The organism is Variovorax sp. IB41, assembly GCF_016405905.1.
In the GTDB taxonomy this organism is placed as follows: domain Bacteria; phylum Pseudomonadota; class Gammaproteobacteria; order Burkholderiales; family Burkholderiaceae_C; genus Variovorax.
The window spans coordinates 558331-616001 of sequence record NZ_JAEFCB010000001.1; the positions used below are offsets into that span (position 1 = coordinate 558331).

Below are 57671 nucleotides of genomic sequence, written 5' to 3' on the forward strand. Positions count from 1 at the left end.
TGTCCCCTTGCCGCGCACAGGCGGCTTCGAAAAGCGGGGACGGGGATGGGTCTGTTCGAAGCCGGGCTCAGTGAAGAGCCCGGTCGTCAGACGCTACATCGCACGCGGGAGAACGGCACGGGCTCGAAGCCGTGTGTGGCCGGCAGCTTCAGGCCCTCGGTGGCCAGCACCTCGACGGCCTCGTTGAGTCGCTCGGCCAGGTCGTTGTGTACCTGGTAGGCGTTCTCGGGCGTGAGCGCGATCTGCGAGTCGCTCGCGTACACGCCCGGCAGGATGTGCCGCGCCGCCAGCGACTGCAGCACGGGCCGCAGCGCGTAGTCCAGCGCGAGCATGTGATGGGGGCTGCCGCCGGTGGCCAGCGGCAGCACGGTCTTGCCCTTGAGCGCGTTCTGCGCGAGCAGGTCGAGAAAGACCTTCAGCACGCCGCTGTAGGCCGCCTTGTAGACCGGCGTAGCCACCACGATCACGCGGGCCGCCGCCACCTGGGCAATGGCGCGCTCGATGGCCGGATGGGTCCACTCGGCCAGCAGCAGCGCCTCTGCCGGCAGGTCGCGGATCGAGAGCCGCTCGATGCGGGCATTGCGTTTGGCCAGCCGCTCGCCCACGGCCTCTAGCAAGGCGGTAGAACGGGACGGGGCCGAGGGGCTGCCGGCAATCAGGAGAACGGACACAGGAGGCTTTCGGTTTTCTTCGGAAATTCGAGGCGTGCCGGGTCGCGGCCCCCGCGAAACGGGCGCCTGGACAACCGGCTCGGTAGCGCGGGTTACTTTTGCTTCGTGGTGTAGATCTGGTCGAAGGAGGCACCGTCCGCGAAGTGCTCCTTGTCCGCCTTCGCCCAGCCGCCGAAGGCCTGGTCGATGGTCACCAGCGTGAGCTTGGGGAACTGCTTGTCGTACTTGGCCTTGGCCTTCTCGGAGGTCGGGCGATAGAAGTTGCGGCCCGCGATGTCCTGGCCTTCGTCGGAGTACAGGTACTTCAGGTACTCCTCGGCCACAGCGCGGGTGCCCTTCTTGTCGACCACCTTGTCGACGACCGCCACGCTGGGCTCGGCCAGGATCGAGATGGACGGCACGACGATCTCGAACTTGTCCGGGCCGAATTCCTTCAGCGCCAGGAAGGCTTCGTTTTCCCAGGCCAGCAGCACGTCGCCCACGCCGCGCTGCACGAAGGTGATGGTCGAGCCGCGCGCGCCGGTGTCCAGCACCGGCACGTTCTTGAAGAGATTGCCGATGTATTCCTTGGCCTTCGCATCGCCGCCGTACTTGCGCTTGGCGAATTCCCAGGCGGCCAGGTAGTTCCAGCGGGCGCCGCCCGAGGTCTTGGGGTTGGGGGTGATCACCTGCACGCCGGGCTTGACCAGGTCGTCCCAGTCCTTCAGGCCCTTGGGATTGCCCTTCTTCACCAGGAACACGATGGTCGAGGTGTAGGGCGCGGAATTGAGCGGCAGGCGCTTTTGCCAGTCGGCCTTGACCAGGCCGCCGTGGGTGACCAGCGCGTCGATGTCGCCGCCCAGCGCGAGCGTGGCCACGTCGGCGTCGATGCCGTCGATGATCGAGCGGGCCTGCTTGCCCGAGCCGCCGTGCGATTGCTTGACGGTCACGTCCTGGCCGGTCTTGGCCTTCCAGTACTTGGCGAAGGCCTGGTTGTAGTCCACGTAGAGCTCGCGCGTCGGGTCGTAGGACACGTTCAAGAGCGTCACGGGGCCCTTGCCCGCGGCTGCGCCTTGCGCGAACGTCGGCAACGCCGAGAGGGCCATGGCACCGGCCACGCCGGCACCCAGGGAAAGCTTGATAAAGTCGCGGCGAAGGCTCATGGTGTCTTGCTCTAAAAAGGCATATCAATGAAGCTGCGTATTCTCAATACGACATATAGAAACTGGAACGACCAAGTTTTCAGTTCTAAATAGCCAAATCAACTAAGCGACACGCTTACCCCACCCAAGAGGCAAAAAAAATGGCACGCATGGTTCAGTGCATCAAGCTCGGCAAAGAGGCCGAAGGGCTCGACTTTCCGCCCTATCCCGGCGACCTGGGCAAGCGCCTGTGGGAAAACGTCAGCAAGGAAGCCTGGGCCGCCTGGCTCAAGCAGCAGACCATGCTGGTCAACGAAAACCGGCTGAATTTGGCCGATCTGCGCGCCCGCCAGTACCTGGCGCGGCAGATGGAAAAGCATTTCTTCGGCGAAGGCGCCGACGTGGCGCAAGGCTACGTGCCCCCTCCGGCGGCCTGAGCTTCACTGCCCGCCGTGACCGCTGAGCCAGTGGCCTGGCGCGCCGACGGCGTCCCGCGCAGCGAACGCTTCGACGACATCTATCACTCCGAAACCGGTGCACTCGCGCGATCGCGCGATGTGTTCCTGGGCGGCTGCGGCCTGCCCGCGGCTTGGGCCGGGCAGCCGCAATGGCGGATTCTCGAAACCGGCTTCGGGCTGGGCCTCAATTTCCTGACAACCTGGCAGGCGTGGCGCTCGGATGCGAGGCGGCCGCGGATGCTGCACTTCGTCTCGGTCGAGGCGCATCCGGTCGGGGCCGGCGATCTCTTGCGGGCGGCCGAGGCGTATCCCGAACTGGCATCGCTGGCCGGGGAACTGATCGCGCAGTGGCATGGGCTGCTGCCGGGCTTTCACCGGCTCGCTTTCGACGAGGGCCGCGTCCTGCTCACACTCTGCATCGGCGATGTGCAGACCATGCTGCGCGCCCAGCGCTTCGAGGCCGACAGCCTCTTTCTCGATGGCTTCAGCCCGCAGCAGAACGCGGCGATGTGGTCGCCCGAGACGCTGAAGGCGGTGTCGCGATTCGCCCGTCAGGGCACCGGTCTTGCCACCTGGACCTGTGCGCACACGGTGCGCGATGCGCTCTCGCAGAACGGCTTTCAACTCGAGCGGCGCGAGGGCCAGCCGCCCGAACGCGACTGCCTCCGCGGTGTGTTCGCGCCCGCTTGGACCGTGCGGCGCCGCGGTCCCGTGCCCGAGCGAATCGAAACGCCCGGCCGCTGCGCGGTGATCGGCGCCGGCCTCGCGGGTGCGGCCGTGGCCGCGAGCCTCGCGCGGCGCGGGTGGCAGGTCACGGTGCTCGATGCGGCCGCGCGCCCTGCCTCGGGCGCCTCCGGCCTGCCGGTCGGCGTGCTGGCACCTCACGTCTCCCCCGACGACGCCCTGCTCTCGCGCCTCACGCGAGCGGGCATCCGCGCCACCTGGCTGGAACTGCAGCGCCTGCTCGAAGAAGGCCGCGACTGGCGCGCCAGCGGCGTGCTGGAACGGCGGCCTGAAGGCGACACGCGCGTCCCCACAGGTTGGAGCGACAGCGGCCCCAACGAGTCCTGGCCCGCCGACGCTGGACAACTGACTGCTTCCGGTCTGCCCGCCGATGCGCCCGCCCTCTGGCACGCTCGCGCCGGCTGGGTGCGCCCGTCGCGTTTGATCGAGGCCTGGCTGCGGGAGCCGGGTGTCGAATTCCGAGGCAATGCATCCGTGGCGCGAGTGGCACGAAACACAGACGGCTGGCAACTGTTCGACGCAGCGGACCAGTTGTTGATTGCAGCAGACCGCGTGGTCGTTGCCGCGGGTTTCGAATCAGGCCGCTTCGCCCCGGCGCTGCCGCTGCAGCCGGTGCGTGGCCAGGTCGCATGGGGCCACATGGCCGGGCTTCCGACCACCCCGCTCAACGGCGATGGCCATCTGATCGCGCAGGTGCCCGATGCGGACGGCGCCCCGCTCTGGCTCGCCGGCGCCACCTTCGACCGCGACAGCACGGACCTCGCGCCGAACGCCGCCGACAACGTAGCGAACCGCGACCGCCTCGTCCGCTTGCACCCCACCGCCGCCGCGGTATTGGCACCCGCCTTCGAGCGCGGCGAAGTCAACACCTGGGTCGGCGTGCGCTGCGCCTCTGGCGACCGCCGTCCGCTGGTCGGTCCGCTGGACGAAGCGGCGGATGGAGTCTGGGCCTGCACCGCGCTGGGCTCGCGCGGCCTCAGCTTCGCGGCCCTGTGCGCCGAACTGCTGGCCGCGCAGTGGCATGGCGAACCGCTGCCCTTGCCCGCGACGCTTGCGAAGGCACTCGGCACGCAGCGGCTCTGAACGAATCGCTTCCCCTCGCGCGCCGCGAACGCGTGAGAATGCCCCATGGCCATCCAGTACGACATCACGCACACCACCATCTACCGCTACAACAAGCCGGTCACCTTCGGCTTGCACCGGGTGATGTTCCGGCCCCGCGACAGCCACGACCTGCGCGTGCTCGCCACCGACCTGCAGGTGAGCCCGCAGGCTTTCACGCGATTGATCCAGGACCCGCATTCCAACTCCGTCGCGCTGGTGCAGCCGATGGGCGAGGCCACCGAGCTGCGCATCGTGTGCTCCTTCACCATCGAGCACGTGCCCGCGCAGCAGGACCAGCTGGCGCTCGACCCGGCTGCCGAATTCCTGCCCTTCGCCTATTCGGTGCAGGAGCGCCTGGACCTGGAGCACTACCTGCGGCCGCACCATGAAGACGATGCCAGCGGCACGCTGATCCGCTGGGCGCACCAGTTCCTGCACAGCGACAAGCCCAACAACACGCGCGAGGTGCTCACGCGCATGAACGCGCACATCGGCCAGAGCCTCGAATACAAGGCGCGCGACGAGGAAGGCACGCAGACGCCGCTGGCCACGCTGGCGCTGGGCAGCGGCAGCTGCCGCGACTACGCGCTGCTGATGATGGAGGCCGCGCGCCGCCTGGGCATCGCGACGCGCTTCGTCTCGGGCTACCTCTACGACGCCGCGCTCGACCGCGCGGCGCAGGCGCCGGGCGAATCGATGACCGGCGCGGGCACCACGCATGCGTGGCTGCAGGCGTACCTGCCGGGCATCGGCTGGCTCGCGTTCGATCCGACCAACAACCTCATGGGCAGCGGGCAACTCATCCGCGTGGGCGTCACGCGCGACCCGGCGCAGGCCGCGCCGATCTCGGGCAGCTGGTATGGCGATGCCGAGGCCTACGAGGGCCTGGACGCCACGGTGGTGGTCACCCGCCGCAAGGGCTGATCGCTCCTTGGGTTCTGCGCCGGTGTCGCGCAGGAGATAGCAGCTACGGGAAACCCCGGGCCGATGCGCCCGGCAACGCCCCTACGCTGCGCCGCCGGTCAGCGAAATAGCACGGTCGTTCTTCATGGCCGTCCGGACAGCGCTGCGCCGGCGATCTTCCCAACCAAGAACCCATAAGAACGGAGAGAGACACCCCATGCATTCCGCGCGCCTGACACTCCTTGCCCTGGCCGCCAGCCTCGCCGTCGCATCCTGCGGCGGTGGTGGCGGTGGAAACGGTTTTGCCTTCACGCCATTGCCGCCGGCGCCTGCACCCGCCCCACCGGCGCCGCCGCCGCCCGCACCACCGCCGGTCCCTGAAGAAACGCGCGTGCAGGACACCCGCAACTCTTTCGCGCCCGCGGACCCCGCGGCCACCACCTTCGCGGCGCTCGCGGCCGACGCCGGCGACACGGTCGTCAACGCCACCACCAGCCGCTGGGCCGGCATGCTGGGCGGTGCGCAGTACCACGTCGAAGTGCCTGCCAACTGGAACGGCAAGCTCGTGATGTACGCGCATGGTTACGCGGGCGAAGTCAACCTGCTGTCGGTGAGCGATCCGTCGATCCGCCGCTACCTGATCCAGAACGGCTACGCCTGGGCCGCATCGAGCTACAGCAAGAACTTCTACGACGTGCGCGTGGGGGTGGAAGACACCAACGCATTGGCGCTGGAATTCAACAAGATCGCCAAGGCCAACGGCCGCGAGCTCGCGGCACCGACCAAGACCTTCATCACCGGCCATTCGATGGGCGGCCACATCACCGCGGCGGCCATCGAGGACGAGGCCTTCGCCACCGCCAATCACAAGGTGAAGTACAACGGCGCGGTGCCGATGTGCGGCGTGGTCGGCGACACGGATCTGTTCGACTACTTCGCCGGCGCGCAGGTCACGGCGCAGGCGCTGGCGGGCCTTCCGAAATACCCGACGCCGAACTGGTCGGACATCTCCGCGCAGGTCACCGGCACGCTGTTCACCACCTTCCCCTCGGCGCCCACGGCCACGGGCATGAAGTTCGTCTCGGTGGTGAAGAACCTCACCGGCGGCGAGCGCCCGATGTTCGACCTGGGCCTCGCAGCGGGCGGTTCGTTCGCGGCGGTGTGGGGCGTGTTCGGCAGCGACGGCACGGTCAACGGCATCCTGAACAAGAACACGCTGGACACCAACCGCTTCACCTACACCATCGACGGCGATGCACCGGGCTCGACGGCGCTGAACGGCGCTGTCATCAAGCTCACCGCGGCCACCGACGCGAACCGCCTGCGCAGGGACGGGCTGCGCTGGATTCCCAAGGCCAACGGCGAGTTCAAGATCCCGGTCGTCACGCTGCACACGCTGGGCGACCTGTACGTGCCCTTCAGCATGGAACAGATCTACAACAAGCGCGTGGCGGCCAAGGGCAACAGCGACTGGCTGGTGCAGCGCGCGGTCCGCGGCATCTCGCATTGCGACTTCACCATCGCCGAGCAGGTCGAGGCCTTCGACGCGATGATCAAGTGGGAACGCGACGGCGTGAAGCCGGCGGGCGACGACGTGGTCACGGCCGCGACGGTGGCGGCGCCCACCTACGGGTGCGCGTTCACGCGGCCGCTCGGCACGCTGGATGAAGGCGCCACGAGCAAGCTGACGCGTCCGGGCGCCGCACTGGCACGCCCCTGCCCGCCCTGAGAGACGAGCGCGCGGCGAGCGAGCGGTCAGCGCGCGGGCGGCACCGCCGCCCGCGCCGCCGCGAGCTTCGCCTCCAGCTCCGCGACGAGCGCCCTCGCCTCGTCGCCTTCCGGAATCTCCCGGCCGCTGTCGCGCCATGCGACAGCGCTCTTGAACCCTTCGGCCTCCGCCTGCCTGCGAAACCACATCCCTTCGGGGTTGTGCCGCGTGATGCCGTCGAACACGGTTGCGAACATCTGCGTCTGTTCCAGCCCCATCGAATGCCACACCTGGTTCACGACCAGCTTGTGCATCATCAAATGCGAGCGCGGCACGCCCGCGATGCGCAGCGCGAGCTTCAGCGTGGCGGCGTCGAGCGCATCGGCCGGCACCGAGAAATTCGCGAGACCCCATTCGGCCGCCTGCGTGCCGTCGATGGTGTCGCCCGTGAACATCAACTGCTTCGCGCGCATCGCGCCGAGCCGGTAGGTCCACATCGCCGTCGTCGGGCAGCCCCACACGCGCGTGGGCATGTAGCCGATGCGCGCATCGTCGGCCATGGTCAGCAGGTCGCAGCACAGCGCGATGTCGCTGCCGCCGGCCACCGCGTAGCCGTGCACCTTGGCGATGGTGGGCTTGTGGCAGCGCCACAGGGCCATGAAGTCGTCGGTGTTGCGCTTCATGGCGGCGTAGTCGAGCATCGGGTCCCACGGCGTTTTCTCCTGCCGGCAGGGGTGGTCGCCCTGGCCTTCGCGGCCGTGGCCTTCGGCGTAGTCGCCCAGGTCGTAGCCGGCGCAAAAGGCGCGGCCCGCGCCTTCGACCACGATGACGTGCACCTCGTCGTCGGCCTCCGCCCATTCGACGGCCTGGCGGATTTCCGACGGCGTGGTCTCGCCGATGGCGTTGAGCTTCTCGGGCCGGTCCAGCACGAGGCGCGCGATGCGCGGATGCTGCGGGTCTTTGTCGATCCGCACGGTCTTGAAGGCGGGCATGGTCGTGTGTCTCCTTGGGTTGTGTCGCGCTGCTTTTGTAGCATCGCGCCCACCGCAGCCGGCACAGGCAAACCCAGGGGAAGCATCGCGAAATGTCCGCAACGAGCGGCTGAACCGCCGGAGCTCTGGAGCGCGTCAGGCGCCCTGCGCGCCGCCCAGCTGGAAGCGGAACACCGCCCCCTTGCCCGCCTGCGGCACCAGCCGGATGTCGCTGCCGTGCAGCTGCAGGATGCGCTGCACGATCACCAGCCCCAGCCCGCCGCTGCCCGAGCCATCGCTTCGCGCGCCGCTCAGGAACACGGGCCGCACGAAGAGCCCCTTCTGCAGCTCGCCCGGAATGCCCGGGCCCGTGTCGCTCACCTGCACCGCGACGCCCGCGTTCGCGGGCCGCAGCTGCACTTCGATTTCGCCGCCGGCCGGCGTGTGGCGGATGGCGTTGTCCAGGAGGTTGGTCAGCACGCGCTCGATCATCCCGAGGTCCGCCGACACCACCGGCAGGCCCGGCGCGATGTCGGGCCTGAGCTGCTGGTGGCGCGCCTCGGCCGCGAGCTCGAATTTCTGGAACACGTCCTGCACCAGATCGGCGAGCGCGAAGTTCTCCTTCTCGGGCTTGACCACGCCGTACTCGAGCCGCGCGAGCTCGAACAGCTCCTGCGCGAGCCGCCCCACCTTGCGGCTCTGGCCGAGCGCGATTTCCAGGTAGCGCCGCCGTTCTTCATCGCTCAGCGTGCCGGCCTTCAGAAGCAGTGTTTCGAGGTACCCGTGCAGCGACGTGAGCGGCGTGCGCAGGTCGTGCGAGATGTTGGCGAAGAGCTCGCGGCGCTGCTGGTCCTGCAGCGTGAGTTCGCGCCATTGCTCGGCGATGCGGCGCGTCATCTGCGTGAAGGCCTGGCCCAGGAGCGCGATCTCGCCGCTGCCGTGCGAGAGCCGCTCCAGCGTGGGCGCCTCGCTCTCGAGCGAGGCGATGCCCTCGGTCTCGAAGCGCTTGACCGCCTTCGTGAGCTCGCGCAGCGGCCGCGTGATGAGCCTGAACGCCGCCAGCCCCGCGATCAGCCCGAGCAGCGCCACCAGCGCCATCGACCACAGCGTGGTGCGCAGCACGTTGTCGGTCGCGACGTTGGCCGCGAGCGCGTCGTAGTCCTCGCCCTGCAGCACCACGTACACATAGCCCGCATCGCGCCCGCCCATCTTCAGCGGCGCGGCGCTGAACACCTTGGCCGCATCGGCGCTGCGCGGGTCGTCGCCCAGGATAGGGAGCGGCGCGCCCGCCAGGAGCTTTCGGATCGGCGCCAGCGCCACGCGCTCGCGCTTCATGTGCCCGGGCGGCGCGGCCTGCGCCTCGATGCGGCCGTCCAGGCCCAGCAGGTAGACCTCCACGCTGGGGTTGACGGCCATCAGCTTGTCGAAGAGGTCCTTCACCGCGGCCTGGTTCAAGCCGCCGGGCTGCATCAGCTCCGAGTTCTCGGCGATGTGCGCGGCCAGCCCGCCGGAGAGGCGCTGCACCACCTCCTGCTCGTGCAGCCCGCTCGATCGCATCTGCAGCCAGGCCGAGGCGCCGCAGCAGGCCAGCAGCAGCACCGCGAAAACCATCGAGAGGCGGCGAGAAAGCGTGGCCCGGGTCATCACACGCCGCCCTCGTCACCCGCGCCCGTCGGCGAAAGCTTGTAGCCCCGGCCCCACACGGTGAGGATGCGCCGCGGCTCGGCCGGATCGGCCTCCACCTTCGTGCGCAGCCGGTTGATGTGCGTGTTGACCGTGTGCTCGTAGCCGTCGTGCTGGTAGCCCCACACCTGGTTGAGCAGGTCGAGCCGCGAGAACACCTTGCCGGGGTTGCGCGCAAAGAAGTACAGCAGGTCGAACTCGCGCGGCGTGAGCTCGATGAGCTTGCCGTCCACGCGCACCTCGCGCGCCAGCGGCTCGATGTCCAGGTTGCCCAGCGTGAGGCTGCCCGACTCCATGCGCGCATTGCGCGCCAGCGCATCGGTGCGCCGCATCAGCGCCTTCACGCGCGCCACCAGCTCCAGCACCGAGAAGGGCTTGGCCAGGTAGTCGTCGGCGCCCAGCTCCAGCCCGAGGATGCGGTGCACTTCGCTCGAACGCGCGCTGATGATGATGATCGGCGTGTAGCGCGCCATGGCCCGCGCGCGGCGGCAGATTTCCAGGCCGTCCACGCCCGGCAGCATCAGGTCGAGCACCAGCGCGTCCCAGTTGCCGCGCTCCAGCTCGCGCAGGCCCGCGTGGCCGTCGGCGGCGTGTTCGATGGCATAGCCTTCGTCGCGCAGGTGCATGCGCAGCAGTTCGGCGATGTGGGCGTCGTCCTCGACGATCAGCACGCGTTTGGGGGTGTCCATGGCGCCGATTGTCCCGCGATACGGATTCCCGAGTTATCACGATTAATTGAACATTGCGTGATGAATCGGCCATGGGGTGCGCCCAAGAATCCACCCCATGAACAGCACAGCCCTCCCCGCCCACACGGCCAGCGCCGGCCCGGATGCCCGCCCCATCCACCCGCTGTGGATGCGCATCACGCACTGGCTCAACGCCCTGGCCGTGCTCGTGCTGGTGACCAGCGGCTGGCGCATCTACAACGCGGCGCCGTTCTTTCCGTTCAGCATTCCGAACTCGGTCACGCTCGGCGGCTGGCTCGGCGGCGCGCTGCAGTGGCACTTCGCGGCGATGTGGCTCTTGGTGTTCAACGGCTTCGTGTACCTGGCCATCAACATCGCAAGCGGCCGGCTCGCCGCGAAGTTCTTCCCGGTCACGCCGGCCGGCATCTGGCACGACGCGCTCTCGGCGCTCAAGGGCAAGCTCTCGCATGCCGACCCGCGCCGCTACAACAGCGTGCAGCGGCTGGCCTACCTCTTCGTGATGCTGGACATCGTGGTCATCGTGCTCTCGGGCCTGGTGCTGTGGAAGTCGGTGCAGTTCGCGGTGCTGCGCGACCTCCTGGGCGGCTACGAGTTCGCGCGCCGCATCCACTTCTTCGGCATGGCCTCGCTCGTTGCGTTCGTCGCCCTGCACCTGGTGATGGTGGCGCTGGTGCCCCGCACCCTTCTCACGATGATCCGCGGCCGCGCACCCAAGTAATCATGAAGATCTTCAAAGCCCCCAAGATGACCGGCGTCGACGGCGATGCCGTGGTGCGCGAGGCCCGCACGCTGATCGCGAAAAACCTCGACCAGCCCGCGCGCCGCGCCTTTTTGCAGCGCTCGCTCACGCTGGGCGGCCTCTCGCTGCTCACCGGATGCAGCATCAGCGACGACAGCCATGTGGAAGCCGCGCTCTCGAAGATCTCGCGCTTCAACGACAAGGTGCAGGGCCTGATCTTCAGCCCCACGCAGCTGGCCGAGACCTTCCCCGAATCGATGATCACGCGGCCCTTTCCGTTCAACGCCTACTACGGCGAGGACGAGGTCCGCGAGGTCGACGAAGCCACCTACAAGCTCGAAGTGACCGGCATGGTCGCCGACAAGCGCAGCTGGACGCTCCCGGAGCTGCGCGCCATGCCGCAGCACGACCAGGTCACGCGGCACATCTGCGTGGAGGGCTGGAGCGCCATCGGCAAGTGGGGCGGCGTGCGCTTTGCGGATTTCCTTCGCCACATCGGCGCGGACACCACGGCCAAGTACGTCGGCTTCAAGTGCGCGGACGACTACTACACCAGCATCGACATGCCCACCGCGCTGCACCCGCAGACGCTGCTCACGCTCACCTACGACGGCCAGCCGCTGCCGCCGAAGTACGGCTTCCCGATGAAGCTGCGCATGCCCACCAAGCTTGGCTACAAGAACCCCAAGCACATCAAGGCGATGTTCGTCACCAACACCTATTCCGGTGGCTACTGGGAAGACCAGGGCTACAACTGGTTCGGAGGGAGCTGAGGCGTCTTCGCGACACCTCGACTGCCGAAGAAAAGCGCGAAAGCGAAAGCAAAGACCTCAACCTCAACGTCAACTCAAGGACTTCCAATGAACAAGATCACCGCAACCCTGCTCGCAACCTGCATGGCCTTTGCCGGCGCCTCGGCCTTCGCCGCGGACGAAATGGCCAAGGACGGCATGGCCAAGGATTCGATGGCCAAGGACGGCATGAAGAAAGACTCCATGGCCAAGGATTCCATGTCGAAAGACGGCATGAAGAAGGATTCGATGGCCAAGGACTCGATGTCCAAGGACGCCATGAAGAAGGACAGCATGGGCAAGGACGAGATGAAGAAGTAAGGCACGCGCCATTGACGGCCGGTGGATTCGGCGGCAATGTCGCCGCCATCGGCTTCTCTCTTCCACGCGCCAACCTCCCCTGAAGGACAAACCATGAAATCCCTCGCACTCACCGCCGGCGCACTGGCTGCCGCCGCCCTGGTCTGGTACGCGGTACCCTCGTTCGCCGAACCGGCCAGGCGCGTGCCCGCGCCCACCGCCGACCTGGCCGCCCCGGCCGCCGCGAAAACCGAAACCGCCGTGTTCGCCGGCGGCTGCTTCTGGGGCGTGCAGGGCGTGTTCCAGCGCGTGCAAGGCGTGAGCAACGCGGTGTCGGGCTACGCGGGCGGCGACGCCAAGACCGCGCGCTACGACGAAGTGGGCTCGGGCCGCACCGGCCATGCCGAGGCGGTGCGCATCACCTACGACCCCAAGCAGGTGAGCTACGGCAAGCTGCTGCAGATCTATTTCTCGGTGGCGCACGACCCGACCGAGCTCAATCGCCAGGGCCCCGACACCGGCACGCAGTACCGCTCCACCGTGTTCGCCGAGAACGCCGAGCAGGCCCGCATCGCCAAGGAATACATCGCGCAGCTGAACCAGGCCAAGACCTTCGGCAAGCCGCTCGCCACCACCATCGAGACGGCCAAGCCCTTCTACGCGGCCGAGAACTACCACCAGGACTACCTCACGCTCAACCCGAGCCAGCCCTACATCGCGATCAACGACATGCCCAAGATCGACGACCTGAAGAAGCTGTTCCCCGAGAGCTACAAGGCCACGCCCTCGCTGGTGCGCGCAGCCAAGGCCGGTTGACGGACCAGGTCAGAGCAGCTTCGCGCGCTTGACGTGTTCGGTGAGCTCCGCCCGGAAATCCGGGTGGGCGATCGCGATCAGCTCCAGCGCGCGCTGTTTGGCCGACTTGCCGCGCAGCTGCGCCACGCCGTATTCGGTGACCACGTAGTTGATGTCGTTCTTGCTCGTGCTCACATGCGTGCCGGGCGAGAGCGAAGGCACGATGCGCGAGATGGTGTCGCCCTTGGCCGTCGAAGGCAGCACGATGAACGCCTTGCCGCCGCGCGACCGGTTGGCCGCGCGCACGAAGTCCGACTGCCCGCCCGTGCCCGAATACGGCGCATGCCCCAGGCTCTCTGAGCCGCACTGGCCCAGCAGGTCGATCTGCATCGTCGCGTTGATGGCGATGAGGTTGTCGTTGAGCCCGGCCAGCGCCGGGTCGTTGGTGAAATTCACCGGGTGCATTTCCAGCGACGGGTTGCGGTCCATGAAGCGGTAGAGCTTGGCCGACCCGAGCGCGAAGGTGGCGACGGACTTGCCCGGCAGGTAGTTCTTGCGCCGGTTGGTGACCGCGCCGCGCTCCACCAGCGTGAGGATGCCGTCGCCGATCATCTCGGTGTGGATGCCCAGCTCGTGCTTGTGCGCAAGCTGCATCACCACCGCATCGGGAATGCCGCCGTAGCCGATCTGCAGCGTGGAGCCATCGTCGATCAGGCCGGCCACGTGCTTGCCGATGGCCTCCTGCACGGGGCCGATCTTCGGCAGGCCCACTTCCATCACCGGCGCATCGCTCTCGACGAACGCCGCCACCTGCGAGATGTGCACATGGCAGTTGCCGTGCGCGAAGGGCACGTTCGGGTTCACTTCCAGCACCACCGCGCGCGCCTTGGCGATGGCGGCCATCGTGTAGTCGGCGCCCAGGCTCACGGCGAAGTAGCCGTGCGCATCCATCGGCGAGGCCATGCTGAAGACCACCTCGGCGGGGATCTGGCCGCGCTCGATCTGTGCGGGAATCTCCGAGAAGTAGTTGGGGATGAAGTCGATCCAGCCCTCCTGCCCGCCCGCGCGCGTGGCGCCGCCGAAGAAGAGCGCGACGTGCCGCACGTGCTCCACGGTCTCGGGATCGATGTAGGCGTACTTGCGCATCGCGAGGATCTGCGCGACCTTGACGTCGCGGAAATCGCGGCGCTGTTCGGAGAGCGCGGTGAGCAGCGAGGGCGGCTCGCCGACGCCGGTCGGCACGATGATGAGATCGCCGTTGCGCACGAGGCGCACGGCATCGGCGGCGGCAACGCGCTTCTGCGCATAGAGGTCCTGGACGGTCATTCGCTCTTTCTCTTTTTTAGTTATCGCGGCGCGTCGGCCTGCGCGTCGTAGCGGCCGCCGCGCGCGGCCTTGTTGCAGCCCGTGCGGAACACCAGCGCCTGCTGCGCCTGCGCGACGTTGGCAGCCTGGCCCTTCCAGAGATCGAGTGCCGGCTGCTGCACGGCGCGCGAGAACGAGAAGGTCAGCGCCCAGGGCATGCGCGACTTGTACTTCACGTTCATCGTGTTGAGGCGCGCGGATGCCAGTTGCGCCGATTGCCCGCCCGAGAGAAATGCCACGCCCGGCACCGCCGCAGGCACCGTGCGCAAGAGGCAGGTCACTGTCGCATCGGCCACTGCATCGACGCTGTCCTGCGTCTGGCTGCCCTGCCCCGGCAGCACCATGTTCGGCTTGAGCAGCATGCCTTCGAGCAGCACGCCCTGCGCGTTCAGTTGAACGAACACTTCGCGCAAGACCTCTTCGGTCACCTCGGCGCATCGCGCGAGGGAGTGGTCGCCGTCCATCACCACTTCGGGCTCGACGATCGGCACCACGCCAGCCTCCTGGCACAGCGCCGCATAGCGTGCGAGCGCATGGGCGTTGACGTCGATGCAGGCCCGCGTGGGCAGGCCGTCGCCGATGGCGATCACGCCGCGCCACTTCGCGAAACGGGCACCCATGCCGACGTATTCCGCCAGACGTTCGCGCAGGCCATCAAGGCCTTCAGTCACGGTCTCGCCCGGATGGCCGGCCAGCGGCTTCGCGCCCATGTCCACCTTGATGCCGGGGATGATCCCCGCGTCGGCCAGCGCCTGCGCGAACGGCTTTCCGGCATTGGTTTTCTGGCGAATGGTTTCGTCGAACAGGATCGCGCCGCTGATGCTGTCGGCCAGTCCCGGCGCGGTGACGATCAATTCGCGCCAGTCGCGCCGCGCGCTCTCGGTCTGCGGGATGTTCAGCGCCGCGAAGCGCTTGTTGCAGGTGGCGTTGCTCTCGTCCATCGCGAGCAGGCCCTTGTCGCCGGCGACCAGCGCCTGTGCGGTATCGATCAATGTCTGTGCAGTCATTGGGGCACCTTTCTGGCGGGCATGGTACGCCCGCGCGCCCCCTTGCATCTAGATCACGTTCTTCTCGAGCAAGGGTTTGTTCTCGAGGATGCGCGCGAACGAAACCGGCGAGAGATCCAGGCTGCGGTATTCGCCGAAGCGGATCAGCTCCGCGATGCCGCGCCCGGCCGCCGGGCATTGCTGCAGCCCATGGCCCGAGAAGCCGTTGGCGAAGAAGAGGTTGTCGCAGTCCGGGTGCCGGCCGAGGATCGCGTTGTGGTCGAACACGTTCATCTCGTAGTAGCCGGCCCAGGCGCCGGTCATGCGGATGGCTTCGAAGGCCGGGATGCGCTCGGCGAGCGCGGGCCAGATGAGTTCGTCGAACGCGCCGTATTCGACATCGAGCGGCGCGTCGTCGTGGTCCTGGTCTTCGGGCGGCGCGAAGCCGCAGATGAACTGGCGGCCCTCGGGGCGCAGCCAGATGCCCGAGGTGTCGATGACCAGCGGGCAGCCCGGCAAGGTCTCGGGGCACGAGAAGCTGAACACGCTGCGGCGGCGGCCGCGCACCGGCAGGTCGATGCCGGCCCACCCGGCCACCTTCGCGGCCCAGGCGCCGGCGGCGTTGACGACGATGTCGGCTTCGAGCGTGTCGCCGTTGTCGAGCTGCACGCCGGTCACGGCGCTGCCCTTGCCCCGCAGCCCGGTGGCATGCGCCTGCACGTAGCGCGCGCCCTGAGATGCGGCCTTCTTGCGGAAGGCCTGCAGCAAGCTGTAGCCGTCGTACCAGCCTTCGCCCGAGAGGCCCAGCGATGCGAGCTCGACGCCCTCGGTCGATATCCACGGAAAGCGCGCCTTCAGTTCTTCGGGCGCGAGCAGCGCCACGTCCACCGCATGCGCCTTCTGCATCGCGTGGTTCTCGCGCAGCACATCGACGCCGGCCGGCGAGGCCAGGTACAGGTAGCCGGGCTCGACCAGGCCGATGTCCGGCACGTCGTCGCCGACGCGCAGGGTCTCGCCCAGGTGCCGGAAGAAATCGATGCCGTAGAGCGACATCTCGATGTTGATGGCGGTGGAGAACTGCTGGCGGATCGAGCTGGCCGACAGCGCCGACGATGCCTGCTTGTACGAGAAGTCGCGCTCGACCACCGTGACCTCGAAGCGCTCCGCCTCCGGGTCTTGGGTCAGGAAGTAGGCGATGGCCGAACCGATGGCCCCGCCGCCGATGATCACCACTCGACGCATGGATTCTTTCCGTTCATCGTTGCTGTTGATGCGTGTACGCCAGCTGCGCCGCAGCCAGGTCCCACAGCGCATGGCCCACGGTCTTGATCAGCACCGGCTTGTCTGGCGTTGACGGCTTCGCGTCCGCGAAGGCCTGCACGCCGGACCAGTCGATGCCCGCCTGAATCAGCTCGCCCGCCTCGTGGCGCGCGCCCTCCAGCGTATCCACAAACACGGCGCAGCGGCGCACGAGTTCGGGCGGCACCTCGGCCATGTCGGCGCGGTAGGCGCCGACGGCGATGACGGTGGCGTCCGGCCGCACCTGCGATGGAACCACCGGACTCGATGAATTGGTGGTGGCGACGATCACATCGGCTTCTTCGCAAACCTGCGCCGGGTCGGCGATAGCACTGGCGTCCACGCCGAGTGTGCGCATGTGCTGCGCCAGCTGTTCGGCATGGGCTTGCGTGCGCGCGTGAATCCACAGATGGCGCATGCCCGCGACTTCTGCGAACGCCTCAGCGTGCGAACGCGCCTGCACGCCCGCGCCGATCAGCAGCATGCGGCCGCCGACATGGCGCCCTGCCTTTGCCGCCCCGGCGAGCGACAGCGCCGCGGTGCGCCGGGCGGTCAGCACATTGCCATCCATCGCGATGAGCCGGGTGCCTGTTGTGGCATCCATTAGCGTGACCTCGCCTTGCACAACCGGCAATCCGATGACTCCATTGCCGGCATGCACGGTCACGGTCTTGAGCGCCGCGAAGCGCGCATCCGCCGCGGGCATCAGCAGCAGCACGCCGCCGCCCGCGAGCGGCACCGAGGTTCGTGTCGCCGCATGCGCCTCGCCAATGCGCTCGCGCTCGAACATCTGCAGCAGCGCCTCGACCAGCGCGCCATACGGCAGCGCAGCCGCCGTCTCCGCCGCGTCCAGCGTCCGCATGCGCGCGTTCAGGAGCCGGCCACGCGGACGCGCTTGCCGTCCTTGTAGGTGAAGACGGTGAAGTCGGGCTTCTGCAGGTTGCCCTTGGCATCGAAGCTGATGGCGCCGGTCACGCCGTCGAACTTCACCTTGCGCATCGCCGGGAGGTACGCCTCGGGCTCGACCGAGTTGGCCGCGCGCATGCCGGCGGCCAGCGCCATCATGGCGTCGTAGAGGTACGGCGCATAGGTCAGCACCTCGACGCCGAAGCGCGCCTTGTAGCGCTGCTCGAACTCGGCGCCCTTGCTGGTCTTCTCGATCTCCTTGCCGCCGCGCGTGCAGTACAAAAGGTCGTCGACCGCGCCGCCGCTGATCTTGGCGACCTCGTTGGTGCACAGGCCGTCGGTGCCCAACAGCTTGGCCGTGATGCCCAGCTGCTTCATCTGCCGCGCGATGAGGCCGCCCTGCGCGTCCATGCCGCCGTAGAACACTACGTCGGGCTGCTTGGCCTTGATGCTGGTGAGGATGGCCATGAAGTCGGTCGCCTTGTCGCTGCCGAACTCCTGCGCGACGATGGTGCCGCCCAGCCCTTTCACGCCGCGCGTGAATACCTCGGCCGCGCCCTGGCCGTAGGCGGTGCGGTCGTCGATCACCGCGATCTTTTTCGCCTTGAGGTCCTTCACCGTGAAGTCGGCGATGGCCATGCCCACGTCGTCGTCGCTCGCCAGGATGCGAAAGACGTTGCTGTAGCCCTGCCTGGTGAAGGTCGGGTTGGTGGCGGTCGACACGTCGGGCAGGCCCGCGCGGCTGTAGACGGCCGAGGCCGGAATGGCGGCGCCCGAGTTGAAGTGGCCGAGCATTCCCTTCACGCCCATGTCGGCCAGCTTGTTGGCCACCACCATGGCCTGCTTGGGGTCGGCCTGGTCGTCTTCGGACTGCAGCACGAACTTGATCTTCTTGCCGCCGATGACAAGGCCCTGCTTGTTCAGGTCTTCGACCGCGAGGCGCGCGCCGTTGTCGTTGTCCTTGCCCCAGTGGGCCGCGCCCCCGGTGAGCGGGCCGGCGTGGCCGATGGTGACGGTCTGCTCGGCCTGCGCGAGCGCGGCGGTGGGCAGGCCAAGAACTAAGGCCAGTGCAATGCCCAGAACAGTGGACCGGGCAGTACAGCGGGTGCGCAAGACAATCATCGGAAGTCTCCTCATATCGTTGGCAGGGGTCGAGACGCAGAATAGGATCGCGGCGGCATGCGAAACAAACGCTAAATGCGCACAACGTTGTGCAGCGCCGGAAGGACCGAGGCAACGAAGGCGCCGGGCACGGCAGGTGCTTGCGCCATGCAGGACAGAAGAGACAACAGGCATTCGATGAGAAAAGACATTCCCAACCTGGGCGCGCTGCAGGCCTTCGAGGCCTCGGCGCGGCTGGGGAGCTTCACCCGCGCCGCCGCCGAGCTGGCGCTCACGCAGAGCGCGGTCGGGCGGCAGGTGGCGATGCTGGAGCAGCGGCTGGGCGTGCCGCTCTTCTCGCGCGTGCGCCGGCGCCTGACGCTCACCGACGTGGGGCGCGAGTACGCGGCGCGCATCCGCCGGCACCTGGACCAGATCCGCCGCGATACGCTGGAGATCAGCGCGGGCCACGACATGGGCTTCGTGCTGGAGCTGGCGGTGGTGCCTACGTTCGCCACGCAGTGGCTCATTCCGCGGCTGCCCGATTTCAGCCGGCTGCATCCGAACATCACGGTGAACCTGTCGGCGCGCTCGCAGCCCTTTTCGTTCCAGGAAAACGCGTACGACGCGGCCATCTATTTCGGCGACCAGTTCTGGCCCAACACGCGCGGCGGGCTGATCTTTTCAGAGGGCGAGATGGTGCCGATCTGCAGCCCCGCCTTTCGCGACGCCAACGGCCCGTGGGACGAAGCAGGCTTCGAGCGCTGCCGCCATGTGCACCTGAGCACGCGCGCGCATGCCTGGCGCGACTGGTATGCGCAGCAGGGCTGGGACTACACGGTGCATGCCTCGCGCGGCCCGCGCTACGAACTCTTCACGATGGTGGTGGCCGCGACGGCCGCGGGCATGGGCGTGGGCCTGGCGCCGCGCATCCTGATCGAGCACGAGCTGCGCACCGGTGAACTCGTGATCCCGGTGGACCGGCACCTCGACGTGCCGCAGGGCTACTACTTCGCGTACCCCGAAGGCCGGCCGGCCTCCGGGGCGCTCGAACACTTCAAGCAGTGGGTGCTCGGTTTGACGCCTGCCTAGACCCGGCTCGGCTTGCGCTCGAGAAAGCCCTGCTGGTGGCAGCACGCACAGGTCCGTGTCCAGGGGCGCTGGGTAACATCGGCCGGATGCAGATTGCGATTGAAAACCCCGGCCAGCCCGACGTCGTCCAGCTCATCGACGACCTCGATGCGTACCAGAAGCCGCTCTATCCGCCCGAGAGCCATTACGGCATCGACATCGCGACGCTGTCCGCCGCCAACGTGCTGTTTGCCGTGGCACGGGATGAGAGGGGCACGGCGATCGGCTGCGGGGCCATCGTCATGGAGCCCGGGTACGGCGAGCTCAAGCGGATGTACGTGCGGCCGCAGAACCGCGGACAGGGCGTTGCGGCCCAGGTGCTGGCCTTTCTCGAAGGCGAAGCGACGGCACGCGGCCGCACGATGTTCAGGCTGGAGACTGGCGTGAGCCAGCCCGAGGCGCTGTCGTTCTACGCGCGCTCGGGCTACGCGCGGCGCGAACGCTTCGGGCGGTACCCCGAAGACCCGCTGAGTGTTTTCATGCAGAAGGACGCGGGCTGAGGCCGGCGATGACGACGCACCCTGCAGCGCGCGGCGTGCGCCTACAAGCGGTGTTGCAAAACCCGACATGGCGCGAGCCCGCGAGCAAGCACGATGTCGCGTCGATGCGCTGGCCCCCGCCGTCCGGGCCGTCGATCTCACGGACCGCCCGGCCACGGCGCTCGTGAAACCCCCACACGGCCTGCCGAGAGATTCCATGCCAGACACGCTGCTGTTCGAGGATTCACGCTTGCCGAAATGGACGCCCGCCTCATCGCCCACCGCACCTCGCGTCGCAGGCGCGCAACCGGTGTCGGTGGAATGGGCGCTGTCGCACTGGTCCGCTGCGGCGCACGCACATCATCCGCGCCCCGATCTTTCGCTGCCATCACCGCCGCCGGTGCACGACTGCAACAGGCTGATCAACGCCGCAGTGCACGACATGCGCAACTCGCTCTCCGCCATCCGCCTGGGCATGGAGCTGCTCGCGCGCCGGGGCGACCCGCAGCAGCCCGATGCGGTGCTCGAGCATGTCGACCATGCCGCGAACCGCGCGATCGAACGGTCCGAAGAGCTCGCGGATGTGTGCCGGCTCGCGACAGGGAAGAACCTCGACATCGCGACCAAGCCGTTTTCGCTGCATGCGGTGATCCGGCAGGCGATCGATGCGCTCGCTGCCTCTGCCTCCTCCGCCACGCAGACCGTCTTCGAGCACGACCGGCTGGGCGACGGCGACTGCTGCGGCGATGCGGCTCGCATCGCGCAGTTCCTGACCCTGGCTCTCGAAGAGCTCGCGAGTTCGGGATGGCCGTCACGGGTGATCGTCGTGAGCGAAGTGGCCGGCGACCGGTTTCGCATCGCGCTCTGCGAAGGCGCCGCGACGGTAGAACGGCAAAGCGGCGACCGGCCTGATGCATTGCTCGCTCGCACGCGTCGGCACGTGCTGCTGCACGGCATCGCCGGCGCGCACCGGGGCCGCGTCGCGTTCGGCGACGCCCGCGGAGGCCGCCCGTCGATCGAGGGCAGTTTCCGCAGCGTCCGGCGCGGGCCGCCGGCTGGCGATTGAAGGCCGCGCCCTGCCCGCACCTTCCGCGCCTTCATCACGCCGCGGCCTGTGGGCCGGCCTCGCGCTGTGCGCCGCGCTCGCAGCGGGCGCGTGGGCGGTGATGACGGGCGCCGTCGAAATTCCCGAGCGCTTCAACCCCTGGGCGCCGCTGGACGTGATGGCCGAGCCCGACTGGCTCACGAACTTCAAGCTGGCCCGCGCCCGCCGCGAACCGACGCGCTGCCTCGCGGCGCTCGCGCGCACGGACATGAAGTACGACCAGCTGCCCGACCGCGTGACCGGCGAAGGCTGCGGCTTCGAGAACGCGGTGCTGCTGCGCTCGGCCGGCGTGCGCCTGGGCACGCCGCCTGCATTGAGTTGCCCGATGGCACTGTCCTTCTTCATGTGGGAGAAGCACGCGCTGCAGCCGGCCGCGAAGGCGCGCTTCGGCGAGCCGGTCGTGGCCATCGCGCATCTGGGCAGCTATGCGTGCCGCAACGTGAACCGCGGCGAAGGCGCAGTGCCGGGCGCGCCGCGCAGCAGGCATGCGACCGCCGATGCGTTCGACGTGGCCGGCCTGACGCTCGCCGGTGGGCAACGCATCACGGTGCGTCGGGATTGGACAGGCAATGGCGATCCGGCAGACCTGCTGCTGCGCGACGCGCACCGCGGGGCCTGCCGGTTCTTCGATGGGGTGCTGGGTCCCGACTACAACGCAGTGCACCGGGACCACTTTCATCTGGAGACGGGCGGCTATTCGATGTGCCGCTAACGCTGCGCTCTATGCGCCGGACGGGCTCGGCGCGAACACGCTCGGCGTCATGGCCGCGCGCATCGCCTGCACGGCCTTGTCTACTGACTCGATGCGGCGACTCAGTTCTTCGTTGACCACGCGCACCAATGCGCTGAGTTCATTGCGTGTCGGATTCAGTTCTTCGGCATCGCCCGGTTCCGGCGACACGATGAGCTTCTCGATGCACGCGTAGGCGCGATGCACTTCGCGAAGACTGTCGGTGTCCTCGCAGACTTGCAGCGCCAGTGCGTTGGGATCGGTATCGAGAAATGCGGCAGACGATGCCGTGCGGGAACAAGAGGTCCTGACCATGATTGGCTTCCTTGAAAAACGCGAGGGGTGCTTAGGGACGCCAATCCCATGCACGCCGTTGCTCGACGTGCGCGGGCAGTGTAGCTCTGGCTTTTCTTGGCGCGTGTTGCAGATTTCGCGTTTTCATCGACGACGCATTCCGGCCATATACGCGCGTCCGGACATGGCTCTTTCGCATGCGATGCCGACATCGCCAAGCCTCGGACAACAGCGAGCCCGGGAAAACACCTAGGCGGCGAACAGAAGCAACGGCGCATCTGAGCTTTCACAGGCGAACCATCGGGTCGCCGCCTCTTTTCGGATCCCTTCACCGCTGGCCCGCTACTTGCAACCTCGTTCAAAAATGACAGAAAATTTTCAGAATTGACTTATATTTGAAAACTGGTTTTCACAAAACGCACACTTTCAGGCTCCTCCGCACCATCCATGAGCACCCCCGTCGACACCCCAGGCACCACCGTGGCCCAGCGCATTGCGCAGGCGTTGCCGCGGCTGACGCGTTCGCACCGGCAGGTGGCCGACTACGTGCTGGAGCATCCGCTGCAGGTCGCCACGCTGCCGATCGATGAACTCGCCGCCGCGGCGGGCGTGTCGGTCGCCACGGCCAACCGCTTCGCGCGCGCGCTGGAATTCGACGGCTACGCCACCTTCCGCGCCGAGCTCGTGCGCGGCTTCGAGTCGCTGGTGGCGCCCGTAGAGCGCCTGCGCGGCAACCTGGAGCACCCGACCACGGTGGCCGAGGTGTTCGCGACCGCGCTGGACGAGAGCCGCCGCAACATCGAGGCCACGCGCCAGTCGCTCGACTACGCCGCCTGCGAGGCCGCGGTGCAGCGCATCGGCAAGGCGCGCTCGGTGTACATCGCGGGCTTCGGCGCGAGCGGCTGGCTCGCGGGCCTGTTGCAGCACGGGCTGGACAGCAGCTGCAGCGACGTGCGCCTGCTGCCGGGCGTGAGCGGCGTCACGCATGCGGCGCGCTCGCTGATGCATGCGGGCCCGAAGGACGTGTTCATCGGCCTCACTTTTCCGCGCTATCTCACCGACACCGTGCTGCTCGCGCAGATCGCGCGCGAACAAGGCTGCGGCGTGATCGCGCTCACCGACCGGCCGACCTCGCCGATGGCGCCGCTCGCCGACATCGCGCTCTACTGCCAGACCGAAACCAACTACCGCCCCAACTGCGAGACCAGCGTGCTCGCGCTGGTCGAGGCGCTCACCAGCGCCGTGGCGCTGCGGGCGCCCGACCCGGTGCAGTCCGCGCGCCGCACGCTGCAGGTGCTGCGGCCCTGGCTGCACGGCGCGAACGGGCTGCCGCGCATCGACGGCATTGCCGCGCGGACTGCCGGTGCCGCCGGCACCTCCAACGCCGCCGCGCTGAACGGCGCGGCCAAGAAAAAGAAGAAAGCTCCCCGATGAAGAACACGACACCCGTCATCGCCATCCACGGCGGTGCCGGCACCATCAGCGCCGCCACGACCAATGCGACACAGGCGCAGGCCTATCACGACGCGCTGCAGAACATCGTGCGCGCCGCGCAGGCGGCGCTGCTCAAGGGCGCGTCCGCGCTCGACGCCACCTGCCTCGCGGTCGAACTGCTCGAGGAGTGCCCGCTCTTCAACGCGGGCCATGGCGCCGTTTTCACGCACGAGGAAACCCACGAGCTCGATGCCGCCGTGATGGACGGCGCCACGCTCGCCGCCGGCGCCATCGCCGGCGTGTGCCATGTGCGCCGCCCGGTGCGCGCCGCGCGTGCCGTGCTCGAAGACGGCGCGCACGTGCTGCTGGCCGGCGCGGGCGCCGAAGCCTTCGCGCGCGACCACGGGCTCGAAATGGTCGAGCCCTTCTTCTTCTCGACCGAGGCGCGCCGCCAGCAGCTGTACCGCGTGCGCGACACCGGCCGCGTGGTCACCGACCACGAAGGCGCCGCGATGACGCCGCCGCTCGATGAAGACAAGAAGTTCGGCACCGTCGGCGCGGTCGCGCTCGACATGCACGGCCACCTCGCCGCCGCCACCTCGACCGGCGGCATGACCAACAAGCGCGTCGGCCGCATCGGCGATTCGCCGCTCATCGGTTCGGGCACCTATGCCGACGACCGCACGGCCGCCATCTCCTGCACCGGCAGCGGCGAAATGTTCATCCGCGTCGCGGCCGCCCACGACATCTGCGCGCGCATGGCCTACGGCGGCGCGACGCTCGAAGCGGCCACGCGCGCCGTGGTGCATGAGTCGCTGCCCGCCATCGGCGGCACCGGCGGGCTGATCGCCGTCGACCGCCACGGCAACCTGAGCCTCGCCTTCAACACCGAAGGCATGTACCGCGGCCACGCGCGCGGCGACGAAGCCCCGGTAACGGCCATCTTCGCAGCATGAAGCACACCCCCAGTCTTCGCGCACTTCGTGTCGCTTCGCCAACCCCCTTGCAGGGGGCAACACCTGCGGCCCGGCAAAGCCGGTTCCGCGGTGTTCCACGAAAAACCGCGACGCACGCTTGAGCAATCGAGCGCCACTGCCACCCTCCTTCGCACCGCCATGTCCTCCCCTGCCCTCAACCTGCCGGACGGCCGCGTTCTCGCCGTCGACGACCTCACCGTGCGCTTCTCGACCTCCGAGCGCACCGTCGATGCGGTCAAGCACCTCTCATTTCACGTCGACCATGGCGAAACGCTCGCGGTGGTGGGCGAATCGGGTTCGGGCAAGTCGGTCACCTCGCTGGCGCTGATGCGGCTGGTGGAGCACGGCGGCGGGCGCATCCTGGGCGGCAGCATGGCGTTTCGCCGCCGCAATGGCGAAGTGCTCGACCTCGCGCAGGCGCGCGACGGCACGATGCGCGGCATCCGCGGCGCGGACATCGCGATGATCTTCCAGGAGCCGATGACGTCGCTGAACCCGGTGTTCACCGCGGGCGAGCAGATCGCCGAAGCCATCCGCATCCACCAGGGCAAGAGCAACACGGCCGCGCGCGCCGAGGCGCTGCGCATGCTCGAACTCGTGCGCATTCCCGAAGCGCGCAACGTGCTCGACCGCTTTCCGCACCAGCTCTCGGGCGGCATGCGCCAGCGCGTGATGATCGCGATGGCGCTGTCGTGCAAGCCGCAACTGCTGATCGCCGACGAGCCCACCACCGCGCTGGACGTGACGATCCAGGCGCAGATCCTTCAGCTCATCCGCGAGCTGCAGAAGGAGATGCGCATGGGCGTGCTCTTCATCACGCACGACATGGGCGTGGTGGCCGAAATTGCCGACCGCGTGCTCGTGATGTACCGCGGCGACAAGGTCGAAGCGGGCGCCTCCGAAACCGTGTTCGCAGCGCCGCAGCACCCGTACACGAAGGCGCTGCTCTCGGCCGTGCCCAAGCTCGGCGCGATGCAGGGCACGGACCTGCCGGCCAAGTTCGAACTGCTGCGCGCCGAGGACAGCCCCGACACCGTTCCCTGCACCGACACCACGCCGCAGACCACCGTGCGCGAAGAGGCCGGCCCGATCCTGCGCGTGCGCGACCTCGTCACGCGCTTCGACGTGCGCAGCGGCATCTTCGGCCGCGTGAAGCGCCGCGTGCATGCGGTGGAGAAGATCAGCTTCGACCTGTACCCCGGCGAGACGCTGGCGCTGGTCGGCGAATCGGGCTGCGGCAAGTCGACCACCGGCCGCTCGCTGCTGCGCCTGGTCGAGAGCCAGAGCGGCGCGATCGAGTTCGGCGGGCAGAACATCCGCGAGCTCCCCACGCGCGAGCTGCAGGCGCTGCGCCGGAACATCCAGTTCATCTTCCAGGACCCGTTCGCTTCGCTCGATCCGCGCGTGACGGTGGGCTTCTCGATCATGGAGCCGCTGCTCATCCACAACATCGCCAAGGGCGCCGAGGCGCAGCAGCGCGTCGACTGGCTCTTGCAGAAGGTGGGCCTGCCGCCCGAGGTGGCGCAGCGCTATCCGCACGAGTTCTCGGGCGGGCAGCGCCAGCGCATCGCGATTGCGCGCGCGCTCGCGCTCAACCCGAAGGTGGTGGTGGCCGATGAATCGGTGTCGGCGCTGGACGTGTCGATCCAGGCGCAGATCGTCAACCTCATGCTCGACCTGCAGCGCGAGCTGGGCGTGGCGTTTCTCTTCATCTCGCACGACATGGCGGTGGTCGAGCGCATCAGCCACCGCGTGGCCGTGATGTACCTCGGCCAGATCGTGGAGATCGGCCCGCGCCGCGCGGTGTTCGAAGCACCGCAGCACGCCTACACCCGCAAGCTGATGGCCGCGGTGCCGGTGGCCGATCCGTCGCGCCGCCACAAGCCGCGCGCGCTGCTCGAAGGCGAGATCCCGAGCCCCATTCGCGCGGTGGGCGACGAGCCCGACGTGCCGCCGCTGGTGCAGGTTGCGCCGGGGCATTTCGTTGCACGCCACGCCATCGGCGGGGCCTTTTGATTTCTATGCCATCGGCGGCGCGTTCTGATTTCCTGAGTTTTCGAACCGTTTTTTTTACCCGCAGGCCCTCCTGCTTTTTTCCACGAACCGACTGGAGTTCTTCCATGAAGCAATCTTCTTCCTCCCTGCGATGGGCATCCGCACTGCTGGGCCTGGCGGCACTGGCTGCATCGGGCACGGCGCTCGCCGCCAAAGACGTGGTGCTGTCGATCGGCTACCAGCCCGAAACGCTGGACCCGTACAACACCAACACCACCATCACCACCGCGGTGACCAAGTCCTTCTATGAAGGCCTCTTCCAGTTCGACAAGGACCTGAAGGTGCAGAACGTGCTCGCCGAGAGCTACGACGTGTCGAAAGACGGCTTGGTCTACACCATCAAGCTGCGCAGCGGCGTCAAGTTCCACGACGGCACCGACTTCAACGCCGAAGCCGTGAAGTTCACGCTGGACCGCGTGCTGAACCAGGACAACAAGCTCCTGCGCTACAACCAGTTCAATCGCGTGAGCAAGGTCGAGGCACTGAACCCGACGACCGTGCGCATCACGCTGAAGGAGCCCTTCGGCCCCTTCATCAACTCGCTGGCCCACGCGTCGGCCGCGATGATTTCGCCCACCGCGCTCAAGAAGTGGGGCAACAAGGACATCGCCTTCCACCCCGTGGGCACGGGCCCCTTCGAATTCGTCGAGTGGAAGCAGACCGAAGCCGTCAAGGCCAAGAAGTTCGACGGCTACTGGAAGAAGGGCTTCCCCAAGATCGACAACCTGCAGTGGAAGCCGGTGCTGGAGAACAACACGCGCGCCGCGATGCTGCAGACCGGCGAAGCCGATTTCGCGTATCCCATTCCCTATGAGCAGGCCGAACTGCTGAAGAAGAGCGACAAGCTGGAAGTGGTGGCCTCGCCATCGATCATCACGCGCTTCCTCGCATTCAACATGCTGCAGAAGCCCTACGACAACCCGAAGGTGCGCGAAGCCATCGGCTACGCCATCAACAAGGAAGCGCTGTCCAAGGTCGCGTTCGGCGGCTATGCCTTCCCCGCGCAGGGCATCGTGCCGCAGGGCGTGAAGTACGCCGAGAAGATGGCCCCCATTCCCTATGACCTGAAGAAGGCCAAGGAGCTGATGAAGGAAGCCGGCTACCCGGACGGCTTCGAGTCGGTGCTGTGGAGCGCCTACAACAACACGACCAGCCAGAAGACGATCCAGTTCGTGCAGCAGCAGCTCGCGCAGATCGGCATCAAGCTGCAGGTGCAGGCGCTCGAAGTGGGCCAGCGCACCGAGCAGGTCGATGCATGGCCCGATCCGAAGACGGCCAAGGTCCGCATGTACTACACGGGCTGGTCGTCGTCGACCGGTGAAGCCGACTGGGGCCTGCGTCCGCTGTTCGCCTCGGAAGCCTGGGCGCCCAAGCTGAACAACATGTCGTTCTACAAGAGCGAGGTGGTGGACAACGCGCTGGCCAAGGCCCTCGTGACGGTCGACGAAAAGGAAAGAACCGCGCTCTACAAGACCGCGCAGGACGAGATCCGCAAGGACCTGCCGCGCGTGCCGATGGTCACGGAACAGAACCTGTCGGCGCACGCCAAGCGCCTCTCGGGCGTGTTCGTGATGCCTGACGGCAACATCAACATCGACGCCGTCGCGGTGTCGAACTGATCGCGGCTTCTTCGTTTCCTGACTGACTGTCCGGCGGGCGGTGGCACTGTGCCATCGCTCGCACGCGACACCTGCACCCCATGCTGAATTACTTCCTCAAACGCCTGCTGGGCCTGATCCCGACGCTGCTCATCGTGGCCGTGCTGGTGTTCCTGTTCGTCCACATGCTGCCCGGCGATCCGGCGCGCCTGGCCGCCGGCCAGGAGGCCGACGAGCAGACCGTGGCCATGGTCCGCGCCGAGCTCGGCCTCGACAAGCCGCTGCCGCAGCAGTTCGTGAGCTTCTTCACCCACATGCTGCAGGGCGACTTCGGCACCTCGATCCGCACGCGGCGGCCGGTGTCGGTGGAGATCGGCGAGCGCTTTTTCCCGACGGTGATGCTGACCATCACCAGCATGGTGTGGGCGGTGATCTTCGGCATGGGCATCGGCATCGTCTCGGCCGTGTACCGCAACAAATGGCCGGACCGGCTGGGCATGACGCTCGCCGTGTCGGGCATCTCCTTTCCCGCATTTGCATTGGGCATGCTGCTGATGCAGATCTTCTCGGTGCAACTGGGCTGGCTCCCCACCGTGGGCGCCGCGACCTGGAAGCACTACATCCTGCCCTCGGTCACGCTCGGTGCCGCCGTGGCGGCCGTGATGGCGCGATTCACGCGCGCCTCGTTCGTCGAGGTGATCCAGGAAGACTTCGTGCGCACCGCGCGCGCCAAGGGCGTGCACGAATCCCGGGTGATCTTCAAGCACACGCTGCGCAACGCGCTGATCCCCGTGGTGACGATGATGGGCCTGCAGTTCGGCTTTCTGCTGGGCGGCTCCATTCTTGTGGAGGCGGTGTTCAACTGGCCCGGCCTCGGCCGCCTGCTGGTCGATGCCGTGCAGATGCGCGACTACCCCGTCATCCAGACGCTGGTGCTGCTGTTCTCGCTCGAATTCATTTTGATCAACCTCGTGGTCGATGTGCTCTATGGCTACATCAACCCGACCATCCGCTACAAGTGAGCAAGCAGCCATGACGCAAGCTTCCGGCGTGCCTGCCGAAACCCTCATTCCAACGACACCGGTCGCGGCCGTCCAGATCGCGGGCAAGGTCCGCACGCCCTGGGGCGAATGCTGGCGCCGCTTCAAGAAGCAGCCCGTGGGCATCGTGGCCGCGGTCTTCGTGCTGCTGCTGGTGTTCGTCGCGGTGTTCGCGCCGTGGATCGTGCCCTTCGATCCCGAGAACTTCTTCGACTACGACATGCTGAACAGCGGCCCCTCGGCCAGGCACTGGTTCGGCGTCGATCCGCTGGGCCGCGACATCTTCAGCCGCATCCTGGCGGGCGCGCGCATCTCGCTGATGGCGGGCTTTCTGTCGGTGCTGGTGGGTGGCTTCATCGGCACGGCCTTCGGTCTGCTGGCGGGCTACTACGAGGGCTGGTGGGACCGCATCGTGATGCGCATCTCCGACGTGCTGTTCGCCTTTCCGGGCATCCTGCTCGCGCTGGGCGTGGTCGCCATCCTGGGCAGCAGCATGACCAACGTGGTGGTGGCCGTGTCGGTGTTCAGCGTGCCGGCGTTCGCGCGGCTCGTGCGCGGCAACACCCTGGTGCTCAAGCAACAGACCTACATCGAGGCCGAGCGCAGCATCGGCGCGTCGGACTGGACCATCATCGTGCGGCACATCCTGCCGGGCACGATCTCCTCGATCGTCGTGTACTTCTCGATGCGCGTGGGCACCTCGATCATCACGGCCGCGAGCCTTTCGTTCCTCGGCATGGGCGCGCAGCCGCCGACGCCCGAGTGGGGCGCGATGCTCAGCGAGGCGCGCGCGGACATGGTGACCTCGCCGCACGTGGCGCTGTTCCCGAGCCTGGCCATCTTCTTCACGGTGCTCGCCTTCAACCTGCTGGGCGATGCCCTGCGCGATGCGCTCGATCCGAAGATCGACCGCGAGTAACTCCATCCGTCTTTCTTCTTCATGGCATCGACGAACACCCTGCCCTACATCGGCACCTTGCTCCAGGGCGCGCGCAACGCCATCACCGACGTCCAGGGCGTCACGGTCGGCCACCGGACGCTGGACGACGGCGCGGTGCAGACCGGCGTGACGGTTATCCGCCCGCACGCGGGCGATGCGTTCCGCGACAAGGTGCCCGCCGCCGCCGTGGTGCTCAACGGCTTCGGCAAGAGCGTGGGGCTGGTGCAACTCGCTGAGCTCGGCGTGCTGGAGACGCCCATCGCGCTGACCAACACCTTCTCGGTCGGCACGGTGGCGACGGCGCAGATCCGGCATTGCATCGCGAGCAATTCCGAGAGCGGCCGGTCGCTGCCCACGGTGAATCCGCTGGTCTTCGAGTGCAACGACGGCTTTCTCAACGACATCCAGCGGCTGGCGGTCACCGAGGCCGATTACCTGCAGGCGCTCGATGCCGCCGCATCCGAATTCGCGCAGGGCTCGGTCGGCGCGGGGCGCGGCATGTCGAGTTTTCAGCTGAAGGGCGGCATCGGCAGCGCCTCGCGCCGCGTGTCGTCGCCCTGCGGCGAGGTGCACACGGTGGGCGCGCTGGTGCTCGCGAACTACGGGCGCCAGCCGCAGCTGGTGCTGGCCGGCCACGCGGTCGGCGAACGGCTGGCCGCGCAGCAGTGCACGGCCGAATGCAAGGAGCCCGAGAAGGGCTCGATCATCATCGTGGTCGCCACCGATGCGCCGCTCGATGCGCGCCAGCTGCGGCGCCTGGCGCTGCGCGCGGGCGCGGGCCTCGCGCGCACCGGCTCGGTCTTCGGCCACGGCAGCGGCGACATCGTGCTGGCCTTCTCGACCGCCTACACCGTGCCCGACCGCGTCGACCGCCCGATGCCGACCATCGCGATGGTGCACGACGGCCTGCTCGACGGCCTCTTCCAGGCCGCGGCCGACAGCACCGAGCAGGCGATCCTTCACGCGCTCTGGCGCGCGACGGCCGTGACGGGCCGCGACGGCAACCACCGGGCAGCGCTTTCCGAGGTGCTGCCGCACTCTTCCCTTTTCTCTTCCGCGGAGGCGCACGCCCACCCATGAAAGTCCTGATCTCCACCGACATCGAAGGCGTTGCGGGCGTCTATCACCACGAACAGGCACGCCAGGGCAACCCCGAGTACGAACGCGCGCGCCTCTTGATGGCGCACGAGGCCAACGCGGCCATCGCCGGCGCCTTCGACGCGGGCGCCACCGAAGTGCTGGTGAACGACTCGCACGGCGGTTTCCGCAACATGCCGCCCGACGTGCTCGATGCGCGCGCCCGCGTCGTGCAGGGCAAGCCGCGCTACCTGAGCATGGTGGCCGGCGTGGAAGAAGACGGCGTGGAAGCGCTGTGCATGGTCGGCTACCACTCGCGCGCGCAGGGCCGCGGCATCCTCGCGCACACGATCAACAGCTTTGCCTTTGCCAGCATCCGATTGAATGAGCAAGAGCTGGGCGAGGCAGGCCTCTATGGGGCGCTCGCGGGGGAATACGGCGTGCCCGTGGTGATGGGCAGCGGCGACGATGCATTCATCGCCGAGAACCGCGCGCTCTTTCCGCATGCGACCTTCGTGGAGACCAAGAAGGCGACCGGCTTCAACAGCGGCGTGTCGCTCTCGCCGGAGCAGTCGCGCAAGGCGATCCGTGCCGGCGTGGCCGAGGCGCTGGCTGCGCGTGGCAACGCGAAGCCGCTGGTCTTCGAGGGGCCGCAGGTGGTCACGCTGCGCACCCAGTCGCCCATGATGGCCGACCTGTTCTGCCAGTGGCCCAGCTTCGAGCGCGTCGACGGCGTCACGCTGCGCTTCAGCGCGGACACGGTCGAGGCGGCCGTGCGCATGCTCAACTGCTGCTCGGCCATGTCGTCGATGCTGCGCTGACGAAGGCTCACTGTTCAGCGGTGTTCGCTCGGGCCGCCGTTCGCCGCCAGTCCGCCGGCGAAATGCCCATGCGTTTCTTGAAGGCCAGCCTGAACGCTCCGACGGATTGATAGCCCACTTTCTCGGCGACCGCCTCGGTCGATGACGAAGGGTTCTGCAATTCGTTGATCGCCAGGCCGATGCGGATGTCGGTCAGGAGATCGCTCGCCGAGCGCCCCACCCGGTCCTGGAAGTGCCGCGCCATGGTGGCCCGGGACATGTGGCACAGCCGTGCGAGTTCGGGCAGCGTCCATGGATGCGCGGGGTCGTCGAGCATCGCCGCCAGCGCGGGCGCGAGGCGCGGGTGGCCTGCCAATGCCAGCAGGCCGACCGGCGCGTCTTCCGATTCGCCGGCCAGGCGCAGCGCGACGGTGAAGAGCGCCGCCGACAGCGCGTTCAGCATCGCGAGTCCGCCCAAGGCATCGGCCGTGGACTCGGTGCGCATCATTTCCACGAGGCGCGTGACCTGCGCATGCGTCGCGCGCTGCGCCTCGGCCGTATCCGCGGCGCCCCGTATGACGAGCGTGGAAGGCAGGTAGCCGCGCACCAGCCGTTCGTGCTGGGGGGCCAGCACGAACCGCCCGCACAGCATGTCCAGGCGCTCGCCGCGCCCCGAGTTCTCGCTCACGACCACGCTGAGGTTTTCGCGTTTCTTCACCCGTCCCGGCCTGGCGCCGCTGCCGTCGTGCAGCACGTGGGCGCTGCCGTGCGTCATCAACACGATGTCGCCGGCCGACAGTTCGTGGGGCGTGCCGCCGTCCGCGCTTTCGATCAAAGCGCTGCCGCTGAGGACCACGTGATAGGGCATCTCGCCTGCCGGCGAAGGCTCGTAGACGATGCGCCAGGGTGCGCCGTACAGGCACCGGAGTTCCAGCCGGCCGCTGACCGGGATCATGCCGAGGAAGCGACTGAGCCAATCCATGAGAGAGATCCTTGGAGATTTCGTGTTGAGACGATTCGATAGTTTATTGACGGTATTAAGCCTTATCAAGCTCATTTCAGAGCCATACAGTCAAGGCTTCTCAACAACGTTTCTCCCAAGGAGTTTCACCATGACCCGCATCGCCACCCCCGCCATCGACACCGCCACCGGCGCCACCGCCGAGGTCTACGCACAGATCAAGAAGGCCGCCGGCAGCGTGCCCAACACCTTCGCCACCATCGGCGCGCACGGCCCCGCCGCGTTGAAGGCCGTGCTGCAAGCCGACGGCGCGCTCGCCGGCGGTTCGCTGAGCAAGCAGGACCAGGAAACCATCAAGCTGACCGTCAGCAAGGTCGCCGGTTGCGACTACTGCGTTGCCGCGCACAGCCTGCTGGGCAAGTTCACGGGCCTGTCGCAGGACGTGCTCAAGGCCATCCGCGACGGACAGCCCACCGGCGACGCCAAGCGCGATGCGCTCGTGCATTTCGTGAGCAAGCTGGTGCGCACCAGCGGCACGGTCAGCCAGGGCGAATTCGATGCGATCAAGGCGGCCGGCTACACCGACACGCAACTGGTGGACATCAGCCTGGCCATCGCGGTGACGGTGTTCACGAACGTGTTCAACCGCATCAACGACACCGCGGTGGACTTCCCCGCGGTGGCGTGAACAGCGCACGCACCCCGAAGAGATCGCCATGACGAACACGGCCGTTGAAATCGATGCGTTCATTGCCGGCCTGCGGGCTTCGGGCCTGCAAGAGCGGGCCCTGCGCGAAGGAAGCAAGGCGCCCGACGTCACCCTGCCCGATGCGCTCGGGCGCCCGGTTCGTCTGGGCGACCTGTGGAAGGACGGCCCGCTGGTGGTGTCGTTTTACCGCGGCGGTTGGTGCCCGTACTGCAACACCGAGCTGCGCGCGCTGCAGGAGCGGCTGGGCGAGCTGCACGGGCTCGGGGCGAAGCTGGTGGCGATTTCTCCGCAGACGCCGGACCACTCGATGAGCACGTCGCGCAAGAACGCCCTGGCCTTTCCTGTGCTGAGCGACTCGGACCTGGAGGCTGCGCATGGGTTCGGCATCGGCACGACGCTGGCGCCGGAACTTGTCGATCTGTACGGCGCGGGCGGGGTCAACCTGCCGGTGCTCAATGGCAATGGGCAGTGGGTGCTGCCGGTGCCGGCGACGTTCGTGATCGATGAAGCGGGCGTGATCCGGTTTGCGCATGTGGATGTGGATTACCGGGAGCGGGCGGATCTGGACGAAGTGGTTGCGGCGATCGGGCGTGCTCGGCTCGCTGAGGTCGCTTGAACCTGGCGATGCTGCGCTGAGGTGGCCTTTCTTTCTCTTTGCTGAGGGCGGAGGCCGGGTCTCGCCCCGGCGGGCGACTTACTTTCTTTTGCTTCGCCAAAAGAACGTAAGCAAAGAAAAGGCGACCCTGCTGTCTGCGACCCTTCGCTTCGCTGCGGGCAACCTGCGGTGCTCGCGTTTCGCGGGGTCTCGCCGAACTCGCTGCGCTCAAACAACGGCGAGCCCTTGTCCGCGAAACGCTCCGCTCCTCGGCGCAGACAGAAGGGGTTGGGGGACCAGACACGCCATCGCTGCGCTCGGCGCTCCTTCGGGCCTTTGCTTCGCTCGGCTTGGATTGGCTCCCTCCCTTCCGGGGAAGGGTTGGGGTGGGGGCACGCGGCGCTCGTCGATGCCCTGTCGTGTAGCGAGCGCCGTCGTGCCCCCATCCCAGCCTTCCCCCAGAGGGGGAAGGAGCAATGCATCAAGGCCCTGTGTTGCAGGTCTTGTCTTTCTCCCTCCCCCCCTGGGGGAGGGTCGGGGTGGGGGCACGGAGGCCGAGCGAAGCGATGGCCCGACCCCAAGCCGAGCGAAGCGATGGCCTGTTCGGTATCCACCCCCCTCTGGCTGCGCCGAGGAGCGCAGCGTTTCGCGGATCAGGGCTCGCCGCTGTCTGAGCGAAGCGAGTTCGGCGAGACCCCGCGAAACGCGAGCACCGCAGGGTGCCCGTAGCGCAGCGAAGGGTCGCAGACAGTGGGGTCGCCTTTCTTTTGCCTACCTTTCTTTGGCGAAGCAAAGAAAAGTAGGTCGCCCGCCGGGGCGAGACCCGGCCTCGGAACTCAAAAAAACAAACGCCTTAAAAGAACCCTGAGCCCAACCCCCATCCCACAGATTCCTAAAATCTCAGCCTCGGAAAACCGGTTTCCGACCTGCCGCCCTTATCCGGAATAAGCATTCAACCGCCCGCAAACCCGCATGGATACTGGTGAATAAGCTTATCCGCATAAAGCGTGAACCAAAAAATAGTTTGTTTCCATAAGGCCCGCTTTCAGAATCCTGGCTTCTTGCTGGGGCGCTGGACGCACTGCACTTTCAAGACATAACGCACGATGTACCAATACACAGAATTCGATCGCCAGTTCGTTCACCAACGCGCTGCCCAGTTCAGAGACCAGCTCGAGCGCTGGCAAAAGGGGCGCCTGCACGAGGACGAGTTCCGCCCGCTGCGGCTGCAGAACGGCTGGTACGTCCAGCGCTACGCGCCGATGCTGCGCGTGGCCGTGCCCTACGGCGAGCTCTCCAGCCGCCAGCTGCGCGTGCTCGCCAAGATCGCCCGCGAATACGACGAGCCCGAGGCCGAGGTCTACCGCAAGGCCATCGAGACGCAGGGCCTGCTCGGCAGTCACAAGCTCCCGACCCACTACGCCCACTTCTCGACGCGCCAGAACGTCCAGTACAACTGGATTCCGCTGGCCAAGTCGGCCGACGTGATGGACCTGCTGGCTTCGGTCGACATGCACGGCATCCAGACCAGCGGCAACTGCATCCGCAACATCACGAGCGACGAGCGCGCCGGCATTGCAGTCGATGAAATCGCCGACCCGCGTCCGTTCGCGGAAATCATGCGCCAGTGGAGCACGCTGCACCCCGAGTTCGCCTTCCTGCCGCGCAAGTTCAAGATCGCCATCACCGGCGCCACCGAAGACCGCGCGGCCACCGGCTGGCACGACGTGGGCCTGCACGTGGTGAAGAACGAAGCGGGAGACATCGGCTTTCGCGTGCAGGTGGGCGGCGGCATGGGCCGCACGCCGATCATCGGCACGGTGCTGCGCGAGTTCCTGCCGTGGCAGCAGATCATGAATTACCTCGAAGCGGTGATCCGTGTCTACAACCGCTATGGCCGCCGCGACAACATCTACAAGGCGCGCATCAAGATCCTGGTGAAGGCCGAGGGCCAGCGCTACATCGACGACGTCGAGGCCGAGTACAAGCAGATCCTGGAACACGACGGCGCGCCGCACACCATCACGCAGGAAGAGTACGACCGCGTGGCCGCCTCCTTCGTGCCGCCGACGCTGGCCACCCGCGTGCTGCAGAGCGCCGAGAAGACCGACGCCGAGCTGCGCACGCAGGCCGCCGACGATGTGATGTTCGCCCGCTGGCTCGCCCGCAACGTGGCGCCGCACAAGAACCCAGCGCTGCGCGCCGTCACGCTGTCGTTCAAGCGCCTGAAGCAGGCGCCCGGCGATGCATCGGCCGACCAGCTCGATACGCTCGCGCAACTGGCCGACCGCTTCTCGGCCGGCGAAGCCCGCGTGACGCACGACCAGAACGTGGTGCTGCCCTGGGTGCATGCCGAAGACCTGCATGCGCTGTGGCTCGCCGCCCGCGCCGCCGGCTTGGCGAGCGCCAACGTGCACCTCCTGACCGACATGATCGCCTGCCCCGGCGGCGACTTCTGCGCGCTGGCCAATGCGCGCTCCATCCCGATCGCCGAAGCCATCACCGAGCGTTACCAGGACCTGGACGAGCTCGACGACCTGGGCGAGATCGACCTGCACATCAGCGGCTGCATCAACTCGTGCGGCCACCACCACAGCGGCCACATCGGCATCCTGGGCGTCGACAAGGACGGCAAGGAGTGGTACCAGGTCACCCTGGGCGGCTCCGACGGTTCCGCGCTCAGCGGCACGCCGCAGGCCGGCAAGGCGGTCGGCCCCTCGTTCTCGGCGGCCGAAGTGCCGGGCGTGATCGAGGCCGTGCTCACCACCTACCGCGACACCCGCGAAGGCGGCGAGACCTTCATCGACACGCTGCGCCGCGTGGGCCACGACCCGTTCAAGGCCGCGGCCAACGGTGCGCGATTCAAGGTGGAGGAAGCGGCATGAACAAGACGCTCAACATCCTGTCCGCCGAAGAGCACATCGACGACGGCGACCCGCGCGTCTTGCAGCTTGCCAACGATGCCGACCCGCTCGCCATCGAGGTGTGCCTGGCCGACATCGAGCGCATCGACCTGAACTTTCCGAAGTTCACCGACGGCCGCGCGTACAGCCAGGCCTTCCTGCTGCGCCGGCGCCTCGGTTTCACGGGCGACATCCGCGCCACGGGCGATGTGCTGATCGACCAACTGGTGCAGATGGAACGCACCGGCTTCTCCAGCGCCGTGCTGAAGGAAGGCGTGGACGCCTCCGACGCGCAGCGCCAGTTCGACCGCTTCAACGCTTTCTACCAAGGCGATGCGGTGAAGACCGCGCCGCATTTCGTGGCCGGCAGCTGAGCTGCAAGAAAACATCCGATATGAGCATCGACATCGACTTCGCAGGCATCAACGCCAAGCTCGGCCGCAACGCCGAAGGCCTGGTGGACTGGGCGATCGGCCTGGGCCAGCCTTCGATCATCACCACCAACTTCCGCCCGTTCGAGGCGGTGATCCTGCACATGGTCACGCGCGCACGGCGCGATGTGCCCGTGGTGTGGATGGACAACGGCTACAACACCGAGGCCACCTACCGCTTTGCCGACGAGGTGACCAAGCAACTGGGCCTTGACCTGCACATCTACCTGCCGCGCCGCTCGCGCGCGCACCGCGAAGCGGTCGAAGGCCCAACGCCCGCACTCGACGATCCGCGCCATGCCGCCTTCACCGAAGAGGTGAAGCTGGAGCCCTTCGCCCGCGCGCTGCGCGAGACGGCGCCCAAGGTCTGGTTCACCGCGCTGCGTGCCACCGACACGGCCGTGCGCGCGCAGATGGACCCGGTCAGCGTGAACCCGGACGGCCTCATCAAGGTCGCGCCGCTGCTGCACTGGTCGTCCAAGGAGCTCTACGAATACTGCGAGGCACACGGCCTGCCGAACAACTTCGACTACGTGGACCCGACCAAGGGCGAAGACAACCGCGAGTGCGGATTGCACATCGCGCACTGAGCGGCAACGCAACGCCTCACCGATCCTCCGAATCCAGCCCTCACCCGATGAACGCCCGAACCGAAACCGAACTGCTGCTGTCGCCGGCGCATCTGCCCCATCTGTCCAACACGCACCTCGATGCGCTGGAGGAAGAAACCATCTTCATCCTGCGCGAAGTGGCGGCCGCCTTCGAGCGCCCCACCCTGCTGTTCTCGGGCGGCAAGGACTCGCTGGTGCTGCTCAAGTGCGCGGAGAAGGCCTTCGGCGCCGGCCGCATTCCCTACCCGCTGCTGATGATCGACACGGGCCACAACTTCCCCGAAGTGACGGCCTACCGCGACCAGCGCGCGAAGGAATTGGGCGCCGAACTCATCGTGCGCAGCGTGGAAGACTCGATGGCGCGTGGCACCGTGCGCCTCGCGCACCCGGGCGAATCGCGCAACGCGCACCAGTCGGTGACGCTGCTCGAAGCCATTGAAGAATTCCGCTTCGACGCGCTCATCGGCGGCGCCCGCCGCGACGAGGAAAAGGCGCGCGCCAAGGAGCGCATCTTTTCGCACCGCGACAGCTTCGGCCAATGGCAACCGAAGGACCAGCGCCCCGAGCTGTGGACGCTGTTCAACACGCGTCTCGCGCCCGGCGAGCACTTCCGCGTGTTCCCCATTTCGAACTGGACCGAGCTGGACGTGTGGCAGTACATCGAGCGCGAGCACGTCGGCCTGCCGTCGATCTACTACACGCACAAGCGCGAAGTGGTCGAGCGCCGGGGCCTCCTGGTGCCGGTGACCGAACTCACCCCGCCGCGCGACGGCGAAACGGTGCAGGTGCGCGACGTGCGCTTTCGCACCGTGGGCGACATCACGACCACCTGCCCGGTCGAGAGCCTCGCGGCCGATGCGGGCGACGTGGTGCTCGAAACGCTCACGGTCGACGTGAGCGAACGAGGTGCCACCCGGATGGACGACATGACCTCCGAAGCATCCATGGAAAAACGCAAGAAAGACGGTTACTTCTGATGAGCGCGACGAATACTGCCAACGCAATCCCGATGTCCGTTCGCACTGAGCCTGTCGAAGTGCAGCGCGCAGCTTCGACAAGCTCAGCCCGAACGGGCGGGGGCGATCACGGCGACACCGGCACCGCACTGCGCTTCATCACCTGCGGCTCGGTGGACGACGGCAAGAGCACCCTCATCGGCCGCCTGCTGGTGGACAGCAAGACCGTGCTGCAGGACCAGCTGGCGGGCGTGCAGCGCGGCGGCGAAACCGACCTGGCCTTGCTCACCGACGGCCTCTCGGCCGAGCGCGAACAGGGCATCACGATCGACGTGGCCTACCGCTACTTCTCGACCGCCCAGCGCAAGTTCATCATCGGCGACGCGCCGGGCCATGAGCAGTACACCCGCAACATGGTCACCGCCGCCTCGGCCGCCGATGCCGCCGTGGTGCTGGTCGATGCGACCAAGCTGGCCTGGGCCGCCGAAGTGGAAGACGGCACCGTGGTCAAGCGCGAGCTGCTGCCGCAGACGCGCCGCCACACGCTCCTGTGCCACCTGCTGCGCGTGCAGTCGATCGTGTTCGCGGTCAACAAGCTCGATGCCATCGACGACGCGGGCCTGGCCTTCGAGCGCATCTCGACGGCGCTCAATGCCTTTGCCGAAGCGGCCGGCGTGCAGGTCGCGGGCATCGTGCCGATCTCCGCGCTCAAGGGCTGGAACGTGGCCACGCGCCATGCCGACTGGGTCGGCTACGAAGGCCCGAGCCTGCTCGCGCTGCTCGAAGACCTGCCGGTCACCGTGCAGGACGAGGCGGTGCCCTTCGCCTTCCCGGTGCAGTGGGTCGAGAAGTTCTCCGCCTCCGCCGACACCTCGCAGGGCCGCCGCGTGTTCTGGGGCCGCGTCGCCTCGGGCCATGTGGAACCGGGCCAGCGCGTGACGGTGCTCCCGAGCAACCAGACCGCGACTGTCGCGCAGGTGCTGAGCCACACGCGCCAGCCGAAGTCGGTGCATGCGGGCCACAGCGCCGGCATCGTGCTCGACCGCGAGGTCGACGTGTCGCGCGGCGACTGGCTGCTGGCGCCCGGCGCCTTCGAGCCGGTGCGCGAGATCACCGCCACCGTGGCCTGGCTGGACGACGAGCCGCTGGTCGCGGGCCGCGTGTACTGGGCGCTGCAGGGCCATCGCTGGGTCAAGGCGAAGGTCGCGCGCATCGTGGATCGGGTGAACATCACCACGCTCGAATCGGAGCCCGCGACGCAACTGGAAGCCAATTCGATCGGCGATGTGGTGCTCGCGCTGCAGCAGCCGCTGGCCGTGCTGCCCTTCACGCAATCGCGCGCCCTGGGCTCGCTGGTGCTGGTCGATACGGCCTCCCACAAGACCGCTGCTGCCGTTCTCGTGCAGCCCGCCGCCGCAAAGGCCTAAAATCTGGGGTTTTCCCCGATCAAACTGACGTTTAAAAGACAAATGACCCACGTCGTTTCCGAAGCCTGCATCCGTTGCAAATACACCGACTGCGTGGACGTTTGCCCCGTCGACTGCTTCCGCGAAGGTCCCAACATGCTGGTGATCGACCCGGACGAATGCATCGACTGCGCGGTCTGCATCCCCGAATGCCCCGTCAACGCGATCTACGCCGAGGAAGACCTTCCGGCCAACCAGATCGCCTTCATCAAGATCAACGCCGAGCTGGCCGTGGCCGACGGCTGGAAGAGCATCACCAAGCGCAAGCCCGCTCTCCCGGACGCTGACGATTGGAAAGACAAGACCGACAAGGTCGGGGAGCTGGTGCGGTAAAGGGGCTCTCCCCCATGCTGCGCGCACTTCGTGTCGCTTCGCACACCCCCTCGCCGGGGGCAATACCAGCGGCCCGGCAAAGCCGGTTCCGCGGTATTTCTGGAAGGAACCCCTGAATGCCTTCCCATCCTGTCGAGACCGATGCCCTGATCGTCGGTGCAGGCCCTGTCGGGCTGTTCCAGGCCTTCCAGCTGGGCCTGCTTGAAATCTCCTGCCACATCGTCGATGCACTGCCCGCCGCGGGCGGCCAGTGCGTGGCGCTCTATGGCGACAAGCCGATCTACGACATTCCCGGCACGCCGGTGACCAGCGGGCGCGAGCTCGCGCAGTCGCTGCTCGCGCAGGTGGCGCCGTTCAAGCCGCAATTTCACTTTGGTGAACAGGTCGCCACGCTGGAGCGTCAAGCCGATGAGCGCCTTCTGTTGACGACCTCGGCCGGCAAGGCGTTCCTCGCGAAGACGGTGTTCATCGCGGCCGGCGTCGGCGCGTTCGTGCCCAAGCGCATCACGCTCGAGGGCATCGCGCAGTTCGAGGACACTTCGCTTTTCTATCACCCCGAATCGCTGGACCGCTTTGCGGGGCAGACGGTGGTGGTGAATGGCGGCGACGACATCGCGCTAGCAACCGCCGTCGCCCTCACGACTATCGCCAGGCAGGTCACGCTGATCCATCGCCGCGACGGCTTCCAGGCCGACGAGGCGAACATCGCCGCGATGCGCGCCCTCGTCGCCGCCGGCAAGCTGGCCTTCAAGGTCGGACAGCCGACCGCGTTCGACGGCAAGCAGTTGCAGATCACCACGCCCGATGCGACGACCGTCGACCTGCCGCTCGATGCGCTGGTCGCGTGCCTGGGCATCTCGCCGCGCCTCGGCCCCATCGCCGATTGGGGCCTCGAACTCGAGCGCAAGCAGGTGCCCGTCGACACCGAGAAATACGAAACGCGCGAGCGCGGCGTGTTCGCGGTCGGCGACATCAACACCTACCCGGGCAAGAAGAAGCTCATCGTCTGCGGCTTCCATGAAGCCACGCTGGCGGCCTGGGGCGCCACCGCCATCGTGTTCCCGGGCAAGGCCGTGCCGCTGCAGTACACGACGACCAGCACCCGGCTGCACGAGCTGCTGGGCGTGGCTACTTCGCGCTAGACAACAGCGCCCGGTACTCGCCGATGAAGCTGCCGATGGCGGCGACGTAGCCGTCGATGTCCGCATCGGACACCGGCAGCGAGAGCACCACGAAGCCGCGCGGCGAGGTGTAGATCCCTCGGCTGAGCAGGTGGAAGAAGAGCAGCTGGCGCAGGCGCCCATCGACCGGCGCCAGATCGTCCACGCGCCGCACCTCGCCTTCCAGGAAATGCGCATTCATCAGCGAGCCCACGCCGGTGAACTGCATCGCCACGCCCTCCTTCGCGCACAGCGCGTTGAGCCGCGCACGCATCGCCTCGCCGCGCTCGGCCAGCGCACCGGCGGCCTCGGGCGTGAAGAGCTTCGTGAGCCCCGCATACCCTGCCGCCATCGTCATCACGTTGTTGTTGAAGGTGCCCGAATGCGCGAGCGCGCCGGTGCGCGGATCGAACTGCGCCATCACGTCCGCGCGCCCGCCGAAGGCGCCGAACGACATGCCGCCGCCGATGTACTTGCCCAGCGTGGTGAGGTCCGACCGGATGCCCAGCTGGTTCGCGAGGCCGTGCGGCGCGAGGCGCGAGGTCATCACCTCGTCGAAGACCAGCAGCGCGCCGACTTGCGTGGCGCCATCGCGCAGCGCCTGCAGGAAATCGAGCCGCCCCGGAATGCATCCGCTCGCGCCCTGCATCGGCTCGACCAGGATCGCGGCGATTTCCGGTCCGTGCTTCGCGATCTCCTCGCTCGCGCGCTGCGCGTCGTTGTAGGGCAGCACGAGGAAATCGAAGGGCACGGTCGTCGGCGAAGGCTTGTCGCCGAAGCCGAGCACGCCGCCGTGATAGCCGCCCGAGAACACCACGATCTTTCGCCGCCCCGTGAAGTGCAGCGCGGCCGTGAGCGCCATCAGGTTCGCCTCGGTGCCCGAGTTGGTGAAGCGCAGTTGCTCGATCTGCGCAAAGCGCTCGCAGATGGTCTTTGCCAGGCGCCCTTCCAGCAGGTTGTGGCCCGTGAGGTTGATGCCGTCGGCCATCGCCGCGATGACCGCCTCGCGGATCTCGGGCGCCGAGTGGCCGTAGACGCCGGCCGTGTACTCGGCGATGAAGTCGGCGTAGCGATGGCCATCGGCATCCCAGAGCGCCGCCCCCTCGCCCTTGGCAATGGTGAGCGGGAACGGCGCGTAGAACAGCACAGAGCGCGTGTTGGCGCCGGGCATGTAGCGCGTTTGCGCGTCGAAGAGGCGGCTGCTCTCGGGGTTGCCCTCGGTGAAGCGTTGATGCGCCCCGGCGAGGGCTTGGTCGATGGCGTCGGTCATGGAACGGTCCTTGGGAAATGGCGGGCTTGGCCGCGATTAATTGATCAGTGCTCAATTAATAATATTTATACAATCAATTCGCCCGCCGCACAATGCTGAATCCATGAAGAAGAAGCCCGAGCCCGAACCCAAGCCGAAAACCGCCGGCCGCCCCACCGGCGGCGGCGCGCTCTCCAAGCGCCTCATCGCCGAGGCCGCGCTCGCGCACATCGACGAATTCGGCCTGGGCGCGTTCAGCATGCGCGAGATCGCCTCCCAGCTGGGCGTCTACCCGGCCACGGTGCATTGGCACGTGAGCACGCGCGAAGCGCTGCTGGCCGAGGTGGCCGCCGCCGTCATGGCGCAGGTCACGCCGCCGGCGGGCACGCTCGCATGGCAAGCATGGATCACCGAGCTCTTCCACCGCTGCCGCGCCGCCGTGCGCAGCCACCCGAACGTGGCGCAGTTGCTGGGCGCGCAGCTGGTGTCGAACGGCAGCCTGCCGACCGAACTCGTCGAAGGCGTGCTCGCCGCGCTGGCTGAGGCTGGCTTCGAGGGGCAGCCGCTGCTGGAGGCCTACAACTGCGTGATCGCGGCGATGCTGGGCTTTCTCACGATGGAGTTCTCGCCCCTGCCCGCCGACAACACCCAGGCCTGGGCCGAGGAGCTGCGCGAGCGCGTGCACACCATCCGCCCGCTCGACCACCCGGTGCTCGCGCGCAACCTGCCGCTGCTCGCCAACAAGGCCTTCATCGTGCGCTGGGACAATGGCACCACCGTGCCGCTGGACAGCAGCTTCGAGCGGCACATCCGGATCACCATCGACGGGCTGGAGGCGTTCGCGCGCAGGGTCAAGGGCGCTTGACGGGCATCGCCGGGTCCAGCAGCTCGTACAGCACCATGCGCGTCTGCCGCCCGCGCAGCTCCACCAGCTCCTCGATGCGCCGCGTGGCCAGCCGCCCGCCCAGCCCTTCGAACGTGGCCTCTGAGATCAAGGTGCGCGTGCCCAGCTGCTTGTTCGTGCTCTCGATGCGGCTCGCCACGTTGATCACGTCGCCCAGTGCCGTGTAAGACAGCCGGTCGCTCGAGCCGAGCACCCCCGCGATCACGACGCCCGTGTGAATCCCGATGCGCGTGCGGAATTCTTGAAGCCCCTCTTCCCGCCACTTGCGGTTGAGCGCCTGCATCTCTTCATGCAGTTCGAGCGAGGCCACGCAGGCCTGGTACTCCGCATCCGGCAGGTCCGCCGGCGCGCCCCAGAGCACCATGATCCCGTCGCCCATGAACTTGTCGACCACGCCGCCATGCCGCGCGAACACGCGCGTGGCGAGGTTGAAGTACGCGGTCAGCTGGCGCATGAGCAGGTCGGCGTCCATCGATTCCGAGATGCTGGTGAAGCCCTCCACGTCGGTGAACATCGCGGTCACGCGCCGCGGCGAGCCGTTGGGCGCGAGCGCATGGCCTTGCGCGACGAGCTGCTTGATCACGTCCACCGGCACGAACTTGCGGAAGGCCTGGAGGCTGCGCGCTGAATCGTCCAGCGCCTGGCTGAGGTTCTCGATCTCGAACACCCGGCTCGATTCGCGCGGCAGGTTGTCCAGCTCCAGCCGCCCGATGCGCCGCGCGGTGCGCGAGAGCTTCTCGATCGGCGCCGTGACGAGCTTGGAAAGGCGCAGCGAAATGAAGAGCGCCAGCGCCAGGAACGCCAGCGTCAGCAGCAGCGACCACAGCACGTTGCGGTGCAGCCCGCCGAGCAGCGCGTCCTCGGGCTCCCAGCTCACGAGCCGCCAGCCGGTCGAGGGGATGTGCGAGGTCTGCACCTTGTAGCGCTCGCCGTCGTGCACGAGGCTGAAAGCCATGTCGTCGGTCCAGCCATGGCTGCCGTCGGCCAGCATGTGCGCGTGCACCGCGCCGAGCACGCCGCCCTCTGGGTTTTCCAGCGCGCGAACGACGTGGGGCTGGTCGCTGCGCGCGATCACGTGATGGTCCGCGCTCAGCAACGCGCTGTGTCCATGGCCCGTGCCACCGAACACGCGCACCAGGTTCGACAGGTGCCCGAGCGACACGCCGCCCGCCACCACCAGCGTGCGCACCGCCCCTTCGTCGTCGCGCCGCCGGCTGGGCCGCGCATGGCCGATGCCCAGCTCCTTGGCCGAGCCGAGCACGAAGGGCGCGGTCCAGAGCGGGTGCTGCGCTTTCTGCGCTTCGACGAACCATTCGTCGTGCACCGGGTCGTCGTCGCTGCGAAAGGCCTCGATGCGGCTCGTGGCGTAGCGCTGGCGCGGGTCGTCGTCCCCATCGGCGTCGGGCGGCTGCTTGTATTCCCAGGTCTCGGTGCTGAAGTCCGCATCGCGCAGCACCTGGCGCACCACCGGCTCGGGATAACGCATCGCCATCAGCACGTGGCCGTCGTCGCTGGCCACGCCGATGCTGTCGAGCTCGGGCGTCTGCGCCAGCGCGGCCCAGAGCAGCTCGGCGGTCTGCTCGCCGTCTTCGCCGGCCGGATGCAGGCTGGGCGTGTGCGCGACGGCGCGCACCAGTGCCTCGGTCTTGGCGAGGAAGGCCAGCACGTTGTCCTCGACGCGGTCGTGGTTGACCTTGTGCGCCGACTCGCCGACCCGCGACACCAGCTGCTCCGCGCCCCAGTAGCCGAAGGCCACCAGCAGCAGCGACTGCAGCAGCGCGACCGCGCAGATGATGGTGCCGACGTCGACCCGGAAGCGGCGGAGGCGCGCGCCCGTTGAAGGTTTGGAAGGCGCGGAAGGCGCAGGTACCTTCGTCGCGTCGGGATGCCCGGAATCGTCTGTCATGTGCGCGGTCCTCTCTCTCGCGCCGATTCTCGCCCTGCTTCAGCGCGCGGCCGGCAGCTCCCGGTACTTCACAGGCGGTACTCCTTCAGGCGGTTGTAGAGCGTCTTCATGCTGATGCCCAGCACCGCGGCCGTGCGCTCCTTGTTGCGGCCGCAGCTCTCGTAGGTGGCGAGGATCACGCGCCGTTCCACGTCGGCCAGCTGCGTGCCGACCTCCACCATCAGTTCGTTGCCGCCCGGCTCCAGCGCGCCCGGCACGGTGTCGTCGAAGCCCGCCATCGTCGCGCGCGCCGTCGGCACGTCGCGCCGCGGCAGCGCGCGGGCCGCCGCGGCGGGCGCAGCGGCAACCGTCGGCGGCGGCAGCCACTCGTCGCCCACCTCCGGCCCCGTGGCCATGACCCAGGTGCGCTGCACGATGTTGCGCAGCTCGCGCACGTTGCCCGGCCAGTGGTAGGCCGACAGCCGGGACAGCGCCGTGGGCGTGAAGCGCTCCGCGCCGCCGTCCGCGTGGTGCAGGTCCTGCAGGAAGCTGCGCGCGATCAGCTGGATGTCGTCGCCGCGCTCGCGCAGCGGCGGCAGCCCGATCGGAAAGACGTGCAGGCGGTACAGCAGGTCTTCGCGCAGCTTGCCGCTGGTCACCGCCTCGGCGGCGTCGCGGTTGGTGGCCGCGATGATGCGCACGTCGGTCTGCTGCAGCTGGACCGAGCCGACGCGCATGAAGATGCCGCTCTCCAGCACGCGCAGCAATTTGGCCTGCAGCTCCAGCGGCATTTCCGTCACTTCGTCCAGGAACAGCGTGCCCCCGTGCGCGCGCTCGAAGAAGCCGCGGTGCTGGTGCTCCGCGCCCGAGAAGCTGCCGCGCTCGTGGCCGAAGATCTCGCTCTCGATCAGGTGCGGCGAAAGCGCCGCGCAGTTGACAGCCAGAAAGGGCTGGTCGCGCCGGCCGCTCAGGTCGTGCACGCCGCGCGCCACCAGCTCCTTGCCGGTGCCGCTCTCGCCATGCACGAACACGCTCACGGCCGTGTCGGCCACCCGGGACATCTGGCGGTACACGCGCTGCATCGGCGGCGAGCGGCCGATGAGGTGGCCGAAGCGGCCGGTTTCGCGCCAGCGCTCCTGCACTTCATCGAGTTCCAGGCGTAGTTGCGACGGCTCGACCAGGCGCGACAGCAGCTTCTTCAGATGCTGCGGGTTGATCGGCTTGGGCAGGTAGTCGGTGGCCTGCAGGCCCGGCGGGCCGGTGGAGGTTTCGGGGACCGCCTGGGCGCTCATGAGCACCAGCACCGTGTCGCCCAGGGTGTCCAGGTCGGCCAGCAGGTCGAAACCGCTGCCGTCGCGCAGGTGCAGGTCCAGCAGCAGCAGGTCGGGCCGCCGCGTCGCGATGAGGCGGCGGGCCGCGCCGATCGAATGGGCGCACGCGGCCGTGTGCCCCTCGCGCACGACCAGCGCGGCGATCATTCGCGCCGATTCCTCGTCGTCTTCAACAATCAGTGCATGGCCCAATCGTGACTCCCCTTTGCCCTGGCGCCGCAGGGCGGCGCCTGAACCCTGCCATTGGCGGCGGTTTGTTCACCCGAGACAGCGCAACGCGTGCCCATCGCGCCCCGGTTGCGATGTAGTACGCAAGACCTAAAGCGCCGGATTCACAGCATTTGACGTTGTTTCAAGAGGTTTGGGAATATAACGATCGAAAGCCATTCGCGCCCGTTTTTTCGGTCGCCGCATGGCCATTCGGCCGACGCCGCCCTCGGCGCGGGGCCGTTCAGGCCGCCGCGCCGGCCCCTTGCCGGCTGCGCCGCGCGATGCACATGAGCGACAGCGCGCTCGCGGGGGCCGCCGGATCGCGGCCCGAGAGCAGGTTCCCGATGCGGTACTTCCATTGCGCCGGCCCGACGTCGCCGCGCAGCGCCGCGGCGCCGACCTGGTGGTTGTGCGGGTGCACCGCGACCTCGAAACCCAGCGGCTCCAGCGTCGAGGTGAAAAATTCCCGCGTGACCCCGTCGCCGGGCCGGTGGTGGATTTCGGTCTTCAGGCCCCACGACTGCTGGTTGCCGGTTTTGTGAAATCCGTGCCGGATCAATCGGTAAATACCCAGCCGCGCATTCCAGAGCAAACGGGCCACGCCTTTGTAGTCCCATGCGGTCAATTGCGGGTCGTGATCGGTGATAAGCAAACCATTTGGCTTAACCAGCCGCGCACCTTCGCGCAACACCGCTTGCATATCGTCGCAATGGTGCAGTGAAGCATTGATGACGACGATATCGGCAATCTGCGAACGGAATGGCGTGTTCGCCGCATCGGCCAGCACGGCCGTGTAGCCGATTCCGGCCGCCATCTCCAGCGAACCGCCCGCCACATCCACGCCCACCAGCAGCCTGGGCTTTCCGCCCACCGTGGCAAAGACATTGCCGGGGCCGCAGCCCAGATCGACGACGACCTTGTCCGTCCAATCGCCGCCGGCGGCGAGCCATCTATTGCGGAAATGCGCATCGCGATGGCAGAAGGCGAAGTATTCGCCCGCCCATTCCTTATTTCCGAAATAGAAGGCATTGGCCGATCTTCCGTCGGAATTTCCCTCCATGTTCGATCGCCAATAACCGCCGGAATAATTCAGAACAACGCCGGGTAACAGGATGTCGTCGAGCATATTCAGCCTTTCGTTGAATCATCGAACTCCCTGGAGTATTTTTTAATAGGGTTTTCGGCCAACTCTTCTGCAATTTGATTTTTTAACCGCTGAAAAGCGGAAATCAAACAGGAAACGCTTTCAATTCGATTCTTCATGTTTACAAGATTGCCAAACTTGACAAGTGTCAAGACGGAGCGGCGCTTGCCGCGGGCACATGGCCCGTCCCTCCCGGAGTGCCACCAGCAGCCCCCTGCACGGGGCGGCTGGGCCTTTATTGAAACGAGATTCCACCGTCCGATCCGTAAATTCGGCAGTCAACCGAACGGCAAATTATTCAAAATCATGAATTGGGTACCCCAAACACCATAAATAGGGTAGTTGAATCCAGAAATAAGTATATCTCGATGTAACAGACCCCTGAAACACCCACACGGACAGTTCACCAAGCTCCTAGGATCGCAACAAGCCGATCCCGACTTGAATTCCGATTGTTAGGTCAATCTTAATTCAGGAATTATCCATTGCAATTCAGCTTGGTAATTAAATGGAAACTCAGACTGTTCCGCTGGCGCAAACGCCCGCCGCTTCCGGGCCTTCGCTCAACGACCTGTTCGTGGCGCAGCCCTCGCTGGAAGCGGGCGGCGGGCGGTTCACGGCCACCCTGGCGCTCGACGCGGACCTCGCGCAGCGCTCGCTGGCCGCCCTGGGTACCACCGGCCATCTGCCGGACACGCTGTTCGCCGGCGCCTGGCAGTTGCTGCAGGCGCGCTGGCTGGGCCAGCCGCTGCCGTCCGCCACGGCCAGCGCATGGCTGGCGCAGCTGGACCGCGACCGCCGCACGACCGCCGAGCCTTCCGACGCTCCGCTGCGCCTTCGGTTCGATGCCCCCTCCAGCCACCTGGCCTGCCTGCACCTGGAAATCGCCCCGGGCCTGATGGATGCGCGGGCGGCCGACCGCCTGCTCGCCGCCATCACCGACACCGCCGCCGACCTGCTGGACCGCCCCGATGCGCCGCTCGGCGACATCCGCACCCTGCCCGCCGCCGATCGCCACGACCAGCTCGCCGCCTGGAACACGGCGCCCTCCACGCTCGACCGCGCGCTCACCGTGCCGGCCCTCTTCAGCCGGCAAGCAGCCGCCGCGCCCGATGCGGTGGCGATCGTGGAAGGCGACGCGGCGATGCGCTACGGCGAGCTGGACGAGCGCAGCGACCGCCTCGCGCAGCGCCTGCAGCGCCTGGGCGTGCAGGCCGGCGACAACGTCGGGCTGATGCTGGAGCGCTCGATGGCCGCCATCGTCGCCATGCTCGGCATCCTCAAGGCGGGCGCCGCCTACGTGCCGGTGCCCGCGGACTTTCCGGCCGAGCGCGTCGCGAACATGCTCGGGCAGGCAGGCGCCACGCACGTGCTGACGAGCGAAGCGCTCGGCCACCTCGTGCCGGCCGACCGCACCGCCGTACTGCTCGATGCGCCTGAAGACGACACGCATCGCACTCTTCAGAACACGCCGCGCATCGATGGCGAATCGGTGGCGTACCTCATGTACACCTCGGGCTCGACGGGGATACCCAAGGGTACGGCGATCAGCCACCGCGCGATCCTGCGGCTGGTGGTCGGCGTGGACTACGTCGATCTCGCCCCCGGCCGCGCGGTGCTGCATGCGGCGCCGCTCGCCTTCGACGCATCGACGCTGGAGATCTGGGGGCCGCTCCTGAACGGCGGCCGCTGCGTGGTGCACGACGAACGGGTACCCACCGGCGCCGGCCTCGCGCGCACCATCGCCCGCCACGACGTGCACACCGCGTGGCTCACGGCGGCGCTTTTCAACGCGGTGATCGACAGCGATCCGCAGCACCTCGCGGGCCTTTCGCACCTGTTCACGGGCGGCGAGGCGCTGTCGGTGGCGCATGTGCGCCGCGCGCTCGATGCGCTCCCGGGCCTTGCGCTGAGCAACGGCTACGGCCCGACCGAGTGCACGACCTTCGCGGCCACGCACCGCATCGAACGCGAGAGCCTCGCGGCCGGCCTGCGCTCGGTGCCGCTCGGCCGGCCGATCAAGGACACGGTGCTGCGCGTGCTGAGCCCGTCGCTCGCGCTGCTGCCCAGCGGCCTCGTGGGCGAGCTGTGCATCGGCGGACATGGCCTTGCGCACGGGTACCTCGGGCAGCCCGAGCTCACCGCCGCGCGCTTCGTGCCCGATCCCTTCGGCGGGCCCGACGACCGGCTCTACCGCACCGGCGACCTCGCGCGCTGGCTGCCCGACGGCACCGTCGAATTCATCGGCCGCATCGATGGCCAGGTGAAGATCCACGGCCACCGCATCGAGACCGGCGAGGTCGAGGCGGCGATCCTCGCGCACCCGGCGATCCAGTCGTGCGCGGTGGTGGCGCGGCCCGGCGGCGATGGCGCCTTGCGCCTGGTCGCCTACCTCGTCGCGCGCTCGCAGCCGTTGCCGTGGGACGTGCTGCGCGCGCACCTCGCGGCCCGCCTGCCCGCGGCGATGCTGCCCTCGGCGCCGGTGTGGCTCGCGCAGTTGCCCGTCACGCCCAACGGCAAGCTCGACCGCAAGGCGCTGCCCGAGCCCGCGGGCGAGCGGCCCGAACTCGCGCAGCCTTATGAAGAGCCGCGCGATGCGCTCGAGCAGCAGGTGTGCGACGCCTTCGCGCGCGCCCTCTGCATCGCCAAGGCCGGGCGCAACGACAACTTCTTCGACCTGGGCGGCAACTCGCTGCTGGTGCTGCAGGTGCTGGCCGACCTGCAGCGCGATGACGCGCCGACGCTGTCGACCAACCTCTTCTTCCGGCAGCCGACGCCGGCCGCCATCGCGGCGCAATTGCAACCGGCCGAAGCGATCGCGCAGCCCGTGCTCACCACCGCCCGCGGCACCACCGCACACCGCGCACCGGCCGACGCCCCCGAAGCCATCGCCCTCATCGCCACCGCCGGCCGCTTTCCCGGCGCGGGCGACGTCGAGCAGTTCTGGGACAACCTGGTCGCCGGCCGCGACACCGTGAGCTTCTTCGACGACGCCACGCTCGATGCCGGCGTGAGCCAGGCCCTGCGCAACGACCCGGCTTACGTGCGGGCGCGCGGCGTGATCGAAGGCATCGAGAACTTCGACGCCGCCTTCTTCGGCATCGGCCCGAAGGAAGCCACCCTCATGGACCCGCAGCACCGCGTGTTCCTGGAGATCTGCTGGGAGTGCCTGGAGCGCGCGGGCTACGTGCCCGACGAGGCGCCCGGCCCCGTGGGCGTGTACGCGGGCACGTACAACGCGACCTACTTCCAGCGCCACGTCGCCTCGCGGCCCGATCTGGTGGAAGCCGTCGGCGAATTCCAGGTGATGCTGGCCAACGAGAAGGACTACATCACCACCCGCGTGGCCAACCGCCTGAACCTGCGCGGGCCGGCCGTGAGCGTGAACACCGCCTGCTCCACCTCGCTGGTCGCGGTGTCGCAGGCTTTCCACGCGCTGCGCACGGGCCAGTGCTACATGGCGCTGGCGGGCGGCGCCTCGGTCACCTGCCCGCCCCGAAGCGGCTATCTCTACAACGAGGGCTCGATGCTCTCGCCCGACGGCCACACGCGCAGCTTCGACGCCGAGGCCAAGGGCACCGTCTTCAGCGACGGCGCGGCCGTGGTGCTGCTCAAGCGCCTGGCGGATGCAGAGGCCGATGGCGACACCATCTACGCGGTGCTGCGCAGCGCGTGCGTCAACAACGACGGCGGCGCCAAGGCCAGCTTCACCGCGCCCAGCGTGGACGGCCAGGCCGCGGTGATCCGCGCCGCGCTGGCCGCGGCCGACGTGGACGCGCAGAGCATCGGCTACGTCGAGGCGCACGGCACCGCCACGCCGATGGGCGACCCGATCGAGGTCGAGGCGCTGGCCGTCGCCTACGCCGAGCACACCGATGCGCGCGGCTACTGCACGCTCGGCTCGCTCAAGAGCAACGTGGGCCACATGGTCACGGCCGCGGGCGCCGCGGGGCTCATCAAGGCGGCGCTGTCGCTGCACCACGAACAGATTCCGCCCACAGCGCACTTCACCGCGCCGAACCCTTCGATCGATTTCGCGCGCACGCCGTTCTTCGTGACGAACCAGCTGCAGCCCTGGCCGCGCGCCGACCTGCCGCGCCGCGCGGGGGTGAGCTCGTTCGGCGTCGGTGGCACGAATGCGCACGTCGTGCTCGAAGAAGCGCCGGCGCGCGCCGCTGCGGCACCGGTCACGGCCGGCATCCACGTGCTCCCGCTGTCGGCCCGCTCGGAGGCCGCGCTCGCGGTGGCCACGCAGCAACTCGCGGCGCACCTGGAAGCGCACCCCGGCCTCGCGCTGGCCGATGCGGCCTTCACGCTCAGCGTCGGCCGCAAGGCCCATGCCTTCCGCCGCGCCGTGGTGGCCGCCGATGCAACAGAAGCCATCGCTGCACTGCGAATGGACGACGCCCCCTGGCGCACCAGCGGCAGCATCGCCGCGCGCGCCCCGCAGCCGGTGCTGATGTTCCCGGGCCAGGGCGCGCAGTACGCCGGCATGGGCCGCGCGCTGCATGCGAGCGACGCGGTGTTCGCCGCCGCGTTCGACGATTGCCTGCGCGCGCTCGAAGGCACCACCGATTTCGACCTGCGCGAGCGCATGTTCAGCGACGACCCGGCCGCGCTCGCGCCCACGGCCGTCACGCAGCCCGCGCTCTTCACGCTCGAATACGCGCTCGCGCGGCGGCTGCTGTCGCTGGGCCTGCGGCCGCATGCGCTCATCGGCCACAGCGTCGGCGAATTCGTCGCGGCGGTGATCGCCGGCGTGATGCGGCTTGAAGACGCGGCCCGGCTCGTCGCGCGGCGAGGCGCGCTCATGCAAGCGATGCCTGCCGGAACGATGCTGTCGGTGCGCCTCGGTGCGGACGATCTGGCCGCGCGGCTCGCGTCTTCTCCCTCCGTCTCGCTCGCCGCGGAGAACGGACCGACCGCCTGCGTGGCTGCCGGCCCCACCGAGGCCGTCGCCGAACTGCAAGCCGCGCTCGAAGCCGAAGGCATCGCCTGCCGCGCGCTGCAGACTTCGCACGCCTTCCACTCTTCGATGATGGACGGCGCGGTCGCGCCCTTCGAGGCGCTCGTCGCCGAGGTCGCGCTGCACGCACCGGCGATCCCGATCTTCTCGACGCTCACCGGCCGGCTGCTCGACGACGCGGAGGCCACCAGCCCCGCGTACTGGGCAAAGCACCTGCGCGGCACGGTGCGCTTTTCGTCGGCGCTGCAAAGCGCGGCGGCTGCGGCGGCGAACCCGGTCTTCGTGGAAGCCGGCCCGCGCAACACGCTCGCCACGCTGGTGCGCCAGCACGGCGCGAAGACGCTGGCCCTCACGTCGAAGACGGGCATCGCTGCCGTCTCGCTGCTGCACGGCGAGCCGGCCGACGAGGCCCGCACGCTGCGCCTGGCCGCCGCGCGCCTGTGGACCTGCGGCGCCGACGTCGAGCTCGCCCGCCTGGCCGCACGGGCCGGCGCACGGCGCGTGTGCCTGCCCACCTATCCGTTCGAGCGCAAGCGCCTCTGGGTCGACATCGCGCCCATCGCTTCCACCGCTTTCACCGCGCCCGTCGCATCGGCTGCGCCGATGCCCACCGCCCTTCTTCCCGCCCTTTCCGTCCCAACCGTTTCATTGGAGCCGACCGTGACCGCTGCAGTGCCTTCCACCTCATCGACCCCTGCGCCTTCATCCGCCTCGTCCGCGGTGGGCACGCGATTGCGAACGCTCTTCGAGGACATCTCGGGCATCGACATGGCCGAGGCCGAAGGCCACGCCGCGTTCGCCGAGCTCGGGCTCGATTCGCTCACGCTGACCCAGGCCGCCACGCAGATCAAGAAGACCTTCAAGGTCAACCTGAGCTTTCGCCAGCTGATGGAGAACTACCGCAGCTTCGATGCGCTCACGGCGTTCCTGCAGCAGAGCCTGCCGCCCGAGGCCGTGCCCGTGGCCGCCGCAACGGCAGCGCCAGTCACCGTGCAGGAAGCAATGCAGCCGATGGCGCAGATGGCACCGGTGGTGCAGATGGCCAGCCAATTGCCCCAATTGCCGGCCGGTGCCGTCAACCAGCTGATTGCGCAGCAAATGGAATTGATGCGCCAGCAACTGGCCCTGCTGTCGGGCTCGACCGCCGCCGTGGCGATGGCCGTGCCGGCGACGGTCTCGGTGCCTGCCGTGGCGATGCAACCGGTGCAGCCAGCGCAGACACAGGACGCGTCGCCCGACGCCCCCCGCGAACCCGTGCGCTACGACGTCGCCAAGGCCTTCGGCGCCATCGCCCGCATCCACACCAAGGCCACCGCCGAACCCAGCGCGCGGCAGAAGGCGCGGCTGGCCGCGTTCGTGCGGCGCTACGTGGCGCGCACGCAGAACAGCAAGCGCTTCACCGAAGACAACCGCGCCCACATGGCCGACCCGCGCGTGGTCAACGGCTTCCGCCCGATCACGAAAGAGATCACCTACCAGATCGTGATCGAACGCTCCAAGGGCTCGAAGATGTGGGACATCGACGGCAACGAATACGTCGATGCGCTCAACGGCTTCGGCCTGAACCTCTTCGGCTGGCAGCCCGACTTCGTGCAGGAGGCGGTGAGAAAGCAGCTGGACGCGGGCTACGAAATCGGCCCGCAGCATCCGCTCGCGGCCGACGTGACGCGCCTCTTGTGCGAGCTCACCGGCTGCGAGCGCGCGGGCCTGTGCAACACCGGCTCCGAGGCCGTGATGGCGGCGCTGCGCATCGCGCGCACCGTCACCGGCCGCAGCACGGTGGCCGTCTTCACCGGCTCCTACCACGGCACCTTCGACGAAGTGCTGGTGCGCGCCGGCAAGGGCGGCAAGGGCCTGTCGGCGGCGCCCGGCGTGATGAGCGGCATGTTCGGCGACGTGCGCGTGCTGGACTACGGCACGCCCGAGGCGCTGGCCTTCATCCGCGAGAACGCGGAAGACCTGGCCGCGGTGCTGGTCGAGCCGGTGCAGAGCCGCCGGCCCGACTTCCAGCCCCGGGAGTTCCTGCACGCGGTGCGCGATGTCACCACGCAAAGCGGCACCTGCCTCATCTTCGACGAGGTCATCACGGGCTTTCGCACGGGGTTGGGCGGCGCGCAGGAACTCTTCGGCGTGCGCGCCGACCTGGCCACCTACGGCAAGGTGATCGGCGGCGGTTTCCCGGTCGGCGTGATCGCGGGCAAGCGCCCGTTCATGGACGCGCTGGACGGCGGTGCATGGCAGTACGGCGACGATTCGATTCCGGGCGTGGGCGTGACCTACTTCGCCGGCACCTTCGTGCGGCACCCGCTCGCGCTGGCCGCGTGCAAGGCCTCGCTCGAACACCTGAAGGCCGCGGGCCCCGCGCTGCAGGCCGCGCTCGGCGCGAGCACCACCGCGATGGCCGAGGAGCTCACCGGCTGGTGCGCCGAGGTCGGCGCGCCGATCGCCATTCGCCACTTCGCCTCGCTCTGGCGCGTGAACTGGCTCGAAGACCATCCGCTGCAGGACCTGCTCTTTGCCATGATGCGCAGCCGCGGCGTGCACATCCTGGACAACTTCCCGTGCTTCCTCACGACGGCGCACAGCCAGGAAGACATCGCGACGATCCAGCGCGCGTTCAAGGAATCGGTGGCCGAGATGCAGGAGTCGGGGTTCCTGCCGCGCCGAACGCCGGCCGTGCCGGCCTTCGACATGCGAAAGCCCGCCGAGGAAGGCTCGGTGCTCGGCCGCGACGTGGACGGCCAGCCGTTCTGGTATGTGCCGGGCAGCGCGGACGCGATCCAGATCTCGAACGGGCGGGCCGCATGAACGCCGTTCTTCGCCCCACCTCGGCCGCCCTGGGCTCGGCCGCCAACGTCGGCGCATTCGTCGAATGCGTGATTCCCACCACCGAGTCGCAGCGCGAGGTCTGGCTCGGCGCCATGCTCAGCCCCGAGGCATCGCTGGCCTACAACGAATCGGTGCTGCTGCGCCTGCGCGGCCCGCTGGACCGCCAGGCCATGGCGCGCGCCGTGGCGCAGCTGGTGGCGCGGCACCAGTCGCTGCGCGCCACCATCTCGCCCGACGGCACCTGCATGCTGGTCGGCCAGGCCGAGCCCGATCCGCTGGTGCAGCAGGACCTGGAGCCGCTCGATGCCGAGGCGCGCGCGCTGGCGCTGGCCGACGCGCACGACGCGGCGGTGGGCACGCCGTTCTCGCTGGAGCACGGGCCGCTCTTTCGGGCCGTGCTCTATCGCCTGGGCGAAGGGGAGCATGAGCTCCTCATGTCGGCGCACCACGTGGTGTGCGACGGCTGGTCGTGGGCGGTGGTCACCGAGCAGTTGGGCCATCTCTATGCCGAACAGACCGGCGAGGGCCTGCCGCTGAAGGCGGCGCCCACCTTCGACGCCTTCGCCACCGAGGAAGCCGCAGAGGCCGCGCACCCCGACATGCAAGGCCACATCGACTACTGGCTGGAACGCTTCTCGGGCGGCACGCTGCCGGTGCTCGACCTGCCGCCGGACCACCCGCGCCCCGCCGTGCGCACCTTCGCCTCGCGTCGCACCGAGCGGCTGCTCGACCGGCGCCTGGTGACCACGCTGCGCGGCATGAGCGCCCGCACCGGCGCGAGCCTTTTCGCGGGGCTGCTCGCGGGCTTCGTCGCCACGCTGCACCGCCTCACCGGGCAGGACGACATCGTGGTCGGCATCCCGGCCTCGGGGCAACTGGCGCGCGACATGCCCGGCCTCGTGGGCCACTGCGTGAACCTGCTGCCGCTGCGCATCGCCGCGCACGCCACGCTGCGCTTCGATGCGCTCATGGGCGAGTGCAGCACCACCGTGCTGGATGCGTTCGACCACCAG

48 protein-coding genes (1 of these 48 running past the window's edge) are annotated in these 57671 nt (G+C 68.0%); 32 read left to right on the plus strand and 16 right to left on the minus strand.

The genetic code is table 11. The features are described 5' to 3' along the window. Nucleotides 1–86 precede the first annotated feature (86 nt). Nucleotides 87–671, minus strand: a complete 585-nt coding sequence (ssuE, locus tag JC881_RS02660) for an NADPH-dependent FMN reductase (RefSeq protein ID WP_198784156.1) — start codon at nucleotides 669–671, stop codon at nucleotides 87–89. Nucleotides 672–763: 92 nt separating this feature from the next. Then, the gene (locus JC881_RS02665; protein ID WP_198784157.1) at nucleotides 764–1813 is read right to left on the minus strand and encodes a sulfate ABC transporter substrate-binding protein; all 1050 of its coding nucleotides are present in this window, start codon (nucleotides 1811–1813) and stop codon (nucleotides 764–766) included. Between the two features lie 140 nt (nucleotides 1814–1953). On the opposite strand from JC881_RS02665, the gene JC881_RS02670 reads away from it, so the two are divergent. The 4 genes from JC881_RS02670 to JC881_RS02685 all read left to right on the plus strand — a co-directional run bounded on the left by JC881_RS02670 (nucleotide 1954) and on the right by JC881_RS02685 (nucleotide 6730). Then, on the plus strand, nucleotides 1954–2229 hold the full coding sequence (locus JC881_RS02670; protein WP_013541095.1) for an oxidative damage protection protein: 276 nt from the start codon (nucleotides 1954–1956) through the stop codon (nucleotides 2227–2229). Nucleotides 2230–2244: 15 nt separating this feature from the next. After that, a complete protein-coding gene (gene mnmC / locus JC881_RS02675; RefSeq protein ID WP_198784158.1) occupies nucleotides 2245–4077 on the plus strand; it encodes an FAD-dependent 5-carboxymethylaminomethyl-2-thiouridine(34) oxidoreductase MnmC in 1833 nt (610 codons plus the stop codon). A 45-nt stretch (nucleotides 4078–4122) separates the two neighbouring features. After that, on the plus strand, nucleotides 4123–5022 hold the full coding sequence (locus tag JC881_RS02680) for a transglutaminase family protein (protein ID WP_013541092.1): 900 nt from the start codon (nucleotides 4123–4125) through the stop codon (nucleotides 5020–5022). Nucleotides 5023–5218: 196 nt separating this feature from the next. Then, nucleotides 5219–6730 (plus strand): alpha/beta hydrolase family protein, encoded by a 1512-nt coding sequence (locus JC881_RS02685; RefSeq protein WP_198784159.1) that lies wholly within the window; start codon nucleotides 5219–5221, stop codon nucleotides 6728–6730. 26 nt (nucleotides 6731–6756) lie between these two features. On the opposite strand, the gene JC881_RS02690 is transcribed toward JC881_RS02685, so the two are convergent. The 3 genes from JC881_RS02690 to JC881_RS02700 all read right to left on the minus strand — a co-directional run bounded on the left by JC881_RS02690 (nucleotide 6757) and on the right by JC881_RS02700 (nucleotide 10052). Next, nucleotides 6757–7701: a crotonase/enoyl-CoA hydratase family protein gene (locus JC881_RS02690; RefSeq protein WP_198784160.1), complete on the minus strand. Its 945-nt coding sequence runs from the start codon at nucleotides 7699–7701 to the stop codon at nucleotides 6757–6759. 135 nt (nucleotides 7702–7836) lie between these two features. Next, a complete protein-coding gene (locus JC881_RS02695; RefSeq protein ID WP_198784161.1) occupies nucleotides 7837–9324 on the minus strand; it encodes a sensor histidine kinase in 1488 nt (495 codons plus the stop codon). After that, complete coding sequence (locus tag JC881_RS02700) at nucleotides 9324–10052, minus strand: response regulator transcription factor (protein WP_198784162.1); 729 nt, start codon at nucleotides 10050–10052, stop codon at nucleotides 9324–9326. Before JC881_RS02700 ends, JC881_RS02695 begins: the two co-directional genes overlap by 1 nt. A 97-nt stretch (nucleotides 10053–10149) precedes the next feature. Between JC881_RS02700 and JC881_RS02705 the strand changes: the two genes are divergently transcribed. The 4 genes from JC881_RS02705 to msrA all read left to right on the plus strand — a co-directional run bounded on the left by JC881_RS02705 (nucleotide 10150) and on the right by msrA (nucleotide 12719). Further along, nucleotides 10150–10791 carry a cytochrome b/b6 domain-containing protein gene (locus JC881_RS02705; protein ID WP_198784163.1) on the plus strand — a complete coding sequence of 214 codons (642 nt, stop codon included), beginning with the start codon at nucleotides 10150–10152 and terminating at the stop codon, nucleotides 10789–10791. Nucleotides 10792–10793: 2 nt separating this feature from the next. Then, nucleotides 10794–11585, plus strand: a complete 792-nt coding sequence (locus JC881_RS02710; protein ID WP_198784164.1) for a molybdopterin-binding protein — start codon at nucleotides 10794–10796, stop codon at nucleotides 11583–11585. A gap of 87 nt (nucleotides 11586–11672) precedes the next feature. Beyond that, nucleotides 11673–11924 (plus strand): pentapeptide MXKDX repeat protein, encoded by a 252-nt coding sequence (locus JC881_RS02715; protein ID WP_198784165.1) that lies wholly within the window; start codon nucleotides 11673–11675, stop codon nucleotides 11922–11924. 93 nt (nucleotides 11925–12017) lie between these two features. Further along, nucleotides 12018–12719: a peptide-methionine (S)-S-oxide reductase MsrA gene (gene msrA / locus JC881_RS02720; protein WP_198784166.1), complete on the plus strand. Its 702-nt coding sequence runs from the start codon at nucleotides 12018–12020 to the stop codon at nucleotides 12717–12719. Nucleotides 12720–12728: 9 nt separating this feature from the next. Here msrA and JC881_RS02725 read toward each other — a convergent pair whose 3' ends face one another. The 5 genes from JC881_RS02725 to JC881_RS02745 are packed head-to-tail and all read right to left on the minus strand — an operon-like array spanning nucleotide 12729 to nucleotide 18376. Beyond that, nucleotides 12729–14024, minus strand: coding sequence for an acetyl-CoA hydrolase/transferase family protein (locus JC881_RS02725; protein ID WP_198784167.1), 1296 nt, complete (start codon nucleotides 14022–14024; stop codon nucleotides 12729–12731). A 20-nt stretch (nucleotides 14025–14044) separates the two neighbouring features. Continuing rightward, on the minus strand, nucleotides 14045–15070 hold the full coding sequence (locus JC881_RS02730) for a class I fructose-bisphosphate aldolase (RefSeq protein WP_198784168.1): 1026 nt from the start codon (nucleotides 15068–15070) through the stop codon (nucleotides 14045–14047). A gap of 48 nt (nucleotides 15071–15118) precedes the next feature. Continuing rightward, nucleotides 15119–16291, minus strand: coding sequence for an NAD(P)/FAD-dependent oxidoreductase (locus JC881_RS02735; protein ID WP_198784169.1), 1173 nt, complete (start codon nucleotides 16289–16291; stop codon nucleotides 15119–15121). A gap of 13 nt (nucleotides 16292–16304) precedes the next feature. Continuing rightward, nucleotides 16305–17210: a delta(1)-pyrroline-2-carboxylate reductase family protein gene (locus tag JC881_RS02740; RefSeq protein ID WP_198784170.1), complete on the minus strand. Its 906-nt coding sequence runs from the start codon at nucleotides 17208–17210 to the stop codon at nucleotides 16305–16307. 8 nt (nucleotides 17211–17218) lie between these two features. Beyond that, a complete protein-coding gene (locus tag JC881_RS02745; protein WP_198784171.1) occupies nucleotides 17219–18376 on the minus strand; it encodes a branched-chain amino acid ABC transporter substrate-binding protein in 1158 nt (385 codons plus the stop codon). A 177-nt stretch (nucleotides 18377–18553) separates the two neighbouring features. Between JC881_RS02745 and JC881_RS02750 the strand changes: the two genes are divergently transcribed. The 4 genes from JC881_RS02750 (at nucleotide 18554) to JC881_RS02765 (ending at nucleotide 21782) form a co-directional block, all read left to right on the plus strand. Beyond that, nucleotides 18554–19447 (plus strand): LysR substrate-binding domain-containing protein, encoded by an 894-nt coding sequence (locus tag JC881_RS02750; RefSeq protein WP_093432232.1) that lies wholly within the window; start codon nucleotides 18554–18556, stop codon nucleotides 19445–19447. A gap of 86 nt (nucleotides 19448–19533) precedes the next feature. Further along, the gene (locus JC881_RS02755; protein WP_198784172.1) at nucleotides 19534–19986 is read left to right on the plus strand and encodes a GNAT family N-acetyltransferase; all 453 of its coding nucleotides are present in this window, start codon (nucleotides 19534–19536) and stop codon (nucleotides 19984–19986) included. 196 nt (nucleotides 19987–20182) lie between these two features. Further along, nucleotides 20183–21031 carry a HAMP domain-containing histidine kinase gene (locus JC881_RS02760; protein ID WP_198784173.1) on the plus strand — a complete coding sequence of 283 codons (849 nt, stop codon included), beginning with the start codon at nucleotides 20183–20185 and terminating at the stop codon, nucleotides 21029–21031. Nucleotides 21032–21131: 100 nt separating this feature from the next. Beyond that, nucleotides 21132–21782 (plus strand): extensin-like domain-containing protein, encoded by a 651-nt coding sequence (locus tag JC881_RS02765; protein ID WP_233101494.1) that lies wholly within the window; start codon nucleotides 21132–21134, stop codon nucleotides 21780–21782. 9 nt (nucleotides 21783–21791) lie between these two features. On the opposite strand, the gene JC881_RS02770 is transcribed toward JC881_RS02765, so the two are convergent. Continuing rightward, nucleotides 21792–22115, minus strand: coding sequence for a hypothetical protein (locus JC881_RS02770; protein ID WP_233101495.1), 324 nt, complete (start codon nucleotides 22113–22115; stop codon nucleotides 21792–21794). Nucleotides 22116–22541: 426 nt separating this feature from the next. On the opposite strand from JC881_RS02770, the gene JC881_RS02775 reads away from it, so the two are divergent. From JC881_RS02775 to JC881_RS02810, 8 genes are all read left to right on the plus strand, one after another. Further along, nucleotides 22542–23528 (plus strand): MurR/RpiR family transcriptional regulator, encoded by a 987-nt coding sequence (locus JC881_RS02775; RefSeq protein ID WP_198784174.1) that lies wholly within the window; start codon nucleotides 22542–22544, stop codon nucleotides 23526–23528. Further along, nucleotides 23525–24484, plus strand: coding sequence for an isoaspartyl peptidase/L-asparaginase family protein (locus JC881_RS02780; RefSeq protein ID WP_198784175.1), 960 nt, complete (start codon nucleotides 23525–23527; stop codon nucleotides 24482–24484). Before JC881_RS02775 ends, JC881_RS02780 begins: the two co-directional genes overlap by 4 nt. A gap of 159 nt (nucleotides 24485–24643) precedes the next feature. After that, nucleotides 24644–26521 carry a dipeptide ABC transporter ATP-binding protein gene (locus JC881_RS02785; protein ID WP_198784176.1) on the plus strand — a complete coding sequence of 626 codons (1878 nt, stop codon included), beginning with the start codon at nucleotides 24644–24646 and terminating at the stop codon, nucleotides 26519–26521. A 104-nt stretch (nucleotides 26522–26625) separates the two neighbouring features. After that, the gene (gsiB, locus tag JC881_RS02790) at nucleotides 26626–28179 is read left to right on the plus strand and encodes a glutathione ABC transporter substrate-binding protein GsiB (RefSeq protein ID WP_198784177.1); all 1554 of its coding nucleotides are present in this window, start codon (nucleotides 26626–26628) and stop codon (nucleotides 28177–28179) included. A gap of 80 nt (nucleotides 28180–28259) precedes the next feature. After that, a complete protein-coding gene (gene gsiC / locus JC881_RS02795; protein WP_198784178.1) occupies nucleotides 28260–29180 on the plus strand; it encodes a glutathione ABC transporter permease GsiC in 921 nt (306 codons plus the stop codon). Nucleotides 29181–29190: 10 nt separating this feature from the next. Further along, complete coding sequence (gsiD, locus tag JC881_RS02800) at nucleotides 29191–30117, plus strand: glutathione ABC transporter permease GsiD (protein WP_198784179.1); 927 nt, start codon at nucleotides 29191–29193, stop codon at nucleotides 30115–30117. A 21-nt stretch (nucleotides 30118–30138) separates the two neighbouring features. After that, entirely contained in the window at nucleotides 30139–31218 is a 1080-nt protein-coding gene (locus tag JC881_RS02805; RefSeq protein ID WP_198784180.1) for a DmpA family aminopeptidase, read from the plus strand. Then, a complete protein-coding gene (locus JC881_RS02810; protein ID WP_198784181.1) occupies nucleotides 31215–32036 on the plus strand; it encodes a M55 family metallopeptidase in 822 nt (273 codons plus the stop codon). The genes JC881_RS02805 and JC881_RS02810 overlap by 4 nt, the downstream gene beginning before the upstream one ends. Nucleotides 32037–32043: 7 nt before the next feature. Here JC881_RS02810 and JC881_RS02815 read toward each other — a convergent pair whose 3' ends face one another. Continuing rightward, entirely contained in the window at nucleotides 32044–33006 is a 963-nt protein-coding gene (locus JC881_RS02815) for a cupin domain-containing protein (RefSeq protein WP_198784877.1), read from the minus strand. 121 nt (nucleotides 33007–33127) lie between these two features. Here JC881_RS02815 and JC881_RS02820 point away from each other — a divergent pair, with 121 nt between their 5' ends. From JC881_RS02820 to JC881_RS02860, 9 genes are all read left to right on the plus strand, one after another. Next, nucleotides 33128–33664, plus strand: a complete 537-nt coding sequence (locus JC881_RS02820; RefSeq protein WP_198784182.1) for a carboxymuconolactone decarboxylase family protein — start codon at nucleotides 33128–33130, stop codon at nucleotides 33662–33664. Nucleotides 33665–33692: 28 nt separating this feature from the next. After that, a complete protein-coding gene (locus JC881_RS02825) occupies nucleotides 33693–34301 on the plus strand; it encodes a peroxiredoxin-like family protein (RefSeq protein WP_198784183.1) in 609 nt (202 codons plus the stop codon). A 1085-nt stretch (nucleotides 34302–35386) separates the two neighbouring features. Next, a complete protein-coding gene (locus tag JC881_RS02830) occupies nucleotides 35387–37165 on the plus strand; it encodes a nitrite/sulfite reductase (RefSeq protein ID WP_198784184.1) in 1779 nt (592 codons plus the stop codon). Beyond that, nucleotides 37162–37557, plus strand: coding sequence for a DUF934 domain-containing protein (locus JC881_RS02835; protein ID WP_198784185.1), 396 nt, complete (start codon nucleotides 37162–37164; stop codon nucleotides 37555–37557). Before JC881_RS02830 ends, JC881_RS02835 begins: the two co-directional genes overlap by 4 nt. A 20-nt stretch (nucleotides 37558–37577) precedes the next feature. Further along, on the plus strand, nucleotides 37578–38204 hold the full coding sequence (locus tag JC881_RS02840; RefSeq protein ID WP_198784186.1) for a phosphoadenosine phosphosulfate reductase domain-containing protein: 627 nt from the start codon (nucleotides 37578–37580) through the stop codon (nucleotides 38202–38204). A gap of 47 nt (nucleotides 38205–38251) precedes the next feature. Next, nucleotides 38252–39202, plus strand: a complete 951-nt coding sequence (cysD, locus tag JC881_RS02845; protein WP_198784187.1) for a sulfate adenylyltransferase subunit CysD — start codon at nucleotides 38252–38254, stop codon at nucleotides 39200–39202. A 32-nt stretch (nucleotides 39203–39234) separates the two neighbouring features. Continuing rightward, entirely contained in the window at nucleotides 39235–40608 is a 1374-nt protein-coding gene (locus JC881_RS02850; protein WP_233101497.1) for a sulfate adenylyltransferase subunit 1, read from the plus strand. Nucleotides 40609–40650: 42 nt separating this feature from the next. Then, on the plus strand, nucleotides 40651–40980 hold the full coding sequence (fdxA, locus tag JC881_RS02855; RefSeq protein WP_198784188.1) for a ferredoxin FdxA: 330 nt from the start codon (nucleotides 40651–40653) through the stop codon (nucleotides 40978–40980). A gap of 116 nt (nucleotides 40981–41096) precedes the next feature. After that, nucleotides 41097–42122 carry an NAD(P)/FAD-dependent oxidoreductase gene (locus JC881_RS02860; protein WP_198784189.1) on the plus strand — a complete coding sequence of 342 codons (1026 nt, stop codon included), beginning with the start codon at nucleotides 41097–41099 and terminating at the stop codon, nucleotides 42120–42122. Here the strand turns inward: JC881_RS02860 and JC881_RS02865 are convergent. Continuing rightward, nucleotides 42109–43410, minus strand: coding sequence for an aspartate aminotransferase family protein (locus JC881_RS02865; RefSeq protein WP_198784190.1), 1302 nt, complete (start codon nucleotides 43408–43410; stop codon nucleotides 42109–42111). The two genes, JC881_RS02860 and JC881_RS02865, sit on opposite strands and share 14 nt — an antisense overlap. 103 nt (nucleotides 43411–43513) lie before the next feature. On the opposite strand from JC881_RS02865, the gene JC881_RS02870 reads away from it, so the two are divergent. Next, nucleotides 43514–44254, plus strand: coding sequence for a TetR/AcrR family transcriptional regulator C-terminal domain-containing protein (locus tag JC881_RS02870; protein WP_198784191.1), 741 nt, complete (start codon nucleotides 43514–43516; stop codon nucleotides 44252–44254). Here the strand turns inward: JC881_RS02870 and JC881_RS02875 are convergent. From JC881_RS02875 to JC881_RS02885, 3 genes are all read right to left on the minus strand, one after another. Beyond that, a complete protein-coding gene (locus tag JC881_RS02875; RefSeq protein WP_198784192.1) occupies nucleotides 44241–46199 on the minus strand; it encodes an adenylate/guanylate cyclase domain-containing protein in 1959 nt (652 codons plus the stop codon). The genes JC881_RS02870 and JC881_RS02875 overlap by 14 nt on opposite strands. Before the next feature lie 68 nt (nucleotides 46200–46267). Next, nucleotides 46268–47701: a sigma-54-dependent transcriptional regulator gene (locus JC881_RS02880; RefSeq protein ID WP_198784193.1), complete on the minus strand. Its 1434-nt coding sequence runs from the start codon at nucleotides 47699–47701 to the stop codon at nucleotides 46268–46270. Nucleotides 47702–47960: 259 nt separating this feature from the next. Continuing rightward, the gene (locus JC881_RS02885; RefSeq protein ID WP_198784194.1) at nucleotides 47961–48845 is read right to left on the minus strand and encodes a class I SAM-dependent methyltransferase; all 885 of its coding nucleotides are present in this window, start codon (nucleotides 48843–48845) and stop codon (nucleotides 47961–47963) included. Between the two features lie 526 nt (nucleotides 48846–49371). Here JC881_RS02885 and JC881_RS02890 point away from each other — a divergent pair. Continuing rightward, nucleotides 49372–56637 (plus strand): polyketide synthase, encoded by a 7266-nt coding sequence (locus JC881_RS02890; RefSeq protein ID WP_198784195.1) that lies wholly within the window; start codon nucleotides 49372–49374, stop codon nucleotides 56635–56637. Next, nucleotides 56634–57671, plus strand: the 5' end (the start) of a protein-coding gene (locus JC881_RS02895; RefSeq protein ID WP_198784196.1) for a non-ribosomal peptide synthetase. 4023 nt of this gene lie beyond the right edge of the window; only the first 1038 of its 5061 coding nucleotides appear in the window; the start codon lies at nucleotides 56634–56636; its stop codon lies off the right edge, out of view. Before JC881_RS02890 ends, JC881_RS02895 begins: the two co-directional genes overlap by 4 nt.

Coding starts and splice junctions, on each gene's coding strand:
- JC881_RS02755 (WP_198784172.1), top strand. CDS start 19,534: ATGCAGATTGCGATTGAAAACCCCGGCCAGCCCGACGTCGTCCAGCTC.
- JC881_RS02685 (WP_198784159.1), top strand. CDS start 5,219: ATGCATTCCGCGCGCCTGACACTCCTTGCCCTGGCCGCCAGCCTCGCC.
- JC881_RS02775 (WP_198784174.1), top strand. CDS start 22,542: ATGAGCACCCCCGTCGACACCCCAGGCACCACCGTGGCCCAGCGCATT.
- JC881_RS02835 (WP_198784185.1), top strand. CDS start 37,162: ATGAACAAGACGCTCAACATCCTGTCCGCCGAAGAGCACATCGACGAC.
- JC881_RS02825 (WP_198784183.1), top strand. CDS start 33,693: ATGACGAACACGGCCGTTGAAATCGATGCGTTCATTGCCGGCCTGCGG.
- JC881_RS02770 (WP_233101495.1), bottom strand. CDS start 22,115: ATGGTCAGGACCTCTTGTTCCCGCACGGCATCGTCTGCCGCATTTCTC.
- JC881_RS02830 (WP_198784184.1), top strand. CDS start 35,387: ATGTACCAATACACAGAATTCGATCGCCAGTTCGTTCACCAACGCGCT.
- JC881_RS02735 (WP_198784169.1), bottom strand. CDS start 16,291: ATGCGTCGAGTGGTGATCATCGGCGGCGGGGCCATCGGTTCGGCCATC.
- msrA (WP_198784166.1), top strand. CDS start 12,018: ATGAAATCCCTCGCACTCACCGCCGGCGCACTGGCTGCCGCCGCCCTG.
- JC881_RS02680 (WP_013541092.1), top strand. CDS start 4,123: ATGGCCATCCAGTACGACATCACGCACACCACCATCTACCGCTACAAC.
- JC881_RS02665 (WP_198784157.1), bottom strand. CDS start 1,813: ATGAGCCTTCGCCGCGACTTTATCAAGCTTTCCCTGGGTGCCGGCGTG.
- JC881_RS02850 (WP_233101497.1), top strand. CDS start 39,235: ATGTCCGTTCGCACTGAGCCTGTCGAAGTGCAGCGCGCAGCTTCGACA.
- JC881_RS02725 (WP_198784167.1), bottom strand. CDS start 14,024: ATGACCGTCCAGGACCTCTATGCGCAGAAGCGCGTTGCCGCCGCCGAT.
- JC881_RS02750 (WP_093432232.1), top strand. CDS start 18,554: ATGAGAAAAGACATTCCCAACCTGGGCGCGCTGCAGGCCTTCGAGGCC.
- JC881_RS02740 (WP_198784170.1), bottom strand. CDS start 17,210: ATGCGGACGCTGGACGCGGCGGAGACGGCGGCTGCGCTGCCGTATGGC.
- gsiB (WP_198784177.1), top strand. CDS start 26,626: ATGAAGCAATCTTCTTCCTCCCTGCGATGGGCATCCGCACTGCTGGGC.
- JC881_RS02715 (WP_198784165.1), top strand. CDS start 11,673: ATGAACAAGATCACCGCAACCCTGCTCGCAACCTGCATGGCCTTTGCC.
- JC881_RS02810 (WP_198784181.1), top strand. CDS start 31,215: ATGAAAGTCCTGATCTCCACCGACATCGAAGGCGTTGCGGGCGTCTAT.
- JC881_RS02760 (WP_198784173.1), top strand. CDS start 20,183: ATGCCAGACACGCTGCTGTTCGAGGATTCACGCTTGCCGAAATGGACG.
- JC881_RS02695 (WP_198784161.1), bottom strand. CDS start 9,324: ATGACCCGGGCCACGCTTTCTCGCCGCCTCTCGATGGTTTTCGCGGTG.
- JC881_RS02840 (WP_198784186.1), top strand. CDS start 37,578: ATGAGCATCGACATCGACTTCGCAGGCATCAACGCCAAGCTCGGCCGC.
- JC881_RS02730 (WP_198784168.1), bottom strand. CDS start 15,070: ATGACTGCACAGACATTGATCGATACCGCACAGGCGCTGGTCGCCGGC.
- JC881_RS02780 (WP_198784175.1), top strand. CDS start 23,525: ATGAAGAACACGACACCCGTCATCGCCATCCACGGCGGTGCCGGCACC.
- fdxA (WP_198784188.1), top strand. CDS start 40,651: ATGACCCACGTCGTTTCCGAAGCCTGCATCCGTTGCAAATACACCGAC.
- JC881_RS02820 (WP_198784182.1), top strand. CDS start 33,128: ATGACCCGCATCGCCACCCCCGCCATCGACACCGCCACCGGCGCCACC.
- gsiD (WP_198784179.1), top strand. CDS start 29,191: ATGACGCAAGCTTCCGGCGTGCCTGCCGAAACCCTCATTCCAACGACA.
- JC881_RS02670 (WP_013541095.1), top strand. CDS start 1,954: ATGGCACGCATGGTTCAGTGCATCAAGCTCGGCAAAGAGGCCGAAGGG.
- JC881_RS02865 (WP_198784190.1), bottom strand. CDS start 43,410: ATGACCGACGCCATCGACCAAGCCCTCGCCGGGGCGCATCAACGCTTC.
- JC881_RS02785 (WP_198784176.1), top strand. CDS start 24,644: ATGTCCTCCCCTGCCCTCAACCTGCCGGACGGCCGCGTTCTCGCCGTC.
- JC881_RS02890 (WP_198784195.1), top strand. CDS start 49,372: ATGGAAACTCAGACTGTTCCGCTGGCGCAAACGCCCGCCGCTTCCGGG.
- JC881_RS02745 (WP_198784171.1), bottom strand. CDS start 18,376: ATGATTGTCTTGCGCACCCGCTGTACTGCCCGGTCCACTGTTCTGGGC.
- JC881_RS02690 (WP_198784160.1), bottom strand. CDS start 7,701: ATGCCCGCCTTCAAGACCGTGCGGATCGACAAAGACCCGCAGCATCCG.
- JC881_RS02700 (WP_198784162.1), bottom strand. CDS start 10,052: ATGGACACCCCCAAACGCGTGCTGATCGTCGAGGACGACGCCCACATC.
- JC881_RS02705 (WP_198784163.1), top strand. CDS start 10,150: ATGAACAGCACAGCCCTCCCCGCCCACACGGCCAGCGCCGGCCCGGAT.
- JC881_RS02875 (WP_198784192.1), bottom strand. CDS start 46,199: ATGACAGACGATTCCGGGCATCCCGACGCGACGAAGGTACCTGCGCCT.
- JC881_RS02885 (WP_198784194.1), bottom strand. CDS start 48,845: ATGCTCGACGACATCCTGTTACCCGGCGTTGTTCTGAATTATTCCGGC.
- JC881_RS02710 (WP_198784164.1), top strand. CDS start 10,794: ATGAAGATCTTCAAAGCCCCCAAGATGACCGGCGTCGACGGCGATGCC.
- JC881_RS02860 (WP_198784189.1), top strand. CDS start 41,097: ATGCCTTCCCATCCTGTCGAGACCGATGCCCTGATCGTCGGTGCAGGC.
- JC881_RS02870 (WP_198784191.1), top strand. CDS start 43,514: ATGAAGAAGAAGCCCGAGCCCGAACCCAAGCCGAAAACCGCCGGCCGC.
- JC881_RS02805 (WP_198784180.1), top strand. CDS start 30,139: ATGGCATCGACGAACACCCTGCCCTACATCGGCACCTTGCTCCAGGGC.
- cysD (WP_198784187.1), top strand. CDS start 38,252: ATGAACGCCCGAACCGAAACCGAACTGCTGCTGTCGCCGGCGCATCTG.
- JC881_RS02765 (WP_233101494.1), top strand. CDS start 21,132: ATGACGGGCGCCGTCGAAATTCCCGAGCGCTTCAACCCCTGGGCGCCG.
- gsiC (WP_198784178.1), top strand. CDS start 28,260: ATGCTGAATTACTTCCTCAAACGCCTGCTGGGCCTGATCCCGACGCTG.